General features: G+C 70.3%; 42 protein-coding genes and 1 pseudogene. 29 read left to right on the top strand and 14 right to left on the bottom strand.

Annotation, left to right across the window (positions count from 1 at the left end):
* Window positions 1-166 precede the first annotated feature (166 nt).
* Entirely contained in the window at window positions 167-1096 is a 930-nt protein-coding gene (locus IEW13_RS15055; protein WP_188551755.1) for an ABC transporter ATP-binding protein, read from the top strand.
* Window positions 1093-2745, top strand: a complete 1653-nt coding sequence (locus IEW13_RS15050; RefSeq protein WP_188551754.1) for an ABC transporter permease — start codon at window positions 1093-1095, stop codon at window positions 2743-2745. The genes IEW13_RS15055 and IEW13_RS15050 overlap by 4 nt, the downstream gene beginning before the upstream one ends.
* A 172-nt stretch (window positions 2746-2917) precedes the next feature.
* Here IEW13_RS15050 and IEW13_RS15045 read toward each other — a convergent pair whose 3' ends face one another.
* The 3 genes from IEW13_RS15045 to IEW13_RS15035 all read right to left on the bottom strand — a co-directional run bounded on the left by IEW13_RS15045 (window position 2918) and on the right by IEW13_RS15035 (window position 5649).
* A complete protein-coding gene (locus IEW13_RS15045) occupies window positions 2918-3808 on the bottom strand; it encodes a MetQ/NlpA family ABC transporter substrate-binding protein (protein WP_188551753.1) in 891 nt (296 codons plus the stop codon).
* A gap of 82 nt (window positions 3809-3890) precedes the next feature.
* Entirely contained in the window at window positions 3891-4592 is a 702-nt protein-coding gene (locus IEW13_RS15040; protein ID WP_188551752.1) for a methionine ABC transporter permease, read from the bottom strand.
* On the bottom strand, window positions 4576-5649 hold the full coding sequence (locus IEW13_RS15035; RefSeq protein WP_188551751.1) for a methionine ABC transporter ATP-binding protein: 1074 nt from the start codon (window positions 5647-5649) through the stop codon (window positions 4576-4578). The genes IEW13_RS15040 and IEW13_RS15035 overlap by 17 nt, the downstream gene beginning before the upstream one ends.
* Window positions 5650-6204: 555 nt before the next feature.
* Between IEW13_RS15035 and IEW13_RS15030 the strand changes: the two genes are divergently transcribed.
* The 5 genes and pseudogenes from IEW13_RS15030 to IEW13_RS17905 form a co-directional block, all read left to right on the top strand.
* Window positions 6205-7287 carry a tartrate dehydrogenase gene (locus IEW13_RS15030; RefSeq protein ID WP_188551750.1) on the top strand — a complete coding sequence of 361 codons (1083 nt, stop codon included), beginning with the start codon at window positions 6205-6207 and terminating at the stop codon, window positions 7285-7287.
* A gap of 244 nt (window positions 7288-7531) precedes the next feature.
* Window positions 7532-7765, top strand: a complete 234-nt coding sequence (locus tag IEW13_RS15025; protein ID WP_188551749.1) for a FitA-like ribbon-helix-helix domain-containing protein — start codon at window positions 7532-7534, stop codon at window positions 7763-7765.
* Window positions 7762-8217 (top strand): PIN domain-containing protein, encoded by a 456-nt coding sequence (locus IEW13_RS15020; protein WP_188551748.1) that lies wholly within the window; start codon window positions 7762-7764, stop codon window positions 8215-8217. The genes IEW13_RS15025 and IEW13_RS15020 overlap by 4 nt, the downstream gene beginning before the upstream one ends.
* Window positions 8218-8388: 171 nt before the next feature.
* Complete coding sequence (locus tag IEW13_RS15015; protein WP_188551747.1) at window positions 8389-9786, top strand: acyl-CoA dehydrogenase family protein; 1398 nt, start codon at window positions 8389-8391, stop codon at window positions 9784-9786.
* 143 nt (window positions 9787-9929) lie between these two features.
* Window positions 9930-10391: pseudogene (locus tag IEW13_RS17905) on the top strand (Ig-like domain-containing protein); the annotation flags it as partial.
* A 572-nt stretch (window positions 10392-10963) separates the two neighbouring features.
* Here IEW13_RS17905 and IEW13_RS17900 read toward each other — a convergent pair.
* Window positions 10964-11188, bottom strand: coding sequence for a glycine zipper domain-containing protein (locus tag IEW13_RS17900; RefSeq protein ID WP_505952479.1), 225 nt, complete (start codon window positions 11186-11188; stop codon window positions 10964-10966).
* 184 nt (window positions 11189-11372) lie between these two features.
* Between IEW13_RS17900 and IEW13_RS17895 the strand changes: the two genes are divergently transcribed.
* The 3 genes from IEW13_RS17895 (at window position 11373) to IEW13_RS15000 (ending at window position 13427) form a co-directional block, all read left to right on the top strand.
* Entirely contained in the window at window positions 11373-11516 is a 144-nt protein-coding gene (locus IEW13_RS17895; protein WP_505952478.1) for an LPXTG cell wall anchor domain-containing protein, read from the top strand.
* A gap of 257 nt (window positions 11517-11773) precedes the next feature.
* The gene (locus IEW13_RS15005) at window positions 11774-12304 is read left to right on the top strand and encodes a DUF2087 domain-containing protein (protein ID WP_229745223.1); all 531 of its coding nucleotides are present in this window, start codon (window positions 11774-11776) and stop codon (window positions 12302-12304) included.
* Between the two features lie 76 nt (window positions 12305-12380).
* Window positions 12381-13427 (top strand): LLM class flavin-dependent oxidoreductase, encoded by a 1047-nt coding sequence (locus tag IEW13_RS15000; RefSeq protein WP_188551745.1) that lies wholly within the window; start codon window positions 12381-12383, stop codon window positions 13425-13427.
* A gap of 441 nt (window positions 13428-13868) precedes the next feature.
* Here the strand turns inward: IEW13_RS15000 and katG are convergent, their stop codons facing one another.
* Window positions 13869-16175: a catalase/peroxidase HPI gene (gene katG, locus IEW13_RS14995; RefSeq protein ID WP_373283590.1), complete on the bottom strand. Its 2307-nt coding sequence runs from the start codon at window positions 16173-16175 to the stop codon at window positions 13869-13871.
* Between the two features lie 75 nt (window positions 16176-16250).
* Window positions 16251-16676 (bottom strand): Fur family transcriptional regulator, encoded by a 426-nt coding sequence (locus IEW13_RS14990; RefSeq protein ID WP_188551744.1) that lies wholly within the window; start codon window positions 16674-16676, stop codon window positions 16251-16253.
* A 415-nt stretch (window positions 16677-17091) separates the two neighbouring features.
* On the opposite strand from IEW13_RS14990, the gene IEW13_RS14985 reads away from it, so the two are divergent.
* The 4 genes from IEW13_RS14985 (at window position 17092) to IEW13_RS14970 (ending at window position 25265) form a co-directional block, all read left to right on the top strand.
* The gene (locus IEW13_RS14985; RefSeq protein ID WP_188551743.1) at window positions 17092-21099 is read left to right on the top strand and encodes a TM0106 family RecB-like putative nuclease; all 4008 of its coding nucleotides are present in this window, start codon (window positions 17092-17094) and stop codon (window positions 21097-21099) included.
* A 361-nt stretch (window positions 21100-21460) separates the two neighbouring features.
* Complete coding sequence (locus IEW13_RS14980) at window positions 21461-22750, top strand: LLM class flavin-dependent oxidoreductase (protein ID WP_188551742.1); 1290 nt, start codon at window positions 21461-21463, stop codon at window positions 22748-22750.
* Window positions 22747-23943 carry an LLM class flavin-dependent oxidoreductase gene (locus IEW13_RS14975; RefSeq protein ID WP_188551741.1) on the top strand — a complete coding sequence of 399 codons (1197 nt, stop codon included), beginning with the start codon at window positions 22747-22749 and terminating at the stop codon, window positions 23941-23943. The genes IEW13_RS14980 and IEW13_RS14975 overlap by 4 nt, the downstream gene beginning before the upstream one ends.
* The gene (locus IEW13_RS14970) at window positions 23940-25265 is read left to right on the top strand and encodes an NtaA/DmoA family FMN-dependent monooxygenase (protein WP_188551740.1); all 1326 of its coding nucleotides are present in this window, start codon (window positions 23940-23942) and stop codon (window positions 25263-25265) included. The genes IEW13_RS14975 and IEW13_RS14970 overlap by 4 nt, the downstream gene beginning before the upstream one ends.
* 62 nt (window positions 25266-25327) lie before the next feature.
* On the opposite strand, the gene IEW13_RS14965 is transcribed toward IEW13_RS14970, so the two are convergent.
* From IEW13_RS14965 to IEW13_RS14950, 4 genes are all read right to left on the bottom strand, one after another.
* Window positions 25328-26200 carry an FkbM family methyltransferase gene (locus tag IEW13_RS14965; RefSeq protein ID WP_229745222.1) on the bottom strand — a complete coding sequence of 291 codons (873 nt, stop codon included), beginning with the start codon at window positions 26198-26200 and terminating at the stop codon, window positions 25328-25330.
* Between the two features lie 379 nt (window positions 26201-26579).
* On the bottom strand, window positions 26580-28091 hold the full coding sequence (locus IEW13_RS14960; RefSeq protein WP_188551738.1) for a hypothetical protein: 1512 nt from the start codon (window positions 28089-28091) through the stop codon (window positions 26580-26582).
* Between the two features lie 390 nt (window positions 28092-28481).
* Entirely contained in the window at window positions 28482-29522 is a 1041-nt protein-coding gene (locus tag IEW13_RS14955; RefSeq protein ID WP_188551737.1) for an ion transporter, read from the bottom strand.
* Window positions 29519-30295, bottom strand: coding sequence for an HAD family hydrolase (locus IEW13_RS14950; RefSeq protein ID WP_188551736.1), 777 nt, complete (start codon window positions 30293-30295; stop codon window positions 29519-29521). Before IEW13_RS14950 ends, IEW13_RS14955 begins: the two co-directional genes overlap by 4 nt.
* Before the next feature lie 136 nt (window positions 30296-30431).
* On the opposite strand from IEW13_RS14950, the gene IEW13_RS14945 reads away from it, so the two are divergent.
* Genes IEW13_RS14945 through IEW13_RS14935 form a run of 3 tightly spaced genes read left to right on the top strand, consistent with a single transcriptional unit; the run spans window position 30432 to window position 34881 of the window.
* A complete protein-coding gene (locus IEW13_RS14945) occupies window positions 30432-31967 on the top strand; it encodes a glutamate-cysteine ligase family protein (RefSeq protein ID WP_188551735.1) in 1536 nt (511 codons plus the stop codon).
* A gap of 27 nt (window positions 31968-31994) precedes the next feature.
* Window positions 31995-32996, top strand: coding sequence for an ABC transporter ATP-binding protein (locus tag IEW13_RS14940; protein WP_229745221.1), 1002 nt, complete (start codon window positions 31995-31997; stop codon window positions 32994-32996).
* 55 nt (window positions 32997-33051) lie between these two features.
* Complete coding sequence (locus IEW13_RS14935) at window positions 33052-34881, top strand: ABC transporter permease (protein ID WP_229745220.1); 1830 nt, start codon at window positions 33052-33054, stop codon at window positions 34879-34881.
* Between the two features lie 211 nt (window positions 34882-35092).
* Here IEW13_RS14935 and IEW13_RS14930 read toward each other — a convergent pair whose 3' ends face one another.
* Window positions 35093-35353 (bottom strand): nucleotidyltransferase family protein, encoded by a 261-nt coding sequence (locus IEW13_RS14930; protein ID WP_188551734.1) that lies wholly within the window; start codon window positions 35351-35353, stop codon window positions 35093-35095.
* 59 nt (window positions 35354-35412) lie between these two features.
* On the bottom strand, window positions 35413-37158 hold the full coding sequence (locus IEW13_RS14925) for an L-aspartate oxidase (protein ID WP_188551733.1): 1746 nt from the start codon (window positions 37156-37158) through the stop codon (window positions 35413-35415).
* 364 nt (window positions 37159-37522) lie between these two features.
* Here IEW13_RS14925 and IEW13_RS14920 point away from each other — a divergent pair, with 364 nt between their 5' ends.
* From IEW13_RS14920 to IEW13_RS14905, 4 genes are all read left to right on the top strand, one after another.
* Complete coding sequence (locus tag IEW13_RS14920) at window positions 37523-38593, top strand: efflux RND transporter periplasmic adaptor subunit (protein WP_188551732.1); 1071 nt, start codon at window positions 37523-37525, stop codon at window positions 38591-38593.
* Window positions 38590-39381 carry an ABC transporter ATP-binding protein gene (locus tag IEW13_RS14915; protein WP_229745219.1) on the top strand — a complete coding sequence of 264 codons (792 nt, stop codon included), beginning with the start codon at window positions 38590-38592 and terminating at the stop codon, window positions 39379-39381. Before IEW13_RS14920 ends, IEW13_RS14915 begins: the two co-directional genes overlap by 4 nt.
* Window positions 39378-40628 (top strand): ABC transporter permease, encoded by a 1251-nt coding sequence (locus tag IEW13_RS14910; RefSeq protein WP_188551731.1) that lies wholly within the window; start codon window positions 39378-39380, stop codon window positions 40626-40628. The genes IEW13_RS14915 and IEW13_RS14910 overlap by 4 nt, the downstream gene beginning before the upstream one ends.
* Window positions 40629-40702: 74 nt before the next feature.
* Window positions 40703-41887: a pyridoxal phosphate-dependent aminotransferase gene (locus IEW13_RS14905; RefSeq protein ID WP_188551730.1), complete on the top strand. Its 1185-nt coding sequence runs from the start codon at window positions 40703-40705 to the stop codon at window positions 41885-41887.
* A gap of 256 nt (window positions 41888-42143) precedes the next feature.
* On the opposite strand, the gene IEW13_RS14900 is transcribed toward IEW13_RS14905, so the two are convergent.
* On the bottom strand, window positions 42144-42722 hold the full coding sequence (locus IEW13_RS14900) for a TetR/AcrR family transcriptional regulator (RefSeq protein WP_188551729.1): 579 nt from the start codon (window positions 42720-42722) through the stop codon (window positions 42144-42146).
* A 283-nt stretch (window positions 42723-43005) separates the two neighbouring features.
* On the opposite strand from IEW13_RS14900, the gene IEW13_RS14895 reads away from it, so the two are divergent.
* Window positions 43006-44508, top strand: coding sequence for an MFS transporter (locus tag IEW13_RS14895; protein ID WP_229745224.1), 1503 nt, complete (start codon window positions 43006-43008; stop codon window positions 44506-44508).
* Window positions 44509-44677: 169 nt separating this feature from the next.
* On the opposite strand, the gene IEW13_RS14890 is transcribed toward IEW13_RS14895, so the two are convergent.
* On the bottom strand, window positions 44678-47050 hold the full coding sequence (locus IEW13_RS14890; protein ID WP_188551727.1) for a PhoX family protein: 2373 nt from the start codon (window positions 47048-47050) through the stop codon (window positions 44678-44680).
* A gap of 290 nt (window positions 47051-47340) precedes the next feature.
* Between IEW13_RS14890 and IEW13_RS14885 the strand changes: the two genes are divergently transcribed.
* From IEW13_RS14885 to IEW13_RS14855, 7 genes are all read left to right on the top strand, one after another.
* The gene (locus tag IEW13_RS14885; protein ID WP_229745218.1) at window positions 47341-49017 is read left to right on the top strand and encodes a glycoside hydrolase family 13 protein; all 1677 of its coding nucleotides are present in this window, start codon (window positions 47341-47343) and stop codon (window positions 49015-49017) included.
* Window positions 49018-49147: 130 nt separating this feature from the next.
* A complete protein-coding gene (locus tag IEW13_RS14880) occupies window positions 49148-49450 on the top strand; it encodes a hypothetical protein (RefSeq protein WP_188551725.1) in 303 nt (100 codons plus the stop codon).
* Window positions 49451-49659: 209 nt separating this feature from the next.
* Entirely contained in the window at window positions 49660-50505 is an 846-nt protein-coding gene (locus IEW13_RS14875) for an HpcH/HpaI aldolase/citrate lyase family protein (protein WP_188551724.1), read from the top strand.
* A 301-nt stretch (window positions 50506-50806) separates the two neighbouring features.
* Complete coding sequence (locus tag IEW13_RS14870) at window positions 50807-51595, top strand: class I SAM-dependent methyltransferase (protein WP_188551723.1); 789 nt, start codon at window positions 50807-50809, stop codon at window positions 51593-51595.
* A gap of 327 nt (window positions 51596-51922) precedes the next feature.
* The gene (locus IEW13_RS14865) at window positions 51923-52945 is read left to right on the top strand and encodes a 3-oxoacyl-ACP synthase III (RefSeq protein WP_188551722.1); all 1023 of its coding nucleotides are present in this window, start codon (window positions 51923-51925) and stop codon (window positions 52943-52945) included.
* Entirely contained in the window at window positions 52942-56040 is a 3099-nt protein-coding gene (locus IEW13_RS14860; protein WP_229745217.1) for an alpha/beta fold hydrolase, read from the top strand. The genes IEW13_RS14865 and IEW13_RS14860 overlap by 4 nt, the downstream gene beginning before the upstream one ends.
* Window positions 56037-57005, top strand: a complete 969-nt coding sequence (locus tag IEW13_RS14855; RefSeq protein WP_188551721.1) for an NAD-dependent epimerase/dehydratase family protein — start codon at window positions 56037-56039, stop codon at window positions 57003-57005. Before IEW13_RS14860 ends, IEW13_RS14855 begins: the two co-directional genes overlap by 4 nt.
* Window positions 57006-57671 lie beyond the last annotated feature (666 nt).

The raw sequence follows: 57671 nt of genomic DNA, 5'->3' as shown, positions 1-57671 counted from the left end.
CGTCACCACCTGGGTTTCACTTCCGCGGTAGCGGCGCATCGTCGTACCCGCCTTCTTGTGCGTCCCTGCCATAGCCGCTTGTCGCCGTGGGGCCTGGCGGGACATCCCTTCCGGCCACGCGCACTCCGCACCGCCGGCGACCACCCTCACGAAAGGCTTCTTGATCATGTCCCCCACAGAACCAGGGCGCAGCGGCGCTCTCGCGATCGACCTCACCGGCATCACCAAACGCTATGGCCGTGCCACCGCCCTCGATGGGCTCGACCTGCGGGTCACCCCCGGCGAGGTGCACGGGTTCCTGGGCCCCAACGGGGCAGGGAAATCCACCACGATGCGGATCCTGCTGGGCATCCTGCGGCACGACCACGGCACCGCCCGGGTCCTCGGCGGTGACCCCTGGAAGGACGCCGTGGCCCTGCATCGGCGGCTCGCCTATGTGCCCGGTGATGTGGAATTGTGGCCGAATCTCACCGGTGGCGAGTCCATCGATTTGTTCGCGCGTCTGCGCGGCGGCGTCGACACCCGGAAACGCGACGAGCTGTGCGAGCGCTTCGACCTCGACCCGCACAAGAAGGGACGCACCTACTCCAAGGGCAACCGGCAGAAGGTCGCGCTCATCTCCGCCCTGGCCAGCGACGTGGAACTGCTCCTGCTGGACGAGCCCACCGCCGGCCTGGATCCGCTCATGGAGGCGGTGTTCCAGGAATGCATCCGCGAGGCCAAAGCACAGGGCCGTACGGTGCTGCTCTCCAGCCACATCCTGGCTCAGGTGGAGGTCCTGGCGGACCGTGTGTCGATCATCCGGAAGGGACGCATCGTCGAATCCGGCACGCTGGGCGAACTGCGGCATCTGAGCCGGACTGCGGTCACAGCCGTGACCGAGCGGCCGCTCGGCGATCTCGCCGCCTGGGACGGGGTGCACAATCTCCGGCAGGAGGGCGAGCGCCTGCGCTTCGACGTGGACGCCGCCGTGCTGCCGCGGGTCATGGGGGAGCTGTCCGGCCGGGGCCTGCGTGCCCTGACCGCGACGCCGCCGACGCTCGAACAGCTCCTGCTGCGCCACTACGGCGATGACCTGCAGGAGGCACGCCGATGAGCGCCGCCACCCGGACGTTGCCCTCCGGCCGGGGTAGCCGGCTGGCCGGCACCGGCGTGCTGCTACGGTTCATGCTGCGGCGGGACCGGGTCCGGCTGCCGGCCTGGGTGCTGGGCATGACCGTGATGATGGCGTACTTCGCCAACGCGATCGGCACCCTGATGGACGGGGAGAACCTGGCGGGTCTGGCGGGATTCGCCGCCAACCCGATCATGGCGCTCATCGGTGGTCCCGGCTACGGCTTCGACGAGATCACCGTGCCCCGGTTCCTGGCCGGGATGTACGGCGCCTACCTCATGCTGGGCGCTGCCTTCATGAGTTTCACCACCGTCTCGAGGCACACCCGGGTGGAGGAGCAGACCGGGCGGGCAGAACTCGTCCGTGCCAATGTCACCGGCCGGCACGCGCCGCTGACCGCGGCGCTCATCCTCACCGTGGGTATGAACCTCGCGATGTCGCTGCTGATGGGCCTCGTCCTCATCGGCTCGGCGGTCGACCCGGCTCCGGAACCGGCGCCGTCGTTCCTCTTCGCCCTCAGCATCGGTGCCGCAGGCCTGGTCTTCGCCGGTGTCGCGGCCGTGACGGTGCAGCTCTCACCGTTCTCACGGGCGGCCTCCTCCATGGCCGGCGGCGTGCTGGGCGTGGCATTCGTCGTCCGCGGTCTAGGCGATATGTCCGCGGTGCAGGGCGGAAACCTGGACTGGCTCTCCTGGCTGTCCCCGCTCGGCTGGTCCCAGCAGACGGCGCCGTTCACCCTGGACCGCTGGTGGCCGCTGCTGCTCTCAGCCGGCCTGGCGGCTGGCTTGATGGCGACCGGTTATGCGCTTCAGGCCCGTCGGGACCTGGGTGCCGGCCTGCTGGCGGACCGGCCGGGCGCGGCGTACGCCGCCGCGTGGTTGCGGGGCCCGGTCTCGCTGGCTTTCCGCCTGCAGCGCTCGGCTCTCATCGGCTGGTCCATGGCCATGCTCCTGGCCGGAGCCACCTTCGGGGCTTTCGTGCAGCCCATGCGCGAGGGAGCTGAGGAGATGCCGGAGGAGATCGTGGCGTTGATGGGCGGCGCCGACGGCATCGTAGAGGGGTACCTGGGCTTCATGGGGCTGTACTTCGCGATGATGGTGGCCGCCTACGCGATCATCTCCCTCCAGGGCCTGCGGAGCGAGGAACAGGGGATGCGCGCCGAACCGGTCCTGGCGACCGGAGTGAGCAGGCCGGCCTGGCTGTTGTCCTGGACCGGAGTGACCGCGGCCGGCGCGGTGCTGCTGCTCGGGCTGGCCGGCATCGGTGAGGGGCTGGGTGCGGCGTTGAGCACCGGGGACTGGGGTCTGATGGCTCCGACGGTACTGGGGCACCTGGCGCACGCACCGGCGGTGTGGCTGCTGCTGGGACTCGCGGTGTTCCTGTACGGCGCCTTCCCGCGGTTGCTCGGGGCGGTGTGGGCGGTGTTCGTCTACGGCGTCTTCATGAGCCTGTTCGGGCAGATGCTCGACACCCCTGAGGCGGTGCTGAACACCTCGCCCTTCCAGCACATCGGGCAGTACCCGGCGGAGGACCTCTCCTGGGTGGCCATCGGCGGGTTCGCCGGGGTGTTCGTGCTGCTCAGCGCCCTGGGTACAGCCGCTTTCCGGCGGCGGGATCTGTCCACTGCCTGAGGCGGGCCGCTTCGCCCGGAATGGCACGGGCGCTGGCCGGCACTGACGGGCGCTGATGGGTGCTGGGGGCCGGACGGTGCGGAAGGCCGTCGTCCCTCCTCTCCGGCCTGCACCGGCGCTGGGCTCCGGGGATGCGGAGCCCAGCGCCGGCAGGCATGCCGCGTAGCTGCGGCTACTCGTTCACCGGCAGCACCCCGGAGCCGTACTCCGAGGAGATCCAGGCGGCCACCTCGCTGGACTCCAGGTACTGCGCGAGCGTGACGATGCGCGGGTCGTCGGCGTTCTCCTGCAGCACCGTGAGGACATTGGCGTACGGATTGTCCTGGGCCCGCTCCAGCGCCAGGGTGTCCTGGTCCGGGTCCAGACCGGACTGCAGTGCTACGTTGCCGTTGACCACGCCCAGGTCCGTTTCACCGTCGCTCACGGTGCGGGCGGTCAGGTTGTAGTCGACCTCCAGGAGGTCCAGCCCCCGGACGTTCAGCTCGTCATCGGCCAGGACGTCCTTGACGGTGATGACATCGGTCTCCGGGTCGAAGCCGTCCGGGAGCTCGATCAGACCGTTGTCCGCCAGCAGGAGCAGTGCGCGGTTCTGGTTGACGACGTCACTGGTGATGGCGATGGACGTGCCCTCGCCCACCTGCTCCAGGGAGGTCACCTCCCCGCCCTGGTTGTAGTACAGGCCCAGCGGCTCCACATGGACGGTGGCGACCGGTGTGATCGCGTCCTCCGGCTCGCCGGCGTCCTGCAGCCACTGGCGCAGGAACGGCACATGCTGGTGGAAGGTCGCATCGGCCTCGCCGTCCAGCAGGACCTGATTGCCCTGCACGCCCTCGGTCAGCTCGGTGATGTCCAGGCTGAGCTCATCCTCCTCGGTGACCAGTTCGTCCTCGATGTACTCCAGGATCTCGATGTGCGGCGTCGCCGAGGCGAAGATCCGCAGGGGCGCCGATGAGTCCCCCTCTCCGGTGCCGTTCCCGCCGCAGGCGCCGAGGCCCAGCAGGAGCACGGCGGAGAGGCCGGGGACGAGGCGGGCACGTGGGCGCGGGGCGCGGATGGTGTTCATTGGCGGTGCCTTTCTGTTCGGTGTTCCGGATGCTCGGTGTTTCAGACGCTCGGTGTTCAGGTGGCCTGTGTCCCGGGTGCGTCTATTCGCCCTTCTGCGCTCGGGACGCCCGGGCCACCAGGACGTCGCCGATGCTCTGCAGGGCCTGCACCATCGCGACCAGGAGGACGACGGTGACGGTCATGACGATGTAGTCGAAGCGCTGATAGCCATAGGTGAGGGCGAGGTTGCCCAGACCGCCGCCGCCGACCGCGCCGACCATCGCGGAATTGGAGACTACGGCGATCCCGGCGAAGGTGCTCAGCGCGATCAGGCCCGGAACCGACTCCGGCAGCAGCACCTTGAACACGATCTGGGTGCGGGTGGCGCCCATCGCGTGCGCGGCCTCGATCTTGCCCTGACCGATGTTCAGCAGCGTGGTCTCGGCCAACCGGGCCACGAACGGCACGGAGGAGATGACGATCGGCACGATGGCGGCCGTCGGGCCGATGTAGGTGCCGACGATGGCGCGGGTCACCGGGATCACGGCGACGGCGAGGATCACGAACGGCACGGCGCGCACGATGTTCACCGCGGTGCCCAGCGGCTGGTACAGCCACGGGGCGGGGGAGACGCCCAGCGGGCTGGTGATGTAGAGCATCACACCCAGCGCGATGCCGAGGATCACGATGACGACGAAGGAGATGGAACTGGTGTAGAGGGTCTCCCGCGTGGCCTCCCAGATGTTCCCGGTGGCGCGGTCCCAGTTGTAGCCGGGGAAGAACCGTTCAGACAGGGACAGCATCGGCGCCTCGCTCTCTCAGCCATGCGGCAATGGGGGTCAGCGGGACCGGGGCGTCCTCGTCGTGACCGCCGGGCGCCGGCGTGATCCGCAGGTGGAAGCGGGAGAACCAGGTGCCGGCGATGCGGTCTGAGCTGACGGACACGATGGTGACGTCGACCCCGAAGACGCGAGCGATCTGGCTCCAGTACGGTGCCGCGGCGAGGTTCCCCTCGAAGGTGACCATCAGCAGTTCACCGGCATGCTCGTGCCGCCCGTGCTGGTCCAGCCGGTGCGGGAACAGCGCGGCGCCCAGGGTGGAGGACCGGTCGAGGACGAGATCGCGGACGCGGCCGGAGTCGGCGACCGTGCCGTGTTCCAGCAGGGTCGCGTGGGTGGCGGCGTGCTTGACCACATCGAGTTCGTGGGTGATCAGCACGATCGTGACGCCCAGCCGGTCGCGGATGTCCTGCAGCAGATGGAGGATCTGCAACGTCGTCTCCGAGTCCAGGGCCGAGGTGGCCTCGTCCGAGAGCAGTATCCGCGGTTCGGTGACCAGGGCACGGGCGATGCCGACGCGCTGTTTCTGCCCGCCGGACAGCTGCGCCGGGTAGTGCCCGGCCCGGTCGCTGAGACCGACCAGGTCGATCACGCGGGCGACGCGCTCCCTGATCCGGGCCTGCGGGAGGCGGTGGATCTCGAGCGGGAAAGCCACATTCTGGGCCACGGTGCGGCGCTCGTACAGGTTGAAGTGCTGGAAGATCATGCCGATATCGCGGCGCTTGCGGCGCAGTGCCCCGGGCCCGATGGCGGCGATGTCCTCCCCGTCGACCACGAGCCGCCCGCCGCTGATCCCGGTCAGGCCGTTGATGGTGCGGATCAGCGTGGACTTTCCCGCCCCGCTGCGGCCGATCACGGCGTGGATATCACCCCTGCCGACGGTCAGGGAGACCCCGTTCAGGGCGGTCACCTGCTCCGGTCCGGTGCCGAACGACTTGGTCACCCGGTCGAACTCGATGAGGGGTTCCCCGGCCGCCCCGGCGTCATCCGCCCTGCCGGTGCTGGCGGTTCCTGCGGTCATCGGCGCCTCCTCTCTGGTCCTCGCATCTCTGTCCTCACAGCGCTGGTTCTTCGCTGAGTCATCTGAGCCCGGCTCCTCGTGCGGCCGGTCGTGTCCGCTGGTTTTGCCGGCGGCTCCGCCTGTGCTTGGCAGGCGATCCTGTCACTTCCGGGTCAAGTTAAAGCCGGACAGACCGCCGATGACGCGCCCTCCGGACACGGACGGCCACACGCCGACATGCGCGGACACGGTGCGTCACAGCACTTTCCGCCGACCGCCGGCCGGCCCAACACTGGTAGCCACGCCGCGAGAAGTACCGCTCCTGCGCACCGGGGTCTCTCACGGCGGCGCCGCCCGCGTTCCGAATAGCTCCCAGTGCGGGGCCGGGCGGCGCACCCGGACTGGAAGGAGCCCGATATGACCAGCGCACAGCGCACCGCCGGACCAGGCGCGTCACCTGCCCGGGCGGATAGCCCGCACGTGCGCACGGTGTCTCGTTAAGGGCGGCGCTTACGCCGCGCGCCCGGTAGCGTGGGGATGACAGTGAGATGAATCCGGCGGGCGTAAGGAGACCCCATGACAAAGACGTACCGGATCGCAGTCATCCCCGGTGACGGGATCGGCAAGGAAGTCGTCCCAGAGGGCGTGCGGGTCCTCGAGGCCGCTGCCCGGGTGTATGGCATCGGCGTCGACTTCGAGCATTTCGACTTTGCCAGCGCCGAGTACTACCAGGCGCACGGGCAGATGCTCCCGGACGACTGGTTCGAGACATTGAAGGGCTTCGACGCCATCTATTTCGGCGCGGTCGGCTGGCCGGACGTCGTGCCGGACCACGTGTCGCTGTGGGGCAGCCTGCTGCAGTTCCGCCGGCACTTCGACCAGTATGTGAACCTGCGGCCGGTCCGGCTGCTGCCGGGCATCGTCTCCCCGCTGGCGGGGCGGGCGCCCGGTGATGTCGACTTCTACGTGGTGCGGGAGAACACCGAGGGTGAGTACTCCAGCATCGGCGGGAAGATGTTCGAGGGCACCGACCGGGAGGTCGTGGTGCAGGAGACGGTGATGACGCGGCAGGGCGTGGACCGGATCCTGGACTACGCGTTCCGGCTGGCGCAGTCCAGGCCGAAGAAGCATCTGACCTCGGCGACCAAGAGCAATGGCATCTCCATCACCATGCCGTACTGGGATGAGCGGGTGGAGGCACGGGCGGAGCAGTACCCGGGCATCCGGGTGGACAAGTTCCACATCGACATCCTCGCGGCGAACTTCGTCCTGCATCCGGACTGGTTCGACGTGGTGGTGGCGAGCAATCTGTTCGGCGACATCCTCTCCGACCTGGGACCGGCCTGTACCGGAACCATCGGCGTGGCCCCGAGCGCCAATATCAACCCCGAGGGCACGTTCCCGAGCTTGTTCGAGCCGGTGCACGGCTCGGCGCCGGACATCGCGGGCAAGGGATTGGCCAACCCCATCGGTCAGATCTGGTGCGCGTCGATGATGTTCGACCATTTCGGTGAGAAGGAAGCGGGCGCCGGAGTGTTGCGCGCCATCGAGGAGACGCTTGCCGCCGGGGAGCACCTCACCCGGGACCTGGGCGGCACCGCCGGCACCGCCGAGCTCGGCGCCGCAATCGCGGAACGGGTGCTGGGGCAGGGCGGCTGACCCCGGGCGGGGAGGGACTCCGGCAGACGATGGCGCCTGTTGTCTGGTTGAGCGGCGGCCTTCGGACGGCGGTAGTCCCCTCCGCGCGGCGGGGAGCACCGGAGTTACGGGCGTTAACTAACGTCCGTAACGGGATCATCCCCGCGGGGAGTGCTCGTCGCACCGCGGCGCCACCAGCGGCCCGCACGGATTGCGGTGACCGACAGCATGAATATCAGCGATAGCGCTACAAGAGGAGGTTGCCATGCCCAATCTGCTCATACGAGACCTGGACGACTCCCTGCACCAGTGGCTCCGGGAGCGCAGCGCTCGTCACAACCGCTCCATGGAGGCTGAGGCCCGCGCCATCCTCGACACCGCCCGCAGCACCGAGGTTGATGACCCCGTGGGCCGCGTCCTGGCCCGCATGGCCGGTGGGGGCGCTGAGCCAGTCGAGGTGCCTGACCAGTTCGAGCACGAGCACGCGGACTTCCAGTGACCCAGGGCGAGCAGCCGATCGTCCTGGATACCAACGTCGTCTCCGAGCTCGCCAGACCCCGGCCCGATCCGGAGGGCCTCGCCTACCTCCGCCGGGTCAGTCACCGCACCTTGATCACCACGGTCGTCCTTGGCGAGATCTACCTGGGCGTCGAGTTCGTCGACGAGGGACGCCGGAAGACCGAGCTGCGCCGGCACGCCGACAGCGTCCGCAAGGCCTACCGGCAGCGGACTGTCCCGTTCACCGCCGCCGCGGCCCAGCACTACGCCGTGAGCTTCGCGCAGCTGAAGTCCCAGGGGCTGAACACGTCGGTCAACGACGCCTACATCGCCGCTTCGACGGTGACGTCGAAGGCGTCGCTGACCACGCTGAACGTCAAGGACTTCGAGAACTATCCCGGACTGGAGCTGATCGACCCGCGGGCCGAAGGCTCTCGCGCCGGCTCGGACTGATGCCCAGCGTGCGACGCGCGGTACACCGCAGTGCGCACGCTGGGCGCCCGCTAGGCAGGTTTGGTTGGCTCTCGCCGTGAAGTGTGTCAGCCGGTGACATCCGGCCGCGCCCGCTCCCATGGTCTTCGCGCACACTTCGGGGAGATCCCCGTGTGAAGGAAGAGGCACCCTATGCCGGAGATGAACAAGAACCGATGTCCCGCAGCCCCGGGTGATCCCGGGCGCCCAGGCAGTGTGCAGACGGACAGCGCGCGGGCCGGCGGGAGCCCCCGGGCCCGCCTGGAAGAACCCGGCGGCGTCCCGGACCGGCCGGACACGCTGGCGGGGCCGCGTGTTTCCGTCGCTGATGAGGACTCGCGTGCTCCGGCCGGCGCCGGGTACCTCCAAGGACGCCTCGCCGCCTATACCGCCGATGATCACTACGAAGCGCTGGCGGAGCGGTTCCGCCCGGTGTTCGGCAAGATCGCTGCGCGCGCCGTGGAACGAGAGCGGACCCGCACGCACGCGCACGAGGAACTGCGCTGGCTGGTGGACGCAGGGTTCGGGCTGCTGCGGCTGCCGGCGGACTACGGCGGCCTCGGCGCCCGGCTTTCGGACCTGTTCCGTCTGCTCGCCGAGCTTGCCGAGGCCGACCCCAACCTGGCGCAGGTGTGGCGCAACCACTTCTCCTTCATCGAGGACCGGATCAGCGCCACCCGGGATGAGACCACCCGCAGGTGGCTGGAGAAGCTGGCGGCGGGCACCTTCATCGGCGGCGGCTGGACAGATAAGGACGCTGGCGCCGGCGAGGTCACCACACGCCTGATCCGCAGCCACGACCGGGAGGGCTGGACGCTTACCGGCACCAAGTACTACTCCACCGGCAGCAACCACGCCGACTACAACACCGTCCTGGCGCTCACCCCCGACGGTGAACAGGCGGTGGCCCTGGTGCCTACGGCGCAGTCCGGCGTGGAAGTCCGCGACGACTGGGACGGCTTCGGCCAGACGCTCTCCGGCAGCGGGACGGTGGTCTACACGGACGCCTTCGTGGAGGACATCGACGTCATCCCCTATGCGACCCGTTACACCTATCAGTCGCAGTACTACCAGACCGCGCTCAACGCCGTCGTGACCGGGATCGTCCGCGCCATCGCCAGGGACGGCGTGGCAGCGCTGAAAGCCCGGCGGCGGGCGCACCGCAACAACGTCGCGGAGGAGCCCGCCCGGGACCCGCAGCTGCTGGAGGTCATAGGCCGGCTGGTGGCCCACGCTCAGGCCGCCGATGCGTCCCTGAAGGAGTCGGCCCGGCTGATCGATGCCGTAGTGGCCGCCGAACGCGCCGACGACGAGGACGCCCGCGCCGTACTGGCCGCCCGGTCCCAGGACGCCGTCGAGGCGGCCCAGCTGACCATCGGCGAGCACGCGCTGACCGCGGCGAGCATCGTGTTCGACGCGCTGGGTGCCTCCGGGACGTCCGCGGGCCTGGCGCTGGACCGGCACTGGCGCAACGCCCGCACGCTCATCTCCCATAACCCTCGGGTCGCCCGGGCCCGGCTGCTGGGCGAACGCGCAATCGCAGCTGAGTGAGCGCACGGGAACGATCCGGTTCCGGTCAAGTTGCGTTGTGAACCGCGTGATGTGGGGTGCAGCACACGGTTGACGCACCGGGTGGCACTCAGTAGCCTCGCCTAGGTTGATCAGGAAACATTCCCTAGGAGCGGAGCCGGTACGTGGTGTCAGCGGAACAATCGTCCAGCAGCAGCGAGCGCCCTTCGTTCCGGGGGCGCCTGTTCTCTGCTGCGGCGGTCCTGCTGGCCCTGGCCATCGCCGTCTTCGCCGCTCTGCCGTTCGCCACGCCGGCCTTGGCGCAGACCGGCGGGACCGTCACGCACATCGAGATCCAGACCGATGACGGTGAGGCGGAGGGACCGGGCGGTGTGGTCAGCGTCTGGCAGTCCATCAGCATCTACGCCGAATGGGAAGCCGACGCCGCCGCGGTGGCCGGAGACGGGTTCGTCATTATCCTGCCCGAGGAGCTCACCGGATTCGTGATGGAGTTCCCCCTCCTGGACGAAGGCCGGGACAACGCCGAGGTCGGCCGGTGCGAGGTGTCCGCCGGGCAGATCGTCTGCCGTTTCACCGACTACGTCGAGCGTTACGAGAACGTCCATGGCTGGGTCCGGTTCGAAGCCCTGGTCGAAGCCGACGCCGAGGGCGAGGACACCCTGGTCTTCCTGACCGGCGAAGACGTCGAGATCGAGGTGCCGGTCCCGGGCGGCCCGGTGCGGTCGCCCGACGAGTACGAGTTCCCCTACCCGTGGGACAGCTACAAGTCCTCGTGGCCGATCCCCTACGGTGAGGGACGCATCGGCTGGGGTATCTCCATCACCGACGACGCCTTGCCGTCAGAACCCGCCGATCTCCTGGTGGTGGACAACCTGGCCGGACTGGAGCTTGTCCCCGGCAGCCTGCAGATCGAGTACGCGCTGGCCGAGACGTGGGTCGAGGAGGAGCGCGGGCCCTGGTACGAGCTGCCCGAGTCCGGCTATACGCTGGGCGCGGACCCTGACTGGCCGCTCAACGTCACGCTGCACGATGTCGTCGGCGATGGAACGACTGTGTACCGGATCCTTTATGAGACACCGCTGCCGGAGGGCGTGGAAGACGGCGACACATTCGTCAACGACGTCCTGATCGGCGAGGTCGCGGTCTCATGGGAGCACACCTACTACGACGGCGAGGGCAGCGGTTCGGGCGACGAGCCTCAGCCGACGCCCTCCCCGACGACCGAGCCGACGACGGATCCTACAACTGAGCCGACAACGGAACCGACTACGGACGCGACGACTGAGCCGACCACGGACCCGACGACGGACCCCAGCACGGTTCCGACTACGGACCCGACGACTGAGCCCACGACGGACCCGACGACGGACCCCACAACTGAGCCGACGACCGAGCCGAGCGCGGACCCGACGACTGAGCCCACGACGGACCCCAGCACGGTTCCGACTACGGACGCGACGACTGAGCCGACGACGGACCCGACGACGGACCCCACAACTGAGCCGACGACTGAGCCGAGCACGGACTTGACGACGGACCCCACTACAGTTTCGACGACTGAGCCCGCGACGGATCCGACCGAGTCTCCTGGTGCTCCCGCGCCGAGCGTGTCCCCGTCGGTTCCGGCCGGGGGTGATCCTGCTGGACAGCTGCCCAGGACAGGTTCCGCTGTGGCGGCGGCGATGGTGGCCGGCGCGATGCTGCTCGGCCTCGGAGGCGTCCTCCTGCTATCGGTGAAGCGCCGCCCCTGAACGCCGCGCGGTCGCGGCTTCTTCGCACCGAAGTGGCAGGCTGTGCGCTGCCCGCCGGGACGCGACCCCTCGCTTGCTCGCTGGCCGCGGCCCGCAGTACTCTCGTGTCCACGGCGTGAGTCCGACGCCCAGCCGCCCCCGCCCCGGTACGGGGGAGCCCGGCGAAGGGGAGCAGATCCTCGGATGTGATCGATCCGTCGTCACGACCCGATCACGAGCATGCCGGGGATGCCGCGATCACGAGGGACGTGGACCACGTGACTTCCGACGCCGATTTCAAGAAGCTCGTCCGGACACGCATGCAGCGCACCGGCGAGAGCTACACCCAGGCCAGAGCTGCGATGCTGGCGCATTCCCCGGTACCCACCGCCTCATCAGGCGGTGTCGATCCGTCACCGGGAACCCGGCAGAATAACGACGTCCCTTCCTGGATGGCCGGCGCGGACCGGGCCTCCCGCGACTTCTACGCGCGCACGGTGCGCGCCTCCTTTGACCGGGACGGGCGCCTGCACCGCATCCCGGGCAAGCGACGCGCAAAAGTGGTGGTGCTGCTTGAACTGCTGCAGCGCTTTGAGCGCGGCAGGGCGTACGCGGAGCGGGAGGTCAACCAGATCCTCGGCGCTGCCCATCCGGACTTCGCGACGTTGCGCCGCGAACTGGTGGACTACCGCTGGATGCAGCGCCACGATGGCCAGTACTGGGTGAGCGAGGAGTGGCCGGTGTGGTCCGAGACCATCGCCCAGGAAGTGGAGCCGTTCGAATCCCGCTGGTTCATGCACCTGCGATGAGGCCCGCGGGACGCAGGAGCGGGTCTTTCGACGTCACATACTGGCCGCCGATGTCGGCGTCTGGGAGACTGCTGCCGTGCCCCTACCCGGAACGCCCTTGAAGAAGCTCGGCTTCCTCACCATCGGCCTGTTCGATCCCGATCAGCCGGCCACCGGCCACGAATCCACGTTGCGGATCATCGAACTCGGTGAGCGCCTCGGCCTCGACTCGGCCTGGCTGCGCCACAGGCACCTGCAGTTCGGCATTTCCTCTCCCGTCGCCGTCATGGCTGCCGCCTCGCAGCGCACCTCGCAGATCGAACTGGGCACCGCCGTCACGCCCCTGGCCTGGGAGAACCCGCTGCGGCTGGCCGAGGACCTGGCGACCGTGGATGTCCTCTCCGGCGGCCGGATCAACCCCGGCATCAGCGTCGGTGAGCCCTTCCACTGGGACACCGTCAAGGATGCGCTGTACCCGGACACCGCCGAGGCGGAGGACTTCAGCTATGCGCGGGTGGAACGGCTGGTCCGTTTCATCTCCGGGGAGCCGGTGCGGGACTTCTCCGGGAAGGAAGGCGTGGTCGAGGAGTTCTCCGACCGGGTCGAGCCGCACTCGCCGGGACTGCGCTCCCGGCTCTGGTACGGCGCCGGTAGCCTCCGCTCGGCCGAATGGGCGGGGCGGGCGGGACTGAACCTGCTGACGTCCTCCGTCGTGTTCGCCTCAGGTGAGGCCGATCCGGACTTCGGTGAGATCCAGGCCGGGCACGTCCGGGCGTTCCGCGCGCAGCATCCCGACGGCGAGCGAGCGCGAGTCTCACAGGGCCTGGTGGTCATCCCGACCGACTCGGCCACCGAGACTCAGCGCCGGAAGTACCGGCAGTACGTCGACCAGCGCACTCCCCGCACGCTGAAACCCTCCGGCCCCAAAGGCTTCCTCCCAGCGAAGGATCTCATCGGCAGCAGCGAGGAGATCGCCGCGGAACTGTACGCCCACGCCGGTTTCCGGGAAGTCGATGAGGTGGCCTTCGCCCTGCCGTTCAGCTTCGACGAGGACGACTACGTCCAGATCCTCACCGACATCGCCCAACGCCTCGGTCCCGCTCTCGGCTGGTCACGCGGGACTAAGGGTCCCGTCGACGGGTGACGGCCGGGATCCTCACTGACCGCGGCATTGCTGGAGTGCCAGGCGCCCGTGCCCGGTGAGCGATCGCGTGGTGACAAAACAACAGCGCAGTGACAGAACACCACCGTCTACGGCGTGGTTTTGTCACTTACGTGGTGTTCTGTGCACCACCGGCGATGAGTGCCGCGATTTCGCAGGCACGGCGTGCGGTGCAGGGGGGCGGGCTAAGGCGCCAACTGGCTCAAGCGATCACCGTTCGTTCGCCGCAGGACGCCCCTCGGCATCGACCTGGAGGCGGCGATCCTGGAGAAGCTGGTTCCCTGCACGCACGACGCCCCTGGAAGGGAACCCTTCCAGGGGCGTCGCGACCAACGCAGGCCGGTCGTCGCGCGTCAGAGCCAGCTCAGCCCTGGGGCCGTTGCACTGCTCCCGGGGCGAGCGGGCCGTAGAGCGACCGGGTCGTCAGACCGCGGCCGGTGCCGCGTTCTTCCCCGCCGGACGGCGCAGGTCGAAGCGGTCCAGCTCGGTCACCTTGGTCCAGGCGCGGACGAAGTCCTGCACGAACTTCTCCTGGGCGTCGTCGCTGGCGTACACCTCGGCGATGGCGCGCAGCTCCGAGTTGGAGCCGAACACCAGATCGGCGCGGGTGCCGCGGCCGAAGACCTCGCCGGTGCCGTCGATGGTCGCCTCGAAGGCGTGCTTGCCCGGATCGAGGGCCTTCCAGGTCTTGCCCAGATCCAGCAGGTTGACGAAGAAGTCGTTCGTCAGCACGCCGACCCGGTCGGTGAAGACACCATAGGAGGAGCCGTCCCAGTTGGCGCCCAGCACGCGCATGCCGCCCACCAGCACCGTCATCTCCGGAGCGGTGAGGGTCAGCAGGTTCGCCTTGTCGACGAGCAGGCGTTCGGCCTCGACGGTGGCGTCCGGGCCCGTCCAGTTGCGGAAGCCATCGGCGATGGGCTCCAGGTAGGCGAAGGATTCGACGTCGGTCTGTTCCTGCGTGGCGTCGGTCCGGCCGGGGTGGAAGGGCACCTCCACCTGAACTCCGGCATCGGCGGCGGCCTTCTCCACCGCCGCGTTCCCGGCCAGGACGATCAGATCGGCCAGGGAGACCTTCTTCCCGGTGCCCGCGGCGCCGGCGTTGAAGCCTTCCTGGATGCCTTCGAGCACGCCGAGCACCTTGGCCAGCTGCTTGGGGTTGTTGACTTCCCAGTCCTTCTGCGGCGCCAGCCGGACGCGGGCGCCGTTGGCGCCGCCGCGCTTGTCGCCGCCGCGGAAGGTGGACGCGGACGCCCATGCGGTGGAGACCAGCTCGGACACGGTCAGTCCGGAGTCCAGCACCGCCTGCTTCAGCTTGGCCGCATCGGCCTCGTCGATCAGCTCGTGATCCACGGCCGGCAGCGGGTCCTGCCAGATCAGGTCCTCATCCGGGACCTCGGCGCCCAGGTAACGGGCCTTGGGGCCCATATCGCGGTGGGTCAGCTTGAACCACGCGCGGGCGAAGGCGTCCTGGAACTCCTGCGGGTTCTCGTGGAACCGGCGCGAGATCTTCTCGTACTCCGGGTCGAACCGCAGCGAGAGGTCGGTGGTGAGCATCCGCGGCTCGCGCTTGCCGTCCGAGTGGGCCATCGGCACCAGGCCGTCGCCCTCGCCGTTCACCGGACGCCACTGCCACGCGCCGCCCGGGGACTTGAAGACCTCCCACTCGTAGGCGAACAGGATGTGGAAGAACTCGTTGTCCCAGCGGGTGGGGTGATAGGTCCAGGTGACTTCTAGACCCGAGGTGATCTGGTCGTCGCTCTTGCCGGTGCCGTGGCCGTTCTTCCAGCCCAGGCCCTGCTCCTCCAGATCGGCACCCTCGGGGTTCGGACCCAGGTTGGAGTCCGGCGCGGCGCCGTGGGTCTTGCCGAAGGTGTGGCCGCCGGCGATGAGGGCCACGGTCTCCTCGTCGTTCATGCCCATCCGGCCGAAGGTCACGCGGATGTCATGGGCGGCCTTGACCGGATCGGGCTCGCCTTCCGGACCCTCCGGGTTCACGTAGATCAGGCCCATGTGGGTGGCGCCCAGCGGCGAGTCCAACTCGCGGTCCCCGCTGAAGCGCTTGTTGCTGCCGAGCCACTCTTCCTCGGCGCCCCAGTAGACGTCGTCCTCGGGCTCCCACACATCGGCGCGTCCGCCGGCGAAGCCGAAGGTCTTCAGGCCCATGGACTCCAGCGAGACGTTGCCGGCCAGGATCATCAGATCGGCCCAGGAGAGCTTCTTGCCGTACTTCTTCTTGACCGGCCACAGCAGACGGCGGGCCTTGTCCAAGCCCACGTTGTCGGGCCAGGAGTTCAGCGGGGCGAAGCGCTGCTGCCCGGTGCCGCCGCCACCGCGGCCGTCCACGGCGCGGTAGGTGCCGGCGGAGTGCCAGGCCATGCGGATCATCAGGGGGCCGTAGTGCCCGAAGTCCGCCGGCCACCAGTCCTGGGAGGTGGTGATCGTCTCGTGAATGTCCTTCTTGACCTGCTCCAGGTCAAGGGAGAGGAACTCGCTGGCGTAGTCGTAGTCCTCACCCCGGTAGGGGTCGATGACCTCCGGGTTCTTGGCGAGAATCTTCAGGTTGAGCTGGCCCGGCCACCAGTGCTTGTTGCCGAAGCCCTGGGTGGGGTGAGCCGGCCCGGCGGTGTGAGCCGGGCGCGGGGCGTCGCCGTCGTCGTGGATGACGGGGCAGCCGCCGGAGCTGGAAGTCGGTTCGCCGGCGGGCGCAGGCGCGTCGTTCTGCGTCACGGATGTTCCTTTCGGTGGGGCGGGGTTGGTGTCGGTGCGGACGATGGGTTCAAGGGCGCCGGCGGAATCACTCGGTCACTCGCGTGCGGCGCGGCAGGCGGGGCACAGGCCCCGGTAGACGACATCGGCGTGGGCGATGTCGAAGCCGTGGTCGTGGTCCGGTGACAGGCAGGGTGCCTCACCGGTGGCGCAGTCGATGTCGACGATGGTGCCGCAGGACGTGCAGACCAGATGGTGGTGGTTGTCCCCGACCCGGCTCTCATAGCGGGAGACCCCGCCGCCGATGTCGATGCGTCGCAGCAGACCGGCCTCGGACAGCGCGCCGAGGCAGTCGTACACCGCCTGCTGGGACACGCTGGGGAGGGCCTCGCGGACGGCCGCGAAGACCTCGGGCGCGGTGGCGTGGGGGTGGTCCCGGACGACGCCGATCACCGCCTGACGCGGGCGCGTGACGCGCAGGCCAACGCTGCGCAGCTGCTCCACGGGATCGGTGAGGGTCATGGCACAAGCATGCCGCATTTTCTGGAGTCATTCAAATTTGCGGCGCGCCGGCAGCGGGTGGAGCGCGGCGCGGGACGGGATGGAACGGACCTGGCAGGGCGTAGGGCCGGGCGGCGCGGTGGGCCGGGCTCAGCGCGGCGCGGGACGGCGTGGTGAGGCTGCGGTGCGGTCCGGCCTGACGGTCGTGCAGCCAGGGGCCTGACAGCGGGCGCCGCCGCTGCCGGGGCCGAGGGTCGATCCGGCGAGCGCTGCCGCATTGTCCCCGGTGGCTGTCGCAGGCGCAGAGTTTCTTGATGCTCTCATGTGTCGACGCCCTCGTCCCGGTCTCGCGGTCCGCGCGCTGGACCCAGCCGGAGCTGTCCGTGCGCTCGGATACGCTCGACTCAGACCACTACGGCACGGGCGGGAGGACGGCGTGTTCAGGGCCGGAGAACGCATCATCGTCTCCGCGAGCGACATCGCGGCGGCCTCCGGCTGTGCCTTCGCCACGGCGCGCAGAGTGGATGCCCTCTACGGCCGCGGCGAGCCCGTGCCGGGGCAGCGGGACGAGGCGATGCTCGCGCGGACCGCGCAGCTCGGCGCCGAGCACGAGAGACGGCTCCTGCTGCGGTTCCAGCGGCAGTTCGGCACCTGGCAGCCGGGACAGCCCGGCGGGGTGCATACGCTCACCGACCATCCCAGCCGGGACCCGGCTGCCTTGCGCCGGCTTCACGAGGAGACACTGACGGCCCTGCGATCCGGCGCCGATGTGGTCTGCCAGGCCACCTTCTTCGACGGCGAGTTCAGCGGCCGGGCCGACTTCGTCGTCCGGGCGGATCGCCTGCCCGGGCTGCTGAGCGAGCAGACCTCCGGAGGCCCGTTAGCGGCCAGCGCCGCTGAGCGCCTCTCCGGCTCTTCGAACGAGCAGCCCGGCGAGCGTGGCGGAGCGCATGCGCTGCCGTCTCCGGCCTACGCCGTCGTCGATGCCAAGCTCGCCCGCAGCGCCAAGGTCTCGGCGCTGCTCCAGCTCGGCGCCTACGCCGACCAGCTTCAGCGTGCCGGGATCGCCGTGGCAGACCATGCGTACCTCGTCCTGGGCACCGGCAGCTGGGAAGGGTTCCGCAGCTCGGACATCCTCCCCGTCTACCGGGAACGGCGAGCCGAACTGCGCCGGCTGATCCAGGTGCTGACGCCGGACCCTGGGACGCCCAGGCAGGACAGTGCCCCCAGCGGCCCCGTCACCTGGGGCGATCCGCGCTTTCCCGCCTGCGGAAGATGCGAGGTGTGCGAGCCCGAGGTGCACGAGCACGACGATCTGCTGCTGGTCGCCGGGATGCGGATGGATCAGCGCAAACGCCTGCACGCGCAGGGCATCGCCAGCGTCACCGCCCTGGCCCGCCGCCCGCAGCCGCCCGCTGGCGTCCCTGCGGGTCTCTGGCATCAGGCCCGCATGCAGCAGGGAACCGGATCCGCCGACGGCGTCATCGGCGGAGTGGCCTACCTGGTGCAGAACGCTGCGCAGCTCGGGGCGATCCCCGCGCCGAGCCTGGGCGACGTCTTCTTCGACTTCGAAGGCGATCCGCTCTACACCGAACCGGGCGGCGGCAATGGTGCTGCCTCTGCTGCCGGCGCCGCAGAAGCCGGACTGGAGTACCTCTTCGGCATCATGGAGACGCCGGAGGCGGGGGAACGGCATGGACGCTTCGTACCCTTCTGGGCGCACAGCCGCGCGGAGGAGAGACAGGCGCTCGCGGACTTCCTCGATTACGTCCGGCAGCGCCGGGAGCGCTGGCCGGACATGCGGATCTACCACTACGCGCCCTATGAGAACGCCGCGCTGAAGCGGCTCGCCGCCAGGCACGGGCTCGGCGAGGACGCCGTGGACGAGCTGCTGCGTGAGGGCGTCCTGGTGGACCTCTACCCGGTGGTGCGCAAGGCACTGCGGGTCTCACAGCGCTCCTACAGCATCAAGAAGCTCGAACCGCTCTACATGGGGGAGGAATACCGGGAGGCGGACGTCCAGAACGCCGCCGACTCCGTGGTCGCCTACGCCGAATACTGCGCCGCGCGGGACGCGGGCCGCCAGGACGAGGCAGCACGCATCCTGGAGGGTATCCGCGAATACAACCGCTACGACTGCCTCTCCACGCTCCGCCTGCGTGACTGGCTCCTCACCCTGGCAGCCGAACGCGGTATCGTCCCAGGCTCGCTGCTGCCTCCGCGCGGCGAGGCCGGTCATGGTTCCGAGGAGCCCGAGGATCCGGCCCTGCTGGAGAAGCGCCGGGAACGCGAGGCCGCCGATGCCGCCCGGGCCCGTGCCGTCGCGGCGCTGGAGGAGTACGCCGGACCGCCGGGCCAGCGCACCGCCGATCAGCAGGCAGCCGCCCTGGTCGCGGCCGCCGTGGAGTTCTACCGGCGGGAGGAGAAACCGCAGTGGTGGGCGCACTTCGCCCGGCTCACCGCCCCGGCCGAAGACCTCGCGCAGGACCGGGACGTCTTCACCGTCACCGGCGCCGAGGTGCTGGACGACTGGCACACACCGCCCCGGGCGCGACTGCAGTCCCGGCGGCTCCTGCTGCGCGGACGCTGGGCGGAAGGCTCCGCCGTGCGTCCGGGCGCCTCGGTGCTCAGCCTCTACGAGGACGACGTCCCAGGCCTGGCCCGCAGCAGCGGGGGCGGCCGGGCATGGCTGGACGGCACCGTGATCGAGGAGCTGGAGAGCCACGCTGACGGCGACACCGTCATCGTGAAGGAGAAACTCAAGACCGGGATGGAGCCCTATCCCGCGCTACCGTCCGCCCTGACTCCAGGCCTCCCCTTGCGCACCGACGGTCAGAAGGCGGCCGTAGCGGAAACCGCCGAGCAGCTGGCCCGGACGCTGCCGGAGCTCCCGGACGACTGTGCCCTGGACATCTTCCGCCGACGCCCCCCGGTCGTACCCGGCGGGCTGCCAGCGGTCCCGTCCGACAGCAAGGAAACGGGTCTGCCTGGCGCGGCCGGCGGGGACACGGACCTGCCCGGTGCGGCCGGCGGGGAGACAGGCTGGGCCGGGGTGGTCAGCGCGGAGGCAGCCGCGACCGGCGCGGGCACGGATGAACCAGGCCCGGACAGCGCGAGAAGCCCAGGTCCGGACGTCGGCGCATCGTCCGGTTTCGTCGCACGGGACCACGCCGAGGCGATCGTCCAGGCCCTGCGCGCCATGACCGGCTCCTACCTGGCCGTTCAGGGGCCGCCGGGAACGGGCAAGACGTACACCGGCTCGCGGGTCATCGCCGCCCTCGTACGGGAGGGCTGGCGGATCGGCGTCGTCGGGCAGTCCCACTCCGTCGTGGAGAACATGCTGGCCGGGGTGATCGCCGCGGGCGTCCCGCGGGAGCACGTGGCCAAGAAAGCCGAGAGCGGCCGCGCGCGCAAGGACGACGAGGGCGCAGATGATTCCGGCCCGCTCAGGTTGACCAAGACCGCCGAATTCCCCGCCTTCCTGAGCGCCGCTGGGAGGACCCGCGGCGCAGCGCCCGTCGCGGGTGCCGCAGGTGCCGACGTGGAAGACCCAGGCGGCCCGGGCCGCGTCATCGGCGGCACCGTCTGGGATTTCGTCAATCCGAACAGGTTCGAGGACAAGCAGCTCGATCTGCTCGTGATCGACGAGGCGGGCCAGTTCTCCCTCGCCAACACTCTCGCCGTGTCCCGCGCCGCCCAGCGGCTGTTGCTCCTGGGAGACCCGCAGCAGCTTCCCCAGGTCAGCCAGGGGCTGCATCCCGAACCCGTCGACGCCTCGGCGCTCGGCTGGCTCGCCGCGGGCCATGACACCCTGCCCGCGGAGTTCGGCTACTTCCTCGCCGAATCCTGGCGGATGCATCCGGACCTGTGCCGGGTCGTCTCCCGTCTCTCCTACGAGGGCCGGCTGCGAGCTGCGCCGGCCGCCGCGGGCAGGCGCCTGGAAGGGATCGCCCCGGGTGTGCACACCGTGCTGGTCGAGCATGAGGGCAACGCCACCGCCTCGGTGGAAGAGGCGGCCGAGGCGGTCCGCCGGGTGCGTGCGCTCCTCGGCACGCGCTGGGACGCCGGTGCGGCCGGCCCGCGTCCGCTCGGGCAGCAGGACATCCTGATCGTCGCGGCCTACAACGCTCAGGTCGGCCTGATGCAGGACGCGCTCGCCGCGGAGGGCCTGGACGAGGTCGCCGTCGGCACCGTGGACAAGTTCCAGGGACGTCAGGCGCCCGTTGTGCTGGTCTCCATGGCGGCCTCCTCCCCGGAGGAGGTGCCCCGCGGCATGGAGTTCCTGCTCTCCCGCAATCGCATCAACGTCGCCATCTCCCGGGCGCAGTGGGCCGCGTACATCCTGCGGTCGCCCCGGCTGACGGCGTACCTGCCCAGCACGCCCCGAGGACTGGGGGAGCTGGGCGCCTTCATCGGTGTGGGAGAAGCCGCAGGCCCTGGCTGAGGCACAGCAGGATGTCAGCGAGGCGTGCCGAAGGACCCCGCTGAGACACGCCGCCGTGCCCTTCACACCGGCACCGCCAACCCGCGTGCACGCCCGTGGCCACGTCGTCGCCGCCCCCAGAGGCCTCGGCACGCGCACTTTGAGCCCATGCGGGGAGCGTGCGCACCGCAGCGAGTGCCACCAGCGGCAGCCGCGACACTGTCGCCTGGGACGCCGTCGCACGAGAATCCGCGGATGCTGTGTGACGTTTCGCTACGGCGTATAGCGCTGTGCGACACGCCTGCACCGGCAGGGCGTGGTCCGGAGGTCAGATGGTGTGAGTTGCTCAAGAAGGACCGCACCAGGACAGGAGCGCGACCGGATGCCGACCCCGCTGAGCGTGTTCGACCTCGTGCCCCGCAGTGAGGGGTCCACGCCGGAAGAGGCCATCGCCCAGACCCTGCGGCTGGCACGTACCGCCGAGGAGGCCGGGTACCACCGCATCTGGTACGGCGAACACCACCTCAATCCCGGAGTCCTGGGAAGCTCACCGGCCCTGACGATCGCCCTGGCCGGCGCCGTCACCTCGCGTATCCGCCTGGGCTCGGCCGCTGTGCTGGCTGGCCATCGCACGCCGTTGTCCATCGCCGAGGAATTCGCCTTCCTCTCGGCCGCGTACCCGGGGCGGATCGACCTCGGTCTGGGACGTGCGGCGCTTCGCGCCAAGACATCCGCCCCGCCGGGAGCACAGGACGCCTCCGGCCCCGTCCCGCCCGGGCAACACCGGTCCGCGGGCGGGACGGGGGAGCGCCGCCGTGAGACCGGCAACGACGTGCCAGCGTCCGGAAATCCGGCGGGACGACACGACGAGGCGGGGGAGCGCCGGACGCCCGAGGGCCTGCTGATCCCCGCACCCCCGGACCTCGCCGGGGTCCTCGACTCGCCCCGAGCCCACGCCTCCACGTCCCTGCTCTACACCGAGGGCGCCACGCCGCCCAGCTATCCGGAGTTCATCGACCAGGTACTCGCCGCCTTCGTCGGGCGGGCGCACGCCCAGGGGGTGGACTTCCCGGAAGCCGTGGTCCGGAGCACCACGCCCCAGACGTGGATCATGGGCAGTTCCGCGGGTCTATCCGCAGAGGTCGCCGGCTCCCGCGGTCTGCGCTTCGGCGCCAATTACCACGTCGCGCCCAGCGGCGTGATCGACGCGGTGCAACACTACCGTCGTGCTTTCCGCCCGGCCGCTCAGACCCCGCACGCCGCCGCGGATCCGGGCGCCCCCGGGACCGGCGGGCAGAACCAGCTCGCCGCCCCCTATGTGAGCGTCTCCGCGGAAGTGCTCGTGGCGCCCACCCGCGCGGAAGCGGAGCACCTCTCCCACGGCTACGACGCCTGGGTGCTCGGCATCCGCACCGGCCGCGGCGCGATTGCCTACCCCCGGCCCGAGGACGCCAGAGACCACCGCCTGACCCCTGCCGAACTCGCCCTCGTCGAGGACCGCCTGGCCACCCGTTTCGTCGGCACCCCCGGGGACGTCGTGGATCAGCTGCGGAGACTGCGTCGGGCCACACGCGCCGATGAGCTGCTCATCAGCACCATCACACACGACTACGAGGCGCGACGGCGCTCATACGAGCTGCTGGCCCGGGCCTGGGCGGAGGCGGGGATATGACGTTCACCCTGGCGGCCGGACTCGGCGTAGCCGATGATCATCCCGGTGCGGCAGCACATGATCCCGGCCGGCTGCTCGACCCGGGCTACTGGCTGGGGGCCGTCCAGCTGGCAGAACGGGCGGGCTTCGACCTGGTGACCCTGCACGACCGGTTCGGACCGGGACGACTGCCCCGGTTGGACACCAGCCTGCTGGCGTCCTGGCTGGCGGCGCGCACCGCCGTGATAGGGCTGCTGCCCACCATGACGACCACGCACACCGAGCCGTTTCACGTCGGGAAGAACCTCGCGACCCTCGACCACATCAGCGGTGGCCGGGCCGGATGGCTGGTGGCGGTTTCCCGTACCGAGGAGGAGTCCCGGCTCGTCGGCAGGGGACATCCGGCCCTCGCGGTGCCCGGGGCGAGCACGGAGCGGCCGGGGGCGGGCGCGGAGCGGTCCGGGGCAGGAGACCGGGAAACCAGTGGTGACCTCGACGGGGAGCTGCAGGCCGAGGCCGCTGACGCCATCGAGGTGGCCCGACGGCTCTGGGACAGCTGGGAGGACGACGCGGAGATCCGCGACACCGCGACCGGGCGTTTCATCGACCGGGACAAGGTGCATTACATCGACTTCACCGGCCGGTACTTCTCCGTGAAAGGGCCCTCGATCACCCCGCGCCCGCCGCAGGGCCAGCCGGTCGTCGTCATCCCCGCGGACTCGCCTGCGGCGCTTCGCACCGCCGTCGACGGCGCCGATGCGGTGCTCATCCCCGCCCCCGTCGTCAGCGACGACCCAGCAGCGGCTCTGGGCGAGGTGAGGGAAGCGCAGCGCCGGCACCACCGCCGGGGCGCCGCTTTGAAGGTGTTCGCCGATGTACCGGTGCGGCTGGCCGGGCAGGCGGGGCAGCCCGGCACTCCGGAGGCGCTGGCGGAGCAGGTGACCGATCTCGCGTCCCTCGGGTACGACGGGGTCCGGTTCCTGCTGTCCGACCAGGACGCGGACCTCCCGTTGCTGGCCGAGTCCATACCCGGCCTGCTGCGCGCCCGGGGGCTGCGGCCAGACGCCGCGCTTCATCCCGGCGGCACCCTGCGCACCCGGCTGGGCCTCCGGCCGGCCGTCAACCGCTATGGGCCAGAGGCGGACGGTGACGAGCTCACCGGTGAGGACTCCCGCCTGCACCGCAGCAGCCCCGGAACGGGAGAGCAGTCATGACGCGCGCTCACGCCGCAGGCCGGCAGATCATCCTGGGAGCGCACTTCCCCGGGGTCAACAACACCACCGTGTGGAGCGACCCCGCCTCCGGAAGTCACATCGCCTTCGAGTCCTTCCGGCGTTTCGCTCAGAGCGCCGAGCGCGGGTTCTTCGACTTCCTCTTTCTCGCCGAGGGCCTCAGGCTAAGAGAGCAGCGGGGCGTGATCCACGACCTGGACGTCGTGGGGCGCCCGGACACGCTCCCGGTACTGTCCGGGCTCGCGGCGGTCACCGCGCATCTGGGCCTGGCCGGGACGATCAACGCCACGTACAACGAGCCGTACGAAGTGGCCCGCCAGTTCGCCACGCTCGATCATCTCTCCGCGGGCCGGGCCGCCTGGAACGTCGTCACCACCTCAGACGCGTTCACCGGCGAGAACTTCCGCCGCGCCGGTTACCTGCCCCACGACCAGCGCTACAGCCGCGCCCAGGAGTTCCTCGATGTGGCCCGCCTGTTCTGGGACTCTTGGCCCGATCCGCGGATCGAACCGGGCCGGGTCTCCTATACGGGAACGCAGTTCGACGTGGCGGGCTATCCCGGCGTCCCGCGGCCGCCCCAGGGTCATCCGGTGATCTTCCAGGCAGGAGACTCCGCCGCCGGTCGGGACTTCGCCGCGCGCAACGCGGACGCCGTCTTCACACGGCACGGCACACCGGAAGCCGGACGCGCCTTCTACGCCGATGTGAAGTCCCGTGCGCAGGCCCACGGCCGCGACCCGGAGAACCTGAAGGTGCTGCCCGGCGTGACCTTCGTCATCGGCGACACGGACGAGGACGCCAGGGAGCGGGCGGCCGCGATCCGTGCCCAGCAGGTCAGCGGGCAGACCGCCATCCTCTTGCTGGAACATGTGTGGAACCGTGATCTGTCCGGCTACGATCCCGACGGGCCGCTGCCGGACATCGAGCCGGATCTGTCGGAGACCACCGTATTCCAGGGTCGTGCCCGGCAGATCGATGACAGGGCCGCGGAAGCCGCGCGGCTCCGCGCGCTCGCCCGGGAGAAGAACCTCACCCTGCGTCAGACGGTGATCGAGACGCAGAGCCGGCAGACCTTCGTCGGCAGCCCGGAGACGGTGGCGGAAGCACTCATCGACGCTGTCGGCACCCGGGTCTGCGACGGGTTCATCCTGGTGCCGCACATCACCCCCGCCGGCCTGGAACCGTTCGTGGAACGCGTGGTGCCGCTCCTGCAGGAACGCGGCGCCCTACGCACCGAATACCCCGCCAACGCCACGCTCCGGGATCTTCTGGGACTGCCCTACCCAGGTGAGGCACCCGCCTGATGCTCGTCTCTGCCGGCTGCCGGGGCTGCTAGCGGAGAACCCGGCGCCGGCATGGCGAAAGCCTAGCCGGCGACCGGCACGCCCAGCTTCCGAAGTTCCTCGGGCGTGCGCGGGCTGAAGAACCAGTCACGGTAAGCGGCGTCCGGCTCCAGGGCGTTCCGGGGCTCCAGCGCCTGGGCGCCGACGACGTAGTAGCGCAGTCCGTGGGGCGCGAGCAGCGCCGCCAGGGCGGAGGCATCGGCGTCCGGCAGCACCTCGCAGAGGATGTCCGGGCGGTGGCGGGCCAGGAACTCCTGGCCGTGGCCGAACAGCGAGGCTTCCCCGCCCTCGATGTCCACCTTCATCGCGACCGGCCCGCGTACTTCGTCCGTCAGCGAGTCCAGGGAGACGAAACCGACCGTGGTGCCCTCGTCGAAAGCCATGTCCGAGGAGTAGAAGGACGGCAGCGCGGAACCGTCGTCGGAGGTGGGAACCCGCATCGTCGTGGCTGGGTCGCCCACCCCGACGTGATGGACCGTGGTGCGGTCGGCGATGCGGTTCCGCTCCACATTCGCGCGCAGCGCCAGCGCCACCGGAGGGACGATCTCATAGGCGTGCGCCCGGATGTGCTGGTTGGCGGCCGCCGCTGCCAGGGTGAACACCCCGGTGTAGGCGCCGATGTCCAGGAAGGTCCGGGCCTGTTTCGCCAGGGCGGTCATGACCTCCAGGGCGAGGGCGTCCTGGGGATCGGGCCGGTGACCGTGGCCCCAGTAGAGTTCCTTGGCGATCTCACAGCGGTCGGGTCGCACCATGACGAAGCCTGCGCCGCCGGCGTAACCGCGCACCTCGCGCAGTCGCCTGGGCGCCGGCAGGCGGCGCACGGTGATGCGCGGGATCCGCGGGGCGACGAGGCGCATGAGCGGGTGCAGCACCGGAAGGCTCAAAGCGGTCTTCACGTGCTTCTTCGCGCCGTACCAGCTCTGCCGTCGGGCTCGGCGACTCCGCCGGAAGTCGGGCACTTGCAAGCTCCCTCCTGTGCGCTCCGCTCCCAGTGTAAACCGGCAGCTGCGCAGGGCGGCCTGCCGCGTGGCGTGAGGTTATCCCCGGGCCCGTCCCGAGGGCGCTTAGATCGTCGCTCCGCCCGTGCGTCGTCGTCCCCCAGGCATGGAGGGTGACGACGTACGGGCGGAGCGGCGACGTACGGGCGGGGCGGTGACGTAAGAGCGGCGGTGACATAAGGACGTTGCCGCGGTAATAGGGGCGAGCCGGTGCCGTGCACTTGACGCCCTCGGGCACTCGCCGCGGTGCCGATGCGCTGCCGGGGCCGCTGTGTGTCTAGGCGCGGCGGCGGAGGGTCAACAGCAGAGCGCCGAGTCCGAGGACCAGAAGGACCAGCCCGGCCGTGAGCGGTCCGAGCCCGGTGCCGGTACGCGGCAGGGACTGCTGCGCCTGCCCGCCCGGGGCAGCCGGGCTCTCGGTCTCCGGAGCTGCGCTGGGGGCCTGGCTCGCATCGTCCTCGGGCGCGGCCGACGGCGGAGCCGGGGAGGGGGAGGCGCTCGCTTCACCGGGCTCGGCGTAGAACCAGTCCCACAGCGTGAACTGTCCTGCCTCTGCGTCCAGGACGGCGGTGACATCGATGAAGCCCTCGAAGTCCTCGTCCAGCTCAGCGGTGTAGGTCCAGGTGGTGCCGGGAACGTGGCTGAAGAGCCCGGTCACATCACGCCACTCGTACTCGTCGCTCGTTTCGTCATAGACGTCGGCCTCGAAGACGAAGTCCACAGCGGAGCCGGCCGGCGCCACCGCCGCATCCACCGGGTCGATCTGCACCGTCACGCCCGTCTCGGCCAGTTCCGGCACGGTGAACTCGTACGGGTCGATGGTCATCAGGTAACTCGCGACATCGAAGACGCCAAGGGCCGAGCGCGGTTCCTCACTCTGCGAGAACTGCGCGATGACGAACACCGGAGCCTGGTAGTCCGACGGGAGTTCCGCGGTGAACGTGCCGCCGTCCTGGACGAACGTTTCATCCAGCTCGACGATCTCTTCCGTCTCGTCGTCGAAGCCGAAGAAGCTGTAATCGGCAGCCGCGTCCACCGGCTCGTCCCAGTAGTCCCGCAGCGCAAGGCTCACGCCCTCTTGGGCGAGGCGGCCCGGGCTGAGCAGCTCGGGATCGACCTCCACCCAGAAGACCGTCTCGGCGTCGAAGACGTAGAAGTCCGACCAGAACTCCCATTCCTCGCCGTCCAGGACGACCACGGCGCTCAGCCCGAAGAAGCCCTCATACCCGGCAGGGAACTCCTCCGCGGGCGTGAACGTCCAGCTGTCGCCGGTGCCGCCGGCCGGGACGAACCGGTCGGTGGGGGTCTCCTGGTAGTCGAAGTCGTCCGCCTCGGTGTACTCGACGAAGGAGAACTCCGGTTCCGCATCCGGGACGACCGCGTCGTCGTCGGCGTCGCGGAAGGAGACTGTCAGGCCGTCGCGGTTGAGCTCGGCCCGCTCGTACTCCGCTTCCATGTCCAGCCAGAACTCGCCCCACTCGGCGGTGATATCGAACCCGTCGTCTGAGAGTACTTCCTCCGCCAGCCTCAAGGGGGCGGTCAGAGCGCCAGGGGTGTCATTGATGGTGCGGTGCGGCTCAGCCGGTGCGGTCTCCCCCGGCGCCGAGGACTCATCGGCGGGGCCAGCCGCCGCGGGGCCCGGGACTTCCGCGTCCGGGCCCGGGGTGGTTGTGCCCGGCGTGGTCGTGGCCGGGGCATCCGGAGCCGGCGTGGCCATGGCGGTCAAGGGGAAAGCGAGCAGTCCTGCCAGGGCGGTGACGCCGGCGGCGGCGAATATGCGATTCTTCACGTGCGGATCCTGTCTGGAAGAAGAGCCTCGCGCCGATGCGCGCCCTTCAGGCCATACCGGCGCCATCCGTCCGGCTCCTTAAACATAGACCGGCGCAAGGCCTGCGGCAAGGCATGTTTTTCCTGGTGAGAGCGCTGTATACCGGGGCATGCCGAGGAGATGCAGGGCAGCTTGCCGGAATGCGTGGCAGGAACCCCTACCGGAGCGCCCGCGGTCGGCACCAGCCATTCGGGCCCTGCCGCTGTCGAGACCGTGCAATCCTGGCGGGCGGTGGCGTCACCGGGCACAGGTCCGCAACCTGATGGGCTGTGCCGCCACCGGGCCCAGGCCTCCAACCGGGCGCGGGCCCGCCACCGGGCGCAGGCTCTCGTGGAGCGTCGCTGCCTGTCGCTACCGGGAACCTGGGTGTGCTGGTCCTGACTGGGAGCGGAATTCGTCTCCCACGGAACCGTGCTCGCCCGGGCCGTCGTGCCTGCTCGCCGGAGACGGAGAGCCCTCGTACGCGGTCCCCGCCCGGCTCGCCGGGGGAGTCATACCCGCCTCATGCGCGAGCTGCGAGGGAACGTTCACAGCCGCATCGAGCCGGGACTCCAGCCGGTGCAGCTGGGCGCGAAGGGCGCGGACCTCCGCCAGCAGTTCCGCGTCTCCGGCATCGCGCCCGTCCCCCAGCATGCCGTCCGTCCCGGAGCTGAGCTCAGCAGCGCCGCCCTCGGCCGTCCCTGCCCGCTCCCGTTCTTTGAAGCGCTCCATGGCCTCCACGGCCACCGCGATGAGCAGGTTGAGCACGATGACGGTCGTGATCACCGAGTAGCTGATGAACAGCAACCAGGCCCACGGCGTGGTGGCCACGGGGACGACCACATCGCTCCAGCCGTCGCCCAGCAGCAGCCGGAACAGGCTGGCGAAAGCCATGCCCAGGTCCCGGTAGGGCTCGGCCGGCGCGAACAGGCTGGTCGTGATGACCGCGTAGATGTACATCACCATCAGCAGCAACCCGCTGATCGACGCGATGCCCGGCAGTGACGCCAGCAGCGCGCCGACCACCATCCGCATCGACCGCACGGTGGAGAGCAGGCGCAGGATCCGCAGCGCCCGCAGCACCCGGAAGACCTCGCCGCCGGCCGTGGCGGGGATGAGAGCCACCGCGACGATGAGCATGTCGAACCAGCCCCAGGGGTCCCGGAAGAACCTCCCCCGGTGCGCGTAGATCCGCAGCGCGATCTCCACCACGAAGATTCCGACGGCGACGTGGTTCAACCAGCCGAGGGACCGGGTCACCCCGGCCGGCAGCCCCTCGTAGGTCTCCACGCCCAGGATGACGGCGTTGATCAGGATGACGCCGATGATGAACGTCTGGAAGCGGGCGGACTCGACCAGAGCCGTGACGCGGCCGCGAACGGTGCGCCGCGGCGCGGAACCTGCAGCCGTCATTCCCCGGGCGCCACCACGAGGGCGGCGACGTCGAGCTCGGCCAGATCGCCGACGACGACATCGGCGCCGGCCTGGGCCAGCCGCTCGGCGGCGCCCTCGCGGTTGAGGCCGATCACCAGCCCGAAGCCCCCGGCCTTCGCCGACTGCACGCCGGAGATGGCGTCCTCCACCACGATCGCCTCCGCGGGCTCGACTCCGAGGTCCCTGGCGGCGGTGACGAACATATCGGGGGCGGGCTTGCCCGGAAGCCCGAGCCGCGCCGCCTCGTTGCCGTCCACGATCCGGCTGAAGTACTTCTCCAGATCGGCCTGCTGGACCATCGCCGTGGCGTTCTTCGAGGAGCTCACCAGGGCCAGCGGCACCCCCCGGGCGTGCAGCACGCGCAGCAGCTCCACGGTGGAACCGAACAGCGCGATGCCGTCCCGCTCCAGGATCGCCTGGAAGTACCCCTGCTTGGCGGCGGCCAGGCCGTGCACCGTGAGCACGCCGGGCTCGTCGTCCGGGCTGCCCGGTGGCACCCGCAGCCCGCGGGAGGCCAGGAAGCTCTCGATACCGCCTGTCCGCGGCTTGCCGTCCACATAGTTCAGGTAGTCGTGCACCGCGTCGAAAGGCGCCTGGAGCGTGCTCGTGATCTGCGAGAGCGCCTCGTCGAAGAGCTGTTTCCAGGCCAGGGCGTGCACGCTGGCGGTATCCGTGACCACCCCGTCCATGTCCAGGATGACCGCGCGGTACCGGCGGGAGGGATCAGGCACTGTGGTGCTGACTGCAGGCATGTCGTCTCTTTCGGGCGTGGAGTCCGAGCAGGGATACCTCCACTCTACGCATGCGCCCCTGGCCTGGCCCGGCGGTTCAGCGCATTCACACCTCCCGCATGCACGACGGTCACGGCTGGTGTGGTTTGCTTTCTTCATGGGCGATGAGATCACCTCGGAGTCGTTCTCCCGGAAAGACCGCACCGGCTACCGCGAACGGCTCCAGGAGAATCTGGAGGCCTTCGACCGGTACCTGCAGGAGGCGGAGTTCGCCGGCGAGGGCACCATCGGGCTGGAGATGGAGATCAACCTGGCCGACCGGGCCTTCCCGCACGCGCCAGCGCTGCGGAACATCGCGCTGCTGGAAGAGCTCGGCGAGGAGTTCCAGGCGGAGATCGGCGCCTACAACATCGAGCTCAACCACCCGGTGCTGCATGTCACCGGCCGCGGACTGGAGGAGCTGGAACAGGGGCTCACCCGGCGACTGCACGCTGCCCGCGACACCGCTCGCGGGCAGGGGATCGAACTGGTCACCGCCGGGATACTCCCCACCCTGGAAGCCGGTTTCTTCTCCCATCCGGAGTGGATGAGCCCGGCCCGGCGCTACGAGGCGCTCAACTCCTCGGTGCTGGAGGCCCGCGGCGAGGACGTGCGGATCCGCATCCAGGGCGAGGAGTCCGTGGACTTCTACGCCGAGAGCGTCGCCCCGGAATCCGCCTGCACCTCGGTGCAGCTCCACCTTCAGGTGGCGCCGGGCGACTTCGCCAGCACCTGGAACGCCGCGCAGGCTCTGGCGGGGCCCCAGCTGGCGCTCGCGGCCAACTCCCCGCTGTTCGCTGGGCGGCGGCTGTGGCACGAGACCCGGATCCCCGTGTTCACCCAGGCCATCGACACCCGTCCCCCGGAACTGGTGCACCAGGGGGTGCGGCCCCGCGTGTGGTTCGGGGAACGCTGGATCACCAGCGTCTTCGATCTGTTCGAGGAGAACGTCCGCTACTTCCCGGCGCTGCTGCCGGAATCCAAGGAAGACGCCGGCGCCGATGAGCGGGCCGAGTCGGGCGCGCCGACCATCCACGAGCTGCTGCTGCACAACGGCACCATCTGGCGCTGGAACCGGCCCATCTACGTGCCTGGGGAGGACCGGCCCCATCTGCGGGTGGAGAACCGGCTGCTGCCGGCCGGGCCGACCGTGGTCGACACGGCCGCGAACGCCGCCTTCTATTACGGCCTGGTCAGGTACCTCGCCTCGGAGGCGCGGCCGCTATGGTCGCGGATGTCGTTCAGCACCGCCCGCGAGAACTTCTTCGAATGCGCCAAGCACGGCCTGGACGCGCAGGTCTTCTGGCCCCGCGCCGGCACCGTCCCGGTCAGCGAGCTGCTGGTGAAGGTGCTCATCCCGCAGGCGGCGGAGGGCCTGGCGGCCATCGGCGTCGACGCCGACCTGATCGACCGCTACATCGGCATCGTCCGCGAGCGGGCGCTGACCGGTATGAACGGGTCCCGCTGGCTGCTGGACTCCCTGGACCGACTGGACGGGGGCCTCCGCCTGGACCGGGCGGCCGGCGGCGCGGAACCGGGCGACGACCCCGTGCCGGTGCCCGAGCCCAGGCGCGAGGCGCTCGCCACGATCACCGGGACCTATCTGGAACGGCAGTGGGGGAACGAACCGGTGCACACCTGGCCCCTCGCGTGAGGCGCCCGCGCGAGTACACTGCACGAGGTGACGTCTTCTCTGTCCCCGGCCCGGCAGCAGGCGGCTGATTCCGCCGCTCCCGCGATCACGGCAAGCTCCCTGACCAAGCGTTACGGCGATTTCACCGCCGTCGACGGCATCGACTTCACCGTGGCCCGTGGCGAGTCCTTCGGGCTGCTCGGCCCGAACGGCGCCGGTAAGTCCACCACGATGCGGATGATCGCCGCGGTGTCCGAGCGGACCGGCGGCGAGCTGCTCGTGGCGGGGCTCGACCCCGAACGGCACGGCCCCGAGGTACGCGCCCGCCTCGGCGTGGTGCCGCAGCAGGACAATCTGGACGAGGAACTCTCGGTCCGGGAGAACATCATCATGTACGGCCGCTACTTCGGCCTGCCCCGCCGGTATCTGGTCTCCAAAGCCGAGGAACTGCTGGAGTTCGCGCAGCTGAGCCACAAGGCGCGTGCCCGGGTGGAGGACCTCTCCGGCGGGATGAAGCGCCGGCTCACCATCGCCCGCGCTCTGGTGAACGAGCCGCAGGTCTTGCTGCTGGACGAGCCGACGACGGGCCTGGACCCGCAGGCGCGGCATGTGCTGTGGGACCGGCTGTTCCGGCTCAAGGAGTCCGGCACCACGCTGGTGCTCACCACCCACCACATGGACGAGGCCGAGCAGCTCTGCGACCGGCTGATCGTCGTCGACCAGGGCGCCATCATGGCCGAGGGTTCGCCGCGCGGCCTGATCGCTGAGCACTCGACCCGGGAGGTGCTGGAGCTGCGGTTCGGCATGGACCGCAACGCGGAGATCGCGCGGGAGCTCACCGCCCTGCTCGACGCCCCGGAGGTCGCCGGCATGATCGGCTTCAGCCACATCGAGGTGCTGCCGGACCGGCTGCTGGTCTACGCCGGGCAGGCCGAGGCCGCGATGGAGCGCCTGCACGCCTCCGGTCACAAACCCCTCACCTCACTGGTGCGCCGCTCCAGCCTGGAGGATGTGTTCCTGCGTCTGACGGGACGGTCCCTCGTTGACTGAGCCTGCGAGCACCCGGCTACCCCGGGCCGGCGCGCCGACGGCCGTTCCGGCTCCCATGACCGGCTCGCCGGCTGCGGACAAGGACGTGCTCGCCCGGCGCGTCCGCCGCTGGGGCGCGCTCTACCAGGCGGAAGCCACGCTGCGGTCGATGCGCGCCTACGGCGGGGTGGTGCTGTTCTCCTCGACGTTCCAGCCCATCGTGTACATCCTGGCGATGGGCCTCGGGCTGGGGGTCCTGATCGGCGCGGAGACGGACTTCTCCGCCTATGGCGCGGATTCGTACCTGATGTACATCGCCCCGGCGATCCTGGCCTCCACCGTGGCGATGACCGCCGGCACCGAGTTCACCTTCCCGGTCATGGAGGGGTTCAAGTGGCGCCGCAAGTACTACGGCGCCCAGGCGACCGCGCTGAGCCCGCAGCAGATCGCGCTCGGGCACATCCTCGGGGTGTGCTGCCGGTTCGCCGTGCACGCCCTGATCTTCATCGGCGTCCTGTTCGCCTTCGGCGTGCTGGCTTCCCCGCTGGCGGTCCTCATGGTCTTCTCCGCCGTCCTGGGCGGTCTGGCCATGGGGCTGCCGATCATGGCGTACATCTCCACGCTGCGGGACGAGAAGGGCCACGCGGCGCTCATCCAGCGGTTCATCATCATGCCGCTGTTCCTGTTCTCCGGGACCTTCTACCCGCTGACCAATCTGCCGGGGTTCCTGCAGGTCGTCGGCTGGATCTCCCCGATCTGGCACGCCAACGAACTCGGCCGGGTGCTCGCCTTCGGGCAGCCAGGCCCGCCGTGGATGGTCGCGGTGCATCTGGGGTACCTCGCCGGCGTCGCGTTCCTGGCGTGGCTCGTCGTCCGCCGGGTCTTCATCCGGCGCCTCGGCTACGAGGAATGGCCCGGCCGGGTGCCAGGCCTGAAATCCGATCTGCGGCGGCAGGCCAAGCAGGACGCCAAGGACGCCGATGAGGCCCGCGCCGAGGCTGGTCGCGTCGCCGGTGCCCAGATGACGGGAGCGGCCCCCAGGGCGAACGCACCGGCCACCGGGAGCGGTGTCGGCGCCGGGTTGCCGCCGGTCACGTTCCGCACCGGAGTGGCATCAAGCTACTACTCCGGCAACATCCGCGCCGTCTTCGCCAGGGGCCTGGCGGCGATCCGCAACAACCGTGGCGTGATCTTCCTGTCCGGATTCTTAGAGCCGGTGCTGTTCCTGACCAGCTTCGGCCTCGGGGTGTCCCCCATGATCAGCGGCATCGAGGCCGAGCAGGCCGGACTCGCCGGGCAGGACACCATCAGCTACGCGGCCTTCATCGCGCCGGCCCTGCTGGCGGTCTCCGCGATGAACGGAGCGGTCTTCGACTCCACCTGGAACGTGTTCTTCAAGCTGAAGATCACCAAGCTCTACCAGACGATGATGTCCACCTCGCTGGGTCCCGTGGACGTGGCCGTCGGGGAGATCTGCCTGGCGCTGTTCCGCGGCGGGATCTACGCGCTCGGGTTCCTTGGCGTGCTGCTGGGCGCGGGCCTGGTGGGACCGGCCTCGGCGGTGCTGATGTGGTTCACCGCGCTGTTCATCGCCCTCGGCTTCGCCTGCATCGGCATGGCCGCCACCAGCTTCATGAAGCGCTTCCAGCAGATGGACTGGATGATGATGGTGCTCATCCCGATGTTCCTGTTCTCCGCGACGCTGTTCCCCATCGACGTCTACCCGGCCGGCGTGCAGTGGGTGATCCAGGCGCTTCCCCTGTGGCACGGCGTGGAACTGATGCGGGACATCGCGTTCTGGCAGTTCAGCGGGCTGACCCTCGTGCACCTGGGCTACTACCTGGCGATGATCGTCGCAGGCGGCGCGCTCGCGGCCTACCGGATGAAGCGCCTGTTCCTGCGCTGAGGCGGGGCGGGCATCGGGCTCGGACTGTCCTGACGAAAACCCGGCGAAAAGTACAGTAGGAATCCGTCCAGAGGTACAGCAGGACTGTGCGACGAGATGTAGCTGGCTCGTCCGGCTCGCCGCGCATTCTGGTGACCGGATCAGGCGTCGAGATCGAGCGTGGCGGAAGCGTGTGCGATGTGCAGCAACTCCTTCGCGACTCGAACCTCCATCACAACAGAACCTTGTCGCGAAGGATGTCGCGATCCAGGCGTGGATCGAGGCCGCCATAGCTGACCAGATCGACGTCTCGGCCCAGGATTGTCTCGAACGCTTCTTCCAGCCAGATCATGTCAAAATGGTCGGCGTCCGCGGGAGGCTGCACGAGGAGATCCACGTCGGAACCCGCCCGATCGTCACCGCGTGCCGTGGAGTCGAAAGCGGTGATCTGCGTGCGGGCGCAACTTTCGGCAAGCTGGGGAAGCACTGCCATCCTGCTGCGAGGAGGTCACTTGGCTGTGACCCATCCGTCCGCTCGCCGGCCGCGCGCGCTCACTCCACCAGCTTGCCCTCCTGGGAGACCGCCTCGGGGATGAGCGCGGCGATCTCCTCGGGCACTGGCGGGATGGCTTCGCGCTCGATCGTGCCGTCGGCGGACCACACCAGATTCACCTGCAGTGCCGGATCGGTCTCCGGGTGGTCGCTGCGGTTGTGGCAGCCGCGGGTCTCACGCCTCTCCAGCGCGCATTGGAGGGTGGCCCTGGCGGCCAGCGCCGAGGCCTTCACGTCGAAAGCGTGCGCAAGGTCCTGGAATCCGGCGATGTCCGGGTGGACCCCGATGCCGGAGATCCGCTCCTCGATCTCGCTCAGCCGTGCCAGGCCCGCCTGCAGGCCCGCCTCGTCCCGGACCACGCCGGCATGCTCGGTCATGGTGTCCCTGATGGCCCGCTGCAGGGTGCGCACGTTCTCGTCCCCGTCCGCGGCCAGCAGGCCGTCCACCTCGGCGCGCGCCTCGGTGACGGCCTCCGGTGAACGCCGATGCGTCTGCCGCCCGGCGACGTACTCCGCCACCGCCTGACCCGTGACGCGTCCGTAGACCAGCAGCTCGATGAGCGAATTGCCGCCCAGCCGGTTGGCGCCGTGCAGCCCGGAGGCCACTTCCCCGATGGCGTACAGGCCGTCGACATCGGTGGCATGGTCCTCCGGCCGCACCCACACCCCGCCCATGGAGTAGTGCGCGGTCGGCGCGATCTCCATCGGCTCCCTGGTGATGTCCAGCATCTGCAGCTCGATCATCGTCTGGTACACCCGCGGCAGCCGCTGCATGATGGTCTCGCGCGGCAGATGGGAGACGTCCAGCCATACGCCGCCCTTCTCGGTGCCCCGCCCCTCCTTGATCTCGGTGTAGGCGCCCAGCGCCACCCGGTCGCGGGTGGACAGCTCCATCCGCTCGGGGTCGTAGCGTTCCATGAAGCGCTCGCCGAGCGCGTTGCGGAGGATGCCGCCTTCGCCGCGCGCCGCTTCGGAGACGAGCGTGCCGGCGGCGTGCGCGGGCTCCAGGATGCCGGAGGGATGGAACTGGACGAGCTCGGCGTCGCGGATCCTGGCGCCGGCCTCGACCGACAGCCGCCAGGAGTCCCCGGTGTTCTCGTCCCGGCGGGAGGAGGTCTGCCGCCAGATGCGGTTGTGTCCGCCGGCTGCCAGGACCACGGCATCGGCGTGGATGAGGTAGCGGGTGCCGTCGCCTACGTCGAAGCCGTAGGCCCCGAACACGGTTCCCTCCGACACCAGGAGACGGGTGATGTAGAGCGAGTCGATCACGGGGATCTCCAGCTCGGTGGCCCGCCGCAGCAGGGCCCGCTGGATCTCCAGACCGGTGTAGTCGCCGCTGAACGCGGTACGCCGGTAGGTGTGCGCCCCGAAGAACCGCAGGGTGATGCGCCCGTCCCGCTCCCTGGCGAAGGGCATCCCGTAGCGCTCCAGGTCCGCGATGCCGCGGGCGGCGCCCTGGGTGACGATCTCGACGGTGCGGGGATCGGCCAGGAAGTAGCTCTCCTTGATGGTGTCCGCGGCGTGCTGCTGCCAGGAGTCCTCGGCGTCGATGGTCGCCAGTGACGCATTGATGCCCCCGGCGGCCAGGGACGTGTGGGCGTCCATGCGGGGCCGTTTGCCGACGAGGAGGACGTCCTGGCCGGCCTCGGCCAGTTCGATACCGGTGCGCAGGCCGCCGCCCCCGGTGCCGATGACGAGAACGGACGTGCTGAGGCGGCGTTCCTCCGGACGGTGGTGGGGGTGCATCGCTGGTCCTCCTTCGGGTCGTCCGGGCCGCCGCATCCAGGCGCCCGGTGAGGTTTGGCTCACCTATCTACGCTAGTACGCCTTGATCGCCCGCGGGGGGAACGAGACTGAAATCACACTGGTGCGCGACCTCTCGCTGTACCACGTCATCGTGCCGTGGTCGATACCTCGTGCGGATGATGTGCGGACGGTCCGTGTGCTCCTACGCTGGTGCCGGCGTCGGTCGCCAGAGCACCGGCGCCGGGCGGCCCGCGCGAGGCTCTACCATGAGAGCAGCGCAGCTCGGCGTGTTCTTCCCGCGTGAGGGCGCCCGGGCAGCGCGGGAGCATCCGGCCGCCCGCCGTTCTCACTGGAAAGAGCGCCGATGAGAGTCTTCCGCCGGGTGGTCCTGCCGATCGCCTACCTCGCCGTCCTCGCGGTGATCGCCGTGGCCTTGGCCTGGATGGCCTTCCGCCCGAGCGGGCAAGCCAACGCCGACGACGCGCTCAGCCCCACCGGGGAGCTGCTGTCCTCGCAGGTGGCGGTCGAGCGCGGCAGCATCTCCAATGTCCTGCAGCTCAACGGCAGGATCGAGGTCGACTCCCCGGTCCAGGTCAAGGCCAGCCAGACCGGCACCGTCAACCACATCTTCGCCGAGCCCGGGCAGCAGGTCCTGCGCGGCGCCGAACTCTTCCAGATCCGCACCGAAGACGCTCCCGAGCCACCTGCGGACACGGGCGAGCCGGGTGAGGAAGCACCCGCGCCCGCCTCCTCAGACGCTCAGCGTTACCGGTACCACACCGTCACGGCGCCCGAGGCCGGCACCGTCGGGGAGTTCCAGATCAGTGCCGGCGACGAGGTCGAGCGCGGCGGGATCGTGACGACCCTCGCCAAGGACAGCTTCCGGGCAGTGGCGCAGATCGAGCCGGGTCAGCTCTACCGGCTTCCCGAGGTGCCCGGCGCGGCGACGATCACCATCATCGGCGGCCCCGAGCCCTTCGACTGCGACCGGCTGCGCATCGACCAGGCCGGTGCCCCGGCCGGCGAGGGGGAGGAGCCGGCCGAGAACGCCGGGGGCGGGCCGGGACTCACCTGCCGGGTGCCCGATGACGTGCGCGTGTTCCACGATCTGCCGGTCACCATGAGCGTCGAGGCCGGCACCGCCGATGATGTCCTGCTGGTACCCGTCACCGCGGTGCGCGGCCTGACCGGCAACGGGACCGTGTGGGTCCTGGCTGAGGACGGCGCCAGCGAGGAGCGGCAGGTCGTCGTCGGGCTCAATGACGGCGTCATGGCGGAGATCATGGAAGGGCTCGAGGAGGGTGAGCTCATCGAGGAGTACGTCCCAGGCACAGGGCCTTCCGGCGCCGAGGATCCCGGTGAGTTCGGCGAGTTCGATGAGTTCGGCGAGGTCTACGACGAGGGCTATGAGGAGTCCTTCGAGGACGGAGCGTGAGCGCGCCGCCGCAGGCTCCCGACCCGCAGCCCGCGCTGATCGAACTGCAGGACGCCTCCCGGAGCGTCCGCCTGCCGGACGATTCGCTGCTGACCATCCTGGCCGGGGTGAACCTCACCGTGCAGTCCGGCGAGCACATCGGCATCGTCGGCCGTTCCGGCACCGGGAAGTCCACGCTGCTGAACCTGCTCGGGCTGCTGGACCGGCCCAGCGACGGCGCCATGCTGTGGGCGGGTACACCTGTGCAGCGCCTGTCGGGGCGGGCGGCGGCGCGCATCCGCGGCAGGGACATCGGATTCGTGTTCCAGCAGTTCAACCTCCTGCCGGGGCGCACCGCGCTGGAGAACGTGGCGGCGCCGCTGCTCTACGCGACCGGCAGGGAGTTCCGCCGCCGGAAGGACATCGCCGCGGCCATGCTCGACCGCCTTGGCCTGGGGCACCGGCTGGATGAACTCCCGACGAATCTGTCCGGCGGGGAGCAGCAGCGCGTCGCCATCGCCCGTGCCCTCGTCCGGGGCCCTCGGGTCGTCCTGGCGGACGAGCCCACCGGTGCCCTGGACGTGGAGACCGGCCGCATGGTCATGGGCATGCTGGACGAGGCCACCCGGGAGAGCGGCAGCGCCCTGATCACGATCACCCACGACCCGGCCATCGCCATGATGGCCGGGCGCAGGTTCCGGCTCGCCGGAGGCCGGCTGCACCCCGGTGAGGCGGGCCACCCCGGCGGTTCGCTGCACCCTGCCGCCTGCGGAAACGCCGGCGTCGCGAACGCGGAGGAGGGGGCATGATCACGTCCTTCGCCGCCGCCTGCGTGGAGGCCTGGCAGGAACTGCGCATCCACAAGCTCAGGGTGCTGCTCTCGCTCATCGGCGTCGGCGTCGCGGTCTGCGCGCTCACCGTCGTCGTCGCCCTCGGGGACATGATGTCCCAGGGCCTGCGGGAGACCTTCGAACGCGAATCCGGCCGTCCCGCCACCTACACGATGGAGGTGTTCTTCGAGACCGCGGCCTCACCCGGCTACACGGCGGTCCGGACCGCCGCCGACGAGGCGCTGGAGCGCTCCGGAATCCGGTACGCCTCGGTCAACTCGCCCACCAGCATCGACGACGCCGTGCCGGCGGACGGCGGGATCGCGGCCGGGACGGGGATGGAGTCGTTCGAGCTGGGGGCGTTCACGCAGGTCTTCGTCGTGGACCCGGACTACGCGGTCATCCACCGCCAGCGCGTCACCGCCGGCCGATGGTTCACGGCGGAAGACGCGCAGAACCTCTCCCCTCCGATCGTCGTGGACCAGCTGTTCCTCGACCGGCGGGGGCTCTCCGCCGCGCAGTTGCCCGTCACCACGGAACTGCCGGGTTCTGGCGGGATGACCGCCACCATCATCGGCGTGGGACCGGCGCCCTACGCGAGCGATCAGCCCGCCATGTTCCTGCTCTCGCAGACGGCGGCGCAGGTCCCCGAGCTCGCCGCCAACCTGGAATATGTCTCCCTGGAGATGTGGCTGCCGGAGGAGATCTCCGAGGAACTGGCGCAGCAGGTCGCCGCCGATGTCGCCCGTGCCCTGCCGGACGCGGAGGTCAGCGTCTGGCGGACCGACTACGCCGCCTGGGGAGAGGACCCGGTCGCGCTGGGCGGTCTGCGGACGGCGCTGTTGGGCATCAGCGGCCTGATCCTGCTCCTGGGCGCGCTGGGCCTGATGAACATCGCCCTGGTGACCATCCAGCAGCGGATCCGGGAGATCGGCATCCGGCGCAGCTTCGGCGCCACGGGCGGGCGGATCTTCTTCTCGGTGATGATGGAGAGCGTCGTCGCCACCGCCGTGGCCGGCGGCGTCGGCGTGCTGGCGGCGATGCTGATCCTGAAGTCCCCGCGGGTGACCGCGGAGCTGGAGCGAGTGGTGATGGACGCGCCGCCGTTCCCGCTCTCGGCCGCGCTGCTGGGCCTGGTGGTCTCGGTGGGGGTCGGCGCGCTCGCGGGCCTGGTGCCGGCCGTGCTCGCAACCCGGGTCCGCATCGTCGACGCCATCCGCAGCTGAGCCGCGCGGGTGCCGGAGTCATCCCTGCCGGACGCGGGCATCGGGTGCGGGCGCGGGCATGGCAGGGTGGGAATATGAGCACTCGGAAGATCTCCGCCCGTGGCCAGGTGCCGGGCTTCACCGTGATGAGCATCCTCGACCGCCTCGACCGGCTGCGCGCCGCCGGACGGGACGTCATCTCGCTGTGCGCGGGAGAGCCGGCGCAAGGTGCGCCCGGCGCGGTCCGCGCGCGGGCCGCGGAGGTGCATCTGGACGGAACGCCGCTGGGGTACTCCGCGCCGCTGGGCATTCCCGAGCTGCGCGGTGCCATCGCCGCCCACTACGGCACGCTGTACGGCCTGGACGTCACGCCCGCGCAGGTCGCGGTCACCACCGGTTCCTCCGGTGCCTTCCTGCTGAGCTTCCTGGCGGCCTTCGACGCCGGGGACAGAGTGGCGCTCGCCCGCCCCGGTTATCCGGCCTACCGCACCATCCTCTCCTCGCTCGGCGTGGAGGTGGTGGAGCTGGACTGCGGTCCGGCCCAGCGATTCCAGCCCACGGTGGACCAGCTCGCCCGGGTGCACGCCGAGGCTCCGCTGGCCGGGCTGATGCTGGCCTCGCCGGCGAACCCCACCGGGACGATGATCGACCGCGACCAGATGCAGGCGCTGGCCGGCTGGGCCCGCGCCGCCGGGGTCCGGATCGTCAGCGACGAGATCTACCACGGGATCAGCTTCACCGGCTCGCCCGGCGTCTGCGCCTGGGAAGCGGACCCGGAGGCGATCATCATCTCCTCGTTCTCCAAGTACTGGGGGATGACCGGGTGGCGGCTCGGCTGGGCGCTCATCCCGGAGGACCTCCAGGAGCCGGTCGCGGCGCTGGCGGGCAACTACGCGCTGTGCCCGCCGGTGCCGGCACAGCACGCCGCGGTTCGTGCCTTCTCCCCGGAAGCGCTCGCCGAGGCCGGTGAGGCGCTGGCCGGATTCGCCCGTGCCCGGCACCTGGTCCTCGACGCCCTGCCGCAGCTCGGCTGGGTGGATGTGGCGCCCGCTGACGGCGCGTTCTACTTCTATGCCGGGATCGGTCCCGTGCTCGGACCGCACGCGGACGCCTCGGCCTGGGCCACCGCGCTGCTGGAGGAGGAAGGTGTCGCCGTCGTGCCCGGCGACGATTTCGACCCGGTCGAAGGGCAACGGTTCATCCGGCTCTCGCTCGCCGCCGGCGAGGAGGCCGTCGCTGAGGCGCTACGCCGGATCCTTGCCTTCCAGGCGCGGTTATAGGCGCCTGAAAGGCGGGGTCGCACCAGCCGGGGCATGCGTCGGGGGTGCTCGCACCGGGGCGCGACGCCTGTCCGGCGCGTCCGCTCCTGCTCGACGGAGCCGAGCCTGTCCGAGGCGGTGGGCCTGGCCCTCTGGGGGGCGGTGGAACCACGCCTGCCGCTCGGGGGTGTTGGACCATACCTGGCCCTCGGCGGAGTGGGGCCCAGCACTGAGGATGATCGTCCGGCGAGCGAACCCGCCCGCAGGAGCGGCCGGTTCAGGCTTTCCGGGCGGACAGGAGCGTCTCGAGGATCTCGGCCAGCCGGGTGTCGTCCGGGAGGATGCTCGTGCGCGCCGGCACGCCGTCCTCGTCGGTGCCTGCGCCGGCCGCTTCGGCGGCCAGCACGAGCGATGAACCGAAGTACAGCCCGTCGCCCACCAGCAGCACGATCTTGGCCAGCACCGGATCCCCGGTGCGTTCCTCCAGCGCCCGGAGCCATTCGCGCTCCGCGGAGAGCACGGCCTCGGCGGCGGCGCCGTCTCCCGCCAGGACGAGGGTCTGCGCGGCCAGGAACGTCTGCTCTTTGGCCTGCGCGGTGATGATGGAGGACCGCAGGAAGTAATCGATGGCTCCGCGGACGTCGTGGCCCATCCGTTCGACGTCCTGTGCGGCGAGGGTGTGCAGCCGGCCCATGAGCCCCTCCACGAGCGCGGCCTTGGACCCGAAGTGGTAGAGCAGGCCGCCCTTGGACAGGTCGGCGGCCTCGGCCACCGCCTCCAGGGTCGCGGCCCGCTCGCCCTGGGCGATCAGGATCCGCTCATAGGCATCGAGAATGCGCTCGCGCGTTTCGGACATGCACGTCACCCTAGCAAGCCCCCGGGCCCCCGGGAGGCGTGCGTGCCAGCCGATGGTGGGGTTGCTCACAAACCCCGCCCATCGCCTCGCCACTGAACCGTCCAGACGGTACAGTGAAGGCACTATGTCCGAACCGACCGTGTCCTCGACCCGCGCCCCGCGCCATCAGCCTGCCCCTGCGGGCGACCTCCGCCAGCCGGCCTCCCCGGCTAGCGACGAGGTCGTCTCCGTGCCGGCCGGTCCCTCCGCCGTCCCCACCGGTCAGCGGGCGCCGGAAGAACCGATGCGCCGCGCCGGCGCGAGGGAATGGGCCGGCCTGGCCGTGCTGCTGCTGGCCGTGCTCCTGGTCTCGATCGACAACACGGTCCTGAGCTTCGCGCTGCCCTCGATCTCACGCGAGCTGCAGCCCAGCGCCGCCACCCAGTTGTGGATCGTCGACAGCTACCCGCTCGTCCTGGCCGCGCTCCTGGTCCCGATGGGTAACCTCGGCGACCGCATCGGACGTCGCCGTCTCCTGCTGATCGGCGCCACCGGGTTCGCCGTGGTGTCCGTCCTCGCGGCCTTCGCGCCGACGGCCGAGGCGCTCCTGGCCGCCCGGATCGGCCTGGGGGTGTTCGGCGCGGCGCTCATGCCGTGCACCCTCTCCCTCATCCGCTGCATGTTCGCCGTGCGTGAGCAGCGGCGCCTGGCGATCGCGATCTGGGCCACCGGTTTCTCCGCCGGCGCCGCCATCGGCCCCATCGTCGGTGGTGTCCTGCTGGAGCGGTTCCACTGGGGCTCGGTCTTCCTCATCGCCGTGCCGCTCCTGCTGCCGCTGCTCATCCTGGCACCGGTCTTCGTGACCGAATCACGCGATCCCGACCCGGGCCCGTTCGATCTGCCGTCGGTGCTGCTATCGGTCCTGACCATCACCCCGGTGGTGTTCGCCATCAAGCACATCGCCGTGGACGGCCTGGATCTGATCGCCATCGGCTGCGCCGGCCTTGGCCTCATGGCGGGCTGGCTCCTGGTGCGGAGGCTGCTGCGCCAGCCCAACCCGCTGCTGGACGTGCGGCTGTTCGCCTACCCGGCGTTCACCGGCTCGGTGCTGATCAACCTGCTGAGCGTCCTGGCCCTGATCGGTCTGCTGTTCTTCCTCTCCCAGCACATCCAGCTGGTCCTGGGCCTGAGCCCGATGCAGGCCGGTCTGCTGCTCCTGCCCGGCACCGTGTCGATGGTGGTGGCCGGCATCCTCGTCGTCCGGCTGGTCCGCCGGTTCTCCGAGCGCACGCTGGTCAGCACGGGCCTGAGCCTCTCGGCCATGGCGTATGTGGCGATGGCCGCCGGCGGCGCGCACGTCCCGGCCGCCGTCCTGGCGCTCATCTTCAGCGCCCTCGCGGTCGGCATCGGCGTGGCCGAGACCCTGTCGAACGACATCATCCTGGCCAGCGTGCCGCCGCATAAGGCCGGCGCCGCCTCAGCGGTCTCGGAGACCGCCTACGAGATCGGCGCAGTCCTGGGCACCTCGATCCTGGGTGGCGTGCTCACCGCGTCCTACCGCGGCAATCTCCAGCTGCCGGCCGGTCTGAGCGCCGATGAGGCGGGGCGGGCCAGCGAAACCCTCGCCGGTGCGCTGCAGGTGAGCGAGCAGCTCGGCGGTGTGCAGGGCGCTCAGCTTGCCGAGGCCGCCAAGAGCGCATTCGACTCGGGCGTGGTGGTCAGTGCCGGTGCCGGAGCCCTGCTGGTCGCCCTCGCCATCGGCCTGGCGGTCACTCTGCTGCGTCAGCCGAAGACCCCGCAGCGCTGACGACCACGACCGCCCCCGCAGTCCTGCCGGGCCGGCGTTGTCCGCATCGTTCGGGACGGACGCCACGACTGATCCGTGAGCGGCCCCTCGTGCGAAGCCGGTGTCGCAATGTCCGGCGCGATCAGCCGTCCGCCCCGCGGCAGCGCGGGGCGGACGGCCGGTGTTCCTGTTACAGGTCCTCGCCCGCACCTTCCCCGTCGTTCTGAGCGCCGCGGTTCCGGCGAGCCAGGAGGGTGGCGCCGAGTCCGGCGGCCACGGCGGCGGCGCCGGTGAGGAGTCCGCCAAGCGGGTCGAAGCCGGTCCGGGGCATCTCGCCGCCACCCGGCGCGGGAGTCGAGCCGCCGGGCCCCGGCGTGACTGAGGTGCTCGGCGAAGCGCTCGGAGAGCCGGTCGGCGACGAGGTGGGCGAAGCCGTCGGGGAGGACGTCGGCTCCTGCGTGGGGCTCGTCGTCGGCGCGGGCGTCGGGGTGGTCGGATCGTCGAGTTCCGCCGCCGGCAGTACCTGCACCACGGCCGGCCGCGGTCCGTGGAACGTCCCGTCGGTGCCCGTGGCGCCCTCGCGGGCATAGTCGGGCCAGTACGAGTGCTGCGCGCCGAACGCCCCGTCCTCACCGGGATGCTGCACGGCCACGAAGACGTGCCGTTCATCATCGTGGATCACCGGCCCGCAGGTCTCCGCCTCCGTCGGCACGGACAGGAACTGCTCCACCAGCCCCCGCCGCTCGCCTTCCAGCGTGACTTTGAACAGGCCGTCGTTGTATCCGATCCCGTCCGGTGCGCCGTCCGTGGAGATCCACAGGTTGCCCTCGGAGTCGAAGGCCACATTGTCCGGGCAGGAGATCGGGGAGACCTGATCGGCGGGGAACCCGGAGAAGTAGACCGGATCGCCCTGGGAGGCATCGCCGGCCAGCATCAGGATGTTCCAGCTGAACCGTGCGGCGGTCACATCGTCGCCGTCCTCGATCAGCTCGATGATGTGCCCGTCGCGGTTGTCAGCGCGCGGATTGGCCTCATCGGCGACGGCACCGTCCCCCACGCCGCGCTCGGAATTGTTGGTGCACGCGATGTAGACCCGCCCGGTGGCGGGGTTCGGCTCCACATCCTCGCAGCGGTCCATCTTGGTGGCTCCGGCCAGATCCGCGGCCAGGCGGGTGTGCACCAGGACTTCCTCGACCGTGAAGCCTTCCACCCGGGACTCGCCGTCCACCATGAGCGGGAGCCATTCCCCGGTGCCGTCGAAGCGCCCGTCCGAGGGCACCTCGCCGCTGCCGTCGATCTCGCTCTCCGAATTGCCGTCGAACCGCGCGACGTAGAGGCTTCCGGCGGTCAGCAGCTGCATGTTGTTCGCACGGTCGCCCTCCCGGTAGGTGCCGGAGGAGACGAACTTGTACAGGTAGTCGAACCGTTCGTCATCGCCCATGTATGCCGCGACGTGCCCGTTGCCGTCGACGCGGACATTGGCGCCCTCGTGCTTGAAACGGCCGAGCGCGGTGTGCTTGCGCGGAGTGGACTGCGGATCCGCCGGATCGATCTCCACGATCCAGCCGAAGCGGTTCGCCTCGTTCTCGTATCCGGGGTTGCGGGTATCGAACCGCTCCTCGTCCAGCTCCCAGCCGTAGACGGACGGCTCGTCCGCCAGACCGTACCGCCGCTCGGCCTCGGAGGTGCCGGAGGCGCGGAAGTACCCGTGGAAGTTCTCCTCGCCGGACAGGATGGTCCCCCAGGGCGTGGTGCCCCCGGCGCAGTTGCCGATGGTTCCCAGCACCCGGGTGCCGGTCGGGTCGGCGCTCGTGCGCAGCAGTTCGCCGCCGGCGGCCGGCCCGGTCAGCTCATAGGGGGTGTCCATCAGGAAACGGCGGTTGCGGGATGCGCCGACGACGACCGACCACGGTGCCTGCACCCGGGGGCGTTCCAGTTCCACGACGCTCAATCCATGGGCGGCGCGGGCGACCGCGCGGACGCGCTCGGGCTCGTTCTCGATCTGCGCGGCGGGGAACATGATGCCCTCGTTCGTGTACTCGTGATTCACGAACAGCAGGGCGTGGGTGTCGTCCAGGCGCAGCACGTCGGTGTAGTCGTTGTTGTAGCCGAACTGCCGGGCCTGCGACTCCGCCGTCTGGTTCATCGCGTCGAAGGCCGGGCTGTCGTCGAAGAGCGGATCGCCCCAGCGGATGAGCGGGATCCACGCATAACCGGCCGGCACCGTGAACTCATCGACCTCGTAGCCGACCGGGTCGATGGGGGTGAACGGGAGCGTCGCGGAGACCGACTCGGGCCGGCCCGAGGCGACGGCGGGCCTGCTGCGGCCGGTCACGCCGACGGCGATGGCGCCGGAGAGTCCGAGCCCGAGTGCCGCACGGCGGCTGAGCCGCGCATTGACGATATCGCGGAAGTAACTGTTCTCCGAGGTGTTGCAGAGCTCTTTCGCGCAGGCGCTGGCGCACTTCAGATGACAGGTGACGGGACTCCGCTTGCCCCGGGTATGCCCGGCCATGGGCAGCAGGGTCAGGGGGATCGCGGTGGGGCGGGGGACGTCGGGCATGGCGGGGCTCCTCGGGAGGGCAGTGCTGACTTCTGTCAGGGGGCCTTGTTAGCTGACCGTGTGCAGATGAACGAGAAATAAGGACTTTCTTACATCTGGGTGCCGTTTTGCTGACATCGCGCTACGGCAGGTAAGGCTGCCCTTCCCGGTTGCGGAGATCGGCGACCGGTTCACCACCGGCACCCTCCGGACCGGCGGCCGGTACGGCCGACGGGCCCGCGCTGTGCGAGGCGGTGCGGCGTTTAGACTGCTGAAGAGCGATGCCCGGCCAGCCACGTGAGGTGACCCTGATGACTGCTGCCCCCCGCTGGTGGTCCGATGCCGTGATCTACCAGGTCTACCCGCGTTCCTTCGCGGACGGCGACGGTGACGGGATGGGAGACCTCCCCGGTGTCATCGGCCGCCTGGACTACCTGGCTGATCTTGGCGTCGATGCCGTCTGGCTCTCCCCGTTCTACGTCTCGCCGCAGAAGGACGCCGGCTACGACGTCGCGGACTACCGGGACGTCGACCCGATGTTCGGCTCACTGGAGGACGCCGACCGGCTCATCGCCGAGGCGCACGCGCGGCACCTGAAAGTGATCGTCGACCTGGTGCCCAATCACACCTCCGATCAGCATGTCTGGTTCCAGGAGGCCCTGGCCTCACCGCCGGGCTCACCGGCCCGCGAACGGTACATCTTCCGCCCGGGCAAGGGCCCCGGCGGTGAGCAGCCGCCCAATAACTGGCAGTCGATCTTCGGCGGTCCGGCGTGGACCCGCATCGCCGGTGCGGACGACGATGAGACCGGCGGCGAGTGGTATCTGCACCTCTTCGATTCCAGCCAGCCGGATCTGAACTGGAACAACCCGGAGGTGCACGCCGAATTCGAGGCGATCCTCCGGTTCTGGCTGGACCGAGGCGTCGATGGTTTCCGCGTCGATGTGGCGCACGGGATGGTGAAGGCCGAGGGGCTGCCCGACTGGGAGGGCAGCGTGCACATGGTCGGCGGCGAGGACGAGGACCGCCGGGCGCCGTTCTTCGACCAGGAGGGCGTGCACGAGATCTACCGCGAATGGCGCCGGGTCCTGGACGAGTACGAGGACCGGATCCTGGTAGCCGAGGCCTGGGTGCACCCGCTCTCGCGCCTGTTCCGGTATGTGCGTGGCGACGAGATGCATCAGGCGTTCAACTTCGTGTTCCTCTCCGCCGGGTGGGACGCGGCCGCACTGCACGAGGCCATCACCGATTCGCTGCGCGAAGCCGCCACAGTGGGCGCGACCTCCACCTGGGTGCTCTCGAATCACGACACGGTACGCCACGCCAGCCGCTTCGGCCTGGAGTTCGTCCCGCCGCATCAGCGGGGGATCGGGCCGGAGGATCCGCAGCCCGATGAGGCGCTGGGGCTGGTGCGGGCTCGCGCCGCAGCCCTGCTGGAGCTGGGCCTGCCCGGTTCCGCGTACGTCTACCAGGGCGATGAGCTGGGCCTGCCCGAGCACACCACGCTGGCGCCGGAGGATCGGCAGGACCCGGCGTACTTCCGCACCGGCGGCGGCGAGATGGGTCGCGACGGCTGCCGGGTACCGCTTCCCTGGGCCGCGGAGGAGCACGCTTTCGGGTTCGGCGCGGGCGAGGACGCTACGCCATGGCTGCCGCAGCCGGAGCGCTTCCGGCATTACGCCGTGGACCGCCAGAGCGGCGACGAGACGAGCACGCTGGAGTTGTACCGCACGCTGCTGCGGCTGCGGGCCCAGCACGGATTCGGCCGCGGGGAGTTCGCCTGGCACGAGCTGAACGATCCGCAGGAGGGGTTCCTGGCGTTCACGGTGACGGCCGAGAGCTCGGATCTGCAGGTGCTGGTCAACCTCGGTACGCAGCCGGTCCGGGTCGGCCCGCACGAGGGAACGCAGGTGACCAGCCGCCGTTCGGCGCTCACCGACGGCCATCTGGTGCCCGATGCCGCCGTATGGCGGATCACCGAGCGGTAAGACGCGGCCGGGCGCGGCCGTCGGGCCCGGCAGCCGCGTCACGCGCTGCCCGGCCGCTCGATAGTGTGGTGGTGCATGAACGACACGGCTCGCTGTGCCAAGCTGCGGGCCGCATGAGACAAGGAGTGCGATGAGCTCGATCCCCAGTTCCCTCGTCAGCTCGGCCGGCCTGGTCCTGGGCTACAAGGTCGCCCGCGACACCGGTAACAGGCAGCTCGGCGGCGCGGTGCTTGCTACGGCCGGCGTCGGTGCCTTCGCCCTGTGGAAGCGCGATGCGGGGCCGCTGACGGCGAGCCTGCTCACGGCCGCATACATCGGCGCCTTCGGTGGCTCGCACCCGCTGGCCAAGAAGATCGGCGCCTGGCCGTCCGTGGCGAGTGTCACCGCGGCCATGGGCGCCGCCTCCCTGATCTTCGGCGCCCGCAAGCGCTGAAGAGCGGTCCGGCAGGAAGGCTTACTTCCGGAGGGGTGCACAAATTCCGGGTGAGCTCACCTGGAATTAGTGCACAGCTCGGGAGATAGCGGCGCGGCGACGCGCACCGCCGGCTGATGTGCCTCGCTTGGCGGGAAACGCCAATGCGACCGCGGGGAGTTGTGGCGATTCTTCACGGCGGCAGCCCGTACCCACTAGGCTTGAGCATCATGGGTATCCGCAACAAGCGCGCTGCCGCTCTTCCCGCCAAACTGTCCCGCTCCTGGCTGCTCGTCAACGCCGTGAAGACCGAGCTCTTCGAGCCCGCTCTCATGTCGGACAGCGACTCGGTCGTCTACGATCTGGAGGCGTCCGTCCCGGAGGACCGCAAGGACGAGGCCCGGGAGAACGTGGTCCGCGCGCTCAGCTCCGGGATGCCCGCCTGGGTGCGCGTCAACGCCATGAACACCGAGCACTGGGCCAAGGACCTGGACGCCCTGGACGCCGTCGAGGGCCTGCGCGGCATCGTGCTGCCGGAGACCGAACGCCCCGAGCAGGTCACGCTCACCGCCATGCGGCTGCACGCCGGCGTCCCGGTGATCGCGCTGATCGAGTCGGCGCGCGGCATCGAGCGCGCCACGGACATCGCACTGGCGCCGGGCACCTTCCGCCTCGCCTTCGGCACCAATGACTTCCGCAAGGACACCGGAGTCTCCGATAGTCCGCTGGCCCTCGCCTACGCGCGCGGCAAGCTGGTCGTGGCCTCCCGGGTGGGCAAGCTGCCGGGCGCCATCGACGGCCCGCCCCCGGTCACGGACACCGCCGAAGAGGCCCGGCTGGGTAGCCGCGCCACCGTGGAGATGGGCATGACCGGCCGGCTCTGCCTGAACGTGGACCACGTCGACGCCATCAACACGGCGCTCTCGCCCAGCGATGACGAGCGGCGCTGGGCCAAGGACATGATCGCCCGTCACGAGGCCGGCGAGGAGATCGGCGACGGTTCGTACCTGCCCCGGCTCAAGCGCGCCCAGAAGATCGCCGCGCTGGCCGACTCCTACGGCCTCTGGAAGGACTGACGGGGCCGCGGGGCCGCCAGTGCATCATCGGCGGTCTGTGCCTGCCACGCGCCGTCGGTGATGAGCGTCCGGGCTCCGGCGATAACGGCCCTCGCCGTATGAGTCGCCGCTGGAAGGACTGACGACGGCGCATCGAGTCACATCGCATCGAGTCGCATCGAATCGACGGGCCCCATCCGTGTAGCGAGACCGCGGTCGCCGCACGTTCGCGGTGCCTCTGAGCGCAGTGTCTCCCCACAGGCGCCGGCACGAACACAGACGGCGGTCGAGGACGAGGCGGGCCACCTTGTAGTGTGGGCTCATGGCGAGCGGAAACCGTGACTTCTGGCAGGACCGGTTGAGCCAGGACTGGAGCGAGACCGGTGTGGGCTATCGCGCCCTGGGCAAGCAGTTCAACATGTGGATGTACCGGCTGCGCCGGGACGTCTTCCTGCGGGAGATCCGCGAGTCCCCCATCGACCCGGGATCCTCTCGGGTGTTCGACATCGGCTCCGGCACCGGCTTCTACGTCCGCCTGTGGAAGGAGCTCGGCGCCGCCGAGATCACCGGTTCGGACATCACCGCGGCGGCCGTGGCGAATCTGCGTGAGCGCTTCCCGGAGCACGAGTTCCATGAGTTCGACGCCACGGATCCGCAGCTGCCCGTGCCCGAAGGCACCTTCGACGTCGTCAACGCCATGGACGTCCTGTTCCACATCACCGACGACGCCGGCCACGACCAGGCGATCCGGAACGCCTGGCGGCTGCTGCGTCCCGGCGGCTGGTTCGTCTTCTCGGAGAACTTCCTGCACGTGCCCGAACAGCGCGGTCCTCGGCAGGCCAACCGGTCGCGGCATCGGATCGAACGCTCCCTGCTCGGCGCCGGCTTCGAGGTCGTCCGGCACACGCCGATGTTCGTCCTGATGAACGCCCAGGTCGATTCGGGGTGGCTGCGCCGCCGTGCCTGGGGAGCGGCGATGCGTGCCGCGACGTCGCTGCCGCCGCTCGGCTGGGCTACCGGTGCCGCGCTCTACCCGCTGGAGAAACGCCTGGTGCGCGCGATGCCGGAAGGACCGAGCACGGAACTGATGATCTGCCGTAAGCCCGCCTGATCCCCGCCGGCCGGCATCGGCCGGACGGGATCTGAGCCGGGCCGGGGCCTGAGCCTTGCGGCGGACGCCCCGCGCGAGGTGCCGCGGCGTTCGCTGCAGCAACCGGCACGGTTTCCGCGTCCGGCGCAGGTGACGACGCCGGCGGCGGGGACTCCGGGAAGGCCGGGCCGGAGCCTCTGGAGGACGACGGGACCGGCCCGCGAAGCCGGCATGACGCGTTTCATGTTTCACGCAGACTCGGCCTCTAGAGTTTCATGCAGGCTCGCCCTCTAGAATTGAGTCGATCTGCCCGTGGTCGCACTGTTAACCGACTGACAAGGAACTTGAGTGACCGGCAATACCACTTTCCGCCACCACAACGCTGCGCTCCTCTCGGTTGCTGAGGTCACCGCTCCCGTCCCTGTCCCCTCCAGCGAGTTCGACCGGGTACTGGCCCCTACGCTCAAGCGGCTCCGGCTGCCTCAGGGCCTGCTCGAACGGGTCGCCGGCGTGACCGAACGCCGCAACTGGCACGACTCCGGAGACTTCCAGGCCGGAGCCGTGGAGGCGGGGGAGAAAGCCCTTGCCGAGGCCGGCATCCGCCCCGACCAGGTGGGCCTGCTGATCAACACGTCCGTCACCCGGGAGAACCTCGAACCGAGTGTCGCCGTCGCGATTCACCACGGCCTGGGACTGCAGCCGGGCGCGATGAACTTCGACATCACCAACGCCTGCCTGGGCTTCGTCAACGGCATGACCCTCGCCGCGACGATGATCGACTCCGGCCAGATCGACTACGCCCTCATCGTCGACGGTGAGGACGCCGCCAAAGTGCAGCAGGCTACGCTCAACCGCCTCAATGAGCCCCAGATCACCCGCGACGAGTTCATGAACGAGTTCGCCAGCCTGACCCTGGGCTCCGGCGCCGCCGCAGCGGTCATCGGCCCGGCCGACCGCCACCCGGAAGGCCACCGGATCAAGGGCGGCATCGCACGGGCCGGCACCGAGCACCACGAGCTCTGCGTCGGCGACCACAAGGGCATGTTCACCAACGCGAAGGCGCTGCTGGAGAACGGCATGAAGCTGGTGGTGGCCGCGTGGCGCGAGGCGCAGCAGGAATGGGACTGGCGTCAGATGGACCGCTACGTGATGCACCAGGTCTCCCATATCCACACCGACGCCATCGTCAAGGCGATCGACCTGATCCGGGACCGCGTGCCGCTGACCTACCCGAAGCTCGGGAACGTCGGCCCCGCCTCCCTGCCGATCACCCTGGCCCGGGAGACCCAGAACCTCCAGCCGGGCAACCGGGTGCTATGCATGGGCGTCGGCTCGGGAATCAACACGGCCATGACGGAGATCGTCTGGTGAGGTTCCCCCCGCGCGCCGCCAGCCTGCCCACCGGACTGGCCGGCTGGAATCCCGGCTTCAGCCGGCTCCTCACGGTTCAGGCCCACGACGGGTCGCGAGGCTTCCATCTGCTGGACACTGGCCCGCTGCTGGAGGCCGAGGGCATCGAGGCCCGCGGCACCATCCTCGCGGTGCACGGCAATCCCACCTACAGCTACTTATGGCGTCACCTCGCCGAAGCCACCCTGCGGCAGGCGCGTGCCGGCGGGGATGCCTGGCGCCTCGTCGCGCCGGACCAGCTCGACATGGGCTACTCGGAGCGGCTGGAGCACCCTGCGCTTCCCACCCCGGGCGAGGGGCGCGATGATGCCGGTTACCGGCGTCTCGGGGAACGCATCGCGGACCTGGACGTGCTTGCCGAGGGCCTGGACCTCCGGGGCGACGACCGGCCGCTCGTCACCCTGGGCCACGACTGGGGCGGCACCATCTCGCTCGGCTGGGCGGCCCGGCACCGGGCAGACATCGCCGCCGCGATGACCCTCAACACCGCCGTCCATCAGCCGGAAGGCGAACCCGTGCCGGCGCCCTTGCGCGCCGCCCTGGCCGGCCCGCTACTGCCCGGTTCCACGGTGCTGACCAAGGCGTTCTCCGAGGTCACACTGCGCCTGACCGCTGAACCGCTGGCGCCCGAGGTCAAGGAGGCGTACCTGGCGCCCTACGCCGCGCCCGCCCTGCGTGGCGGCATCGGCGGATTCGTCGCCGACATCCCGGCCGGTCCCTCGCATCCGAGCGCCGATGAGCTGGCCCGCATCGGGACCGAGCTGCGCTCCTTCGACCGGCCTGCCCTCATCCTGTGGGGGCCGCGCGATCCGGTGTTCCAGGAGTACCACCTGCAAGACCTCATGACACGGCTGCCGCACGCCGATGTGCACCGGTTCGAGAAGGCCGGGCACCTCCTGGCCGAAGAGGCGGATGTCTCCGCGGCCGTGCTGCGCTGGCTCGGCGACGCGGTGCCGGCGGCAGGTCGCGGTGTGGTGACCGTCGCGGGTTCACAGCCGGAGGCGGGTCCGGCGGATGCTGCGCAGGCCTCCCTAAGGGAAGCGGCAGCGACTGTCGCGGAGGGATACGGCGAAGGCGCTGAACGCCACGGCGAGCGCGGCGCTCGCGCGGGCGCCGGCGTGGCCGCCCATGGAACCGGCGGACTCACCGAGAGCGGCGCTGCTCAAGGCGCCACCGGCACGGCGGATGTCGGTGCGACCGAGAACGAGACTGCTCAAGGCGCCGCCAGCGCCGCCATTGACGGGGTCACCGGAGCCGAGACAACCGCCGGTGAGGGCCACCCCTTGCCGCCGCTGTGGGCACTCATCGACGAACGCGCTGGCGATGACGCCATCGCCAGCGTGGACATGTCCGGGCCCGAGCCGCGGCCGGTCAGCTGGGCCAAGCTCGCGCGGGTCGTGAACGGCATCGCCGCCGGCCTGGTCGCCCAGGGGGTGAGGCCGGGTGACCGCGTCTCGCTGCTGATCCCGCCCGGCAACAACCTCACCGCGGCCCTCTACGCCTGCGTGCGCATCGGCGCCGTCGTCGTGGTCGCCGATGCCGGCCTCGGCCCGGCCGGCATGACCCGTGCCGTGCGTGCCGCTGGGCCGTCCTGGATCATCGGCGAGACGCCGGGGCTGACCTTGGCCCGGGCGAAGGGATGGAAGGGGCGCCGGATCTCCGTGCGCCCGATGACGGGCGCCGCGGGCAAAGCGCTGGGCGTGGAGACCAGCCTGACCGCCCTGGCCCGCACCGAGCCGGGTTCACAGCGGCTGCCCGACCCAGCGCCGGAGGACCCGGCGGCGGTGCTGTTCACCTCCGGGTCGACCGGTCCGGCCAAGGGCGTGCTCTACACCCACGGGCGGCTCTCGGCGCTGGTGCGGCGGCTGATCGACACCTTCGGGATCACCCCGGATTCTGGTCTGGTGGCGGGCTTCGCGCCGTTCGCGCTGCTCGGCCCGGGAATCGGCGCCACCACGGTCACCCCGGACATGTCCGTGACCAAGCCGTCCACCCTGACGGCCACCGCGGTGGCCCGCGCCGCCGAGGCCGGGGACGCCAGCATCGTATTCGCCTCGCCCGCGGCACTCGTGAACGTCGTGGCCACCGCCCGCCAGCTCGACCTCGCCGGGCACCGCGCCCTGGCGAGGGTGCGCCTCGTCCTCTCGGCGGGCGCGCCGGTGCCGCTGGAACTGATGAACGAGGTGGCGCAGGTCTTCCCGAACGCGGAGATCCACTCCCCCTACGGCATGACCGAGGGGCTGTTGCTGACCGACATCGAACGGCACGAGGTCGCCCGGGCCCGCACCACGAGCGAACGCGGCGTGTGCGTGGGCCGGCCGGTGGAGGGCGTGGAGCTGCTCATCAGCCCGCTCGACGACCTGGGCCGCCCTACCGAGGAGCTGCTACCGCCGGCGGAGGCGGTGGGCCGGCTGGGTGAGGTGATCGTCTCGGCCCCGCACATCAAGGAGCGTTACGACCGGCTCTGGTACACCGATGCGCTCAGCAAACGAGACACCGGGAAGCCGGCGGGGCGCGCTGCGGGCGCGGCCGGTGCCAGGGACGTCTCCGGTGCGCTGGCCCGGCATCGGACGAACGACATCGGGCATATCGACGCCGAGGGCCGGCTGTGGATCGAAGGACGCCTGCAGCACGTGATCAGCACCCCTGAGGGGCCGCTGGGACCCGGCGGCCCTGAGGCGGCGATCGACACGGTGCCGGGGGTCTTCCGCTCGGCCGTCGTCGGCGTCGGCCCCGCCGGTACGCAGGTGGCGGTCGCCGTGATCGAACCCGAGCCCGAGGCGCTCGCGGCGGATCCCGAGCGCGCCAGTCGTGCCCGCACCGGGGACGCCCGCAGCAGCGGTGCGCCGCGACTGCGCACCGGATTGGCGCCGCAGCCCCTCGCCCGGGCGGTGCGCGCCGCCGCCAGGGCCCTGCCCGCGCCGGTGGAGATCGCCGCGGTGCTCGTCACGCACGAGTTCCCCACCGACATCCGGCACAACTCGAAGATCGACCGTTCCCGGCTGGCCGTCTGGGCGGACCGGGTCCTCAGCGGACAGGCGGTGGGCACGCCATGAAGATCCTGGTCACGGGTGCTTCCGGGCTGCTCGGCTCGGGCGCGGCACGACGGTTCGCCGAGCGTGGCGACGATGTGGTGACCCTGCAGCGGCGGCCATCCGGCGTGGCCGGGGCCACGGACATCCTGGGCAGCGTCACCGATCCGCAGGCCGTGGAGCAGGCGGTGCGCGGGGTGGACACCGTCCTCCACGTGGCCGCGAAGGTCTCCATGATGGGCCCGGCCAGCGAGTTCGAGCAGGTCAACGTCGGCGGCACCAAGACGCTGCTGGCCGCGGCCCGCGCCGCCGGTGTCCGCCGCTGGGTGCAGGTGTCCTCGCCCTCGGTGGCGCACGCCGGGCATTCGCTCATCGGCGCTCCTGCCGGTCCCGCCGATCCGGTGCGGGCGCGCGGCGATTACGCCCGGACCAAGGCGGCTGGCGAGCTGGCGGCCCTGGCCGCGGACGCCGATGACTTCCGCGTCCTGGCCATCCGCCCGCACCTGATGTGGGGGCCGGGGGACACCCAGCTGACCGAACGCATCGCCGACCGCGCCCGGAAGGGTCGCATGCCGGTGCTGGGTTCCGGTGCTGCCCTCGTGGACACGCTGTACATCGACAACGCGGTGGACGCGGCGGTGGCGGCCGTGGACCGGGTGGAGCAGGTGCACGGCGAAGCGCTCGTCGTCACGAACGGCGAGCCGCGGCCCATCGGTGAGCTGATCACCGGCATCGCCCAGGCGGCCGGCGCGCCCGCGCCTAAGCTGCGCATCCCGGTGGCGCCGGCGCTGGTGGCCGGGGCGGCCGTTGAGAAGGTGTGGAACCTCAAAGAGCGTGAGGACGAGCCGCCGCTGACCAGATTCCTGGCCGAGCAGCTGTCCACCGCGCACTGGTTCGACCAGCGCCGCACCCGCGAAGCGCTGGACTGGCGCCCGCGGATCAGCATCGACGAGGGCCTGGAACGCCTCGCCGAGCACTACGGGCACTAACGGGCACTAACGAGACCTGCGGGCATCATTCCCCGAGGCGTCGGGCTCGTGACAGAACCACACCCTGGTGACAAAACCACACCTTAGTGACAGGACGGCAGGGTGAACGCCCCGTATCCGTGGCGGTCCGCCGGAACGACACCCACACGCCCCGGGGCGTCAGGTTCGTGACAAAACCACACCCTGGTGACAGAACCACACCGTAGACGGTGGTGTCCTGTCACCACGGCGGTGTCCTGTCACTATCGTGGTGTCCTGTCACCACGATGGTGTCCCCTCACGCAGCCGGGAAGCGCCTACCGACTCCCGACCCGGCCCGGCTGCCAGGTAGGTGTCCTCTCCCGCACGCCACCCGCACACCCCGCGACATGAGAACACCCCCGCTACCCACCGAAGAACGGAGGGCAGCAGGGGTGTCCACGTCAGACCACCCCGGGGCACCAGGTTCGTGACAGAACGACACCCTAGTGACAAAACCACACCGTAGACGGTGGTGTCCCGTCACTACCGTGGTGTCCTATCACCACGACCGTGCCCCCTCACGCACACGGGAACGCCCACCGCCGGGCCAGACCACCACCGGGCCAGACCCGGGACCAGACCACCACCAGGCCAGACCCGGGGGCCAGACCACCGTGGGGTGAGGCCACCGCCGGGCCGGGCGGG

Origin of the sequence: Sediminivirga luteola (assembly GCF_014639315.1) — a bacterium.
Classification (GTDB): Bacteria; Actinomycetota; Actinomycetes; order Actinomycetales; family Brevibacteriaceae; genus Sediminivirga; species Sediminivirga luteola.
This window is presented reverse-complemented; position numbering and strand designations above follow the sequence as displayed.

Excerpts from the sequence above, each read along its gene's own strand:
- IEW13_RS15040 (WP_188551752.1), bottom strand. The coding sequence starts at position 4,592 with ATGCTGTCCCTGTCTGAACGGTTCTTCCCCGGCTACAACTGGGACCGC.
- IEW13_RS14930 (WP_188551734.1), bottom strand. The coding sequence starts at position 35,353 with ATGGCAGTGCTTCCCCAGCTTGCCGAAAGTTGCGCCCGCACGCAGATC.
- IEW13_RS15030 (WP_188551750.1), top strand. The coding sequence starts at position 6,205 with ATGACAAAGACGTACCGGATCGCAGTCATCCCCGGTGACGGGATCGGC.
- IEW13_RS14895 (WP_229745224.1), top strand. The coding sequence starts at position 43,006 with ATGCGCCGCGCCGGCGCGAGGGAATGGGCCGGCCTGGCCGTGCTGCTG.
- IEW13_RS14855 (WP_188551721.1), top strand. The coding sequence starts at position 56,037 with ATGAAGATCCTGGTCACGGGTGCTTCCGGGCTGCTCGGCTCGGGCGCG.
- IEW13_RS15050 (WP_188551754.1), top strand. The coding sequence starts at position 1,093 with ATGAGCGCCGCCACCCGGACGTTGCCCTCCGGCCGGGGTAGCCGGCTG.
- IEW13_RS14970 (WP_188551740.1), top strand. The coding sequence starts at position 23,940 with ATGACGCGCGCTCACGCCGCAGGCCGGCAGATCATCCTGGGAGCGCAC.
- IEW13_RS14990 (WP_188551744.1), bottom strand. The coding sequence starts at position 16,676 with ATGACCCTCACCGATCCCGTGGAGCAGCTGCGCAGCGTTGGCCTGCGC.
- IEW13_RS14880 (WP_188551725.1), top strand. The coding sequence starts at position 49,148 with ATGAGCTCGATCCCCAGTTCCCTCGTCAGCTCGGCCGGCCTGGTCCTG.
- IEW13_RS14885 (WP_229745218.1), top strand. The coding sequence starts at position 47,341 with ATGACTGCTGCCCCCCGCTGGTGGTCCGATGCCGTGATCTACCAGGTC.
- IEW13_RS15055 (WP_188551755.1), top strand. The coding sequence starts at position 167 with ATGTCCCCCACAGAACCAGGGCGCAGCGGCGCTCTCGCGATCGACCTC.
- IEW13_RS14920 (WP_188551732.1), top strand. The coding sequence starts at position 37,523 with ATGAGAGTCTTCCGCCGGGTGGTCCTGCCGATCGCCTACCTCGCCGTC.
- IEW13_RS14890 (WP_188551727.1), bottom strand. The coding sequence starts at position 47,050 with ATGCCCGACGTCCCCCGCCCCACCGCGATCCCCCTGACCCTGCTGCCC.
- IEW13_RS14955 (WP_188551737.1), bottom strand. The coding sequence starts at position 29,522 with ATGACGGCTGCAGGTTCCGCGCCGCGGCGCACCGTTCGCGGCCGCGTC.
- IEW13_RS14975 (WP_188551741.1), top strand. The coding sequence starts at position 22,747 with ATGACGTTCACCCTGGCGGCCGGACTCGGCGTAGCCGATGATCATCCC.
- IEW13_RS14875 (WP_188551724.1), top strand. The coding sequence starts at position 49,660 with ATGGGTATCCGCAACAAGCGCGCTGCCGCTCTTCCCGCCAAACTGTCC.
- IEW13_RS14980 (WP_188551742.1), top strand. The coding sequence starts at position 21,461 with ATGCCGACCCCGCTGAGCGTGTTCGACCTCGTGCCCCGCAGTGAGGGG.
- IEW13_RS15035 (WP_188551751.1), bottom strand. The coding sequence starts at position 5,649 with ATGACCGCAGGAACCGCCAGCACCGGCAGGGCGGATGACGCCGGGGCG.
- IEW13_RS14910 (WP_188551731.1), top strand. The coding sequence starts at position 39,378 with ATGATCACGTCCTTCGCCGCCGCCTGCGTGGAGGCCTGGCAGGAACTG.
- IEW13_RS14925 (WP_188551733.1), bottom strand. The coding sequence starts at position 37,158 with ATGCACCCCCACCACCGTCCGGAGGAACGCCGCCTCAGCACGTCCGTT.
- IEW13_RS15025 (WP_188551749.1), top strand. The coding sequence starts at position 7,532 with ATGCCCAATCTGCTCATACGAGACCTGGACGACTCCCTGCACCAGTGG.
- IEW13_RS14870 (WP_188551723.1), top strand. The coding sequence starts at position 50,807 with ATGGCGAGCGGAAACCGTGACTTCTGGCAGGACCGGTTGAGCCAGGAC.
- IEW13_RS14945 (WP_188551735.1), top strand. The coding sequence starts at position 30,432 with ATGGGCGATGAGATCACCTCGGAGTCGTTCTCCCGGAAAGACCGCACC.
- IEW13_RS14935 (WP_229745220.1), top strand. The coding sequence starts at position 33,052 with ATGACCGGCTCGCCGGCTGCGGACAAGGACGTGCTCGCCCGGCGCGTC.
- IEW13_RS15045 (WP_188551753.1), bottom strand. The coding sequence starts at position 3,808 with ATGAACACCATCCGCGCCCCGCGCCCACGTGCCCGCCTCGTCCCCGGC.
- IEW13_RS14900 (WP_188551729.1), bottom strand. The coding sequence starts at position 42,722 with ATGTCCGAAACGCGCGAGCGCATTCTCGATGCCTATGAGCGGATCCTG.
- IEW13_RS14905 (WP_188551730.1), top strand. The coding sequence starts at position 40,703 with ATGAGCACTCGGAAGATCTCCGCCCGTGGCCAGGTGCCGGGCTTCACC.
- IEW13_RS14950 (WP_188551736.1), bottom strand. The coding sequence starts at position 30,295 with ATGCCTGCAGTCAGCACCACAGTGCCTGATCCCTCCCGCCGGTACCGC.
- IEW13_RS15015 (WP_188551747.1), top strand. The coding sequence starts at position 8,389 with ATGCCGGAGATGAACAAGAACCGATGTCCCGCAGCCCCGGGTGATCCC.